The organism is Bartonella gabonensis, from assembly GCF_903679515.1.
In the GTDB taxonomy this organism is placed as follows: Bacteria; Pseudomonadota; Alphaproteobacteria; order Rhizobiales; family Rhizobiaceae; genus Bartonella; species Bartonella gabonensis.
Map to the genome: position 1 here is coordinate 1 of NZ_CAHOYM010000007.1, position 57,661 is coordinate 57,661.

46 protein-coding genes, 2 other RNA genes and 2 pseudogenes are annotated in these 57,661 nt (G+C 39.3%); 17 read left to right on the plus strand and 33 right to left on the minus strand.

Translation table 11 applies throughout. The annotated features are described in order from the left end of the window. Positions 1–320: 320 nt before the first annotated feature. Positions 321–1,781, plus strand: a pseudogene (locus HWX04_RS02595) (amino acid permease). A 35-nt stretch (positions 1,782–1,816) separates the two neighbouring features. On the opposite strand, the gene ilvC reads toward HWX04_RS02595, so the two are convergent. From ilvC to HWX04_RS02610, 3 genes are all read right to left on the minus strand, one after another. Further along, positions 1,817–2,836: a ketol-acid reductoisomerase gene (ilvC, locus tag HWX04_RS02600; RefSeq protein ID WP_175868675.1), complete on the minus strand. Its 1,020-nt coding sequence runs from the start codon at positions 2,834–2,836 to the stop codon at positions 1,817–1,819. A gap of 620 nt (positions 2,837–3,456) precedes the next feature. Further along, a complete protein-coding gene (locus HWX04_RS02605; protein WP_175868676.1) occupies positions 3,457–4,191 on the minus strand; it encodes a pyridoxine 5'-phosphate synthase in 735 nt (244 codons plus the stop codon). Between the two features lie 73 nt (positions 4,192–4,264). Then, positions 4,265–5,386: an ATP-dependent DNA helicase gene (locus HWX04_RS02610; RefSeq protein ID WP_175868677.1), complete on the minus strand. Its 1,122-nt coding sequence runs from the start codon at positions 5,384–5,386 to the stop codon at positions 4,265–4,267. A 648-nt stretch (positions 5,387–6,034) separates the two neighbouring features. Between HWX04_RS02610 and HWX04_RS08460 the strand changes: the two genes are divergently transcribed. From HWX04_RS08460 to HWX04_RS08475, 6 genes are all read left to right on the plus strand, one after another. After that, complete coding sequence (locus HWX04_RS08460; protein ID WP_246257352.1) at positions 6,035–6,190, plus strand: hypothetical protein; 156 nt, start codon at positions 6,035–6,037, stop codon at positions 6,188–6,190. A 42-nt stretch (positions 6,191–6,232) separates the two neighbouring features. Then, positions 6,233–6,817, plus strand: a complete 585-nt coding sequence (locus HWX04_RS08465; RefSeq protein ID WP_246257354.1) for an NAD(P)-dependent oxidoreductase — start codon at positions 6,233–6,235, stop codon at positions 6,815–6,817. A gap of 371 nt (positions 6,818–7,188) precedes the next feature. Further along, positions 7,189–8,397: an MFS transporter gene (locus HWX04_RS02620; protein ID WP_175868678.1), complete on the plus strand. Its 1,209-nt coding sequence runs from the start codon at positions 7,189–7,191 to the stop codon at positions 8,395–8,397. 27 nt (positions 8,398–8,424) lie between these two features. Next, on the plus strand, positions 8,425–8,568 hold the full coding sequence (locus HWX04_RS02625; RefSeq protein ID WP_175868679.1) for a hypothetical protein: 144 nt from the start codon (positions 8,425–8,427) through the stop codon (positions 8,566–8,568). 16 nt (positions 8,569–8,584) lie between these two features. Then, on the plus strand, positions 8,585–8,992 hold the full coding sequence (locus tag HWX04_RS08470) for a hypothetical protein (RefSeq protein ID WP_246257357.1): 408 nt from the start codon (positions 8,585–8,587) through the stop codon (positions 8,990–8,992). A 20-nt stretch (positions 8,993–9,012) separates the two neighbouring features. After that, the gene (locus HWX04_RS08475) at positions 9,013–9,309 is read left to right on the plus strand and encodes a TauD/TfdA family dioxygenase (protein ID WP_246257360.1); all 297 of its coding nucleotides are present in this window, start codon (positions 9,013–9,015) and stop codon (positions 9,307–9,309) included. A gap of 821 nt (positions 9,310–10,130) precedes the next feature. On the opposite strand, the gene HWX04_RS02635 is transcribed toward HWX04_RS08475, so the two are convergent. The 7 genes from HWX04_RS02635 to HWX04_RS02665 all read right to left on the minus strand — a co-directional run bounded on the left by HWX04_RS02635 (position 10,131) and on the right by HWX04_RS02665 (position 19,070). Further along, the gene (locus HWX04_RS02635; protein ID WP_175868680.1) at positions 10,131–11,933 is read right to left on the minus strand and encodes an acetolactate synthase 3 large subunit; all 1,803 of its coding nucleotides are present in this window, start codon (positions 11,931–11,933) and stop codon (positions 10,131–10,133) included. Positions 11,934–12,175: 242 nt separating this feature from the next. Beyond that, a complete protein-coding gene (miaA, locus tag HWX04_RS02640; RefSeq protein WP_175868681.1) occupies positions 12,176–13,048 on the minus strand; it encodes a tRNA (adenosine(37)-N6)-dimethylallyltransferase MiaA in 873 nt (290 codons plus the stop codon). A gap of 840 nt (positions 13,049–13,888) precedes the next feature. Beyond that, a complete protein-coding gene (locus HWX04_RS02645; RefSeq protein WP_175868682.1) occupies positions 13,889–15,415 on the minus strand; it encodes a Do family serine endopeptidase in 1,527 nt (508 codons plus the stop codon). 150 nt (positions 15,416–15,565) lie between these two features. Continuing rightward, positions 15,566–16,501: a protease modulator HflC gene (hflC, locus tag HWX04_RS02650; protein WP_175868683.1), complete on the minus strand. Its 936-nt coding sequence runs from the start codon at positions 16,499–16,501 to the stop codon at positions 15,566–15,568. A 2-nt stretch (positions 16,502–16,503) separates the two neighbouring features. Next, complete coding sequence (gene hflK, locus HWX04_RS02655) at positions 16,504–17,649, minus strand: FtsH protease activity modulator HflK (protein WP_175868684.1); 1,146 nt, start codon at positions 17,647–17,649, stop codon at positions 16,504–16,506. A 120-nt stretch (positions 17,650–17,769) separates the two neighbouring features. Beyond that, the gene (locus HWX04_RS02660; RefSeq protein ID WP_175868685.1) at positions 17,770–18,279 is read right to left on the minus strand and encodes a dihydrofolate reductase; all 510 of its coding nucleotides are present in this window, start codon (positions 18,277–18,279) and stop codon (positions 17,770–17,772) included. Then, positions 18,276–19,070, minus strand: coding sequence for a thymidylate synthase (locus HWX04_RS02665; protein WP_175868686.1), 795 nt, complete (start codon positions 19,068–19,070; stop codon positions 18,276–18,278). The genes HWX04_RS02660 and HWX04_RS02665 overlap by 4 nt, the downstream gene beginning before the upstream one ends. A 220-nt stretch (positions 19,071–19,290) precedes the next feature. Between HWX04_RS02665 and HWX04_RS02670 the strand changes: the two genes are divergently transcribed. After that, positions 19,291–20,598, plus strand: coding sequence for an MFS family transporter (locus HWX04_RS02670; protein ID WP_175868687.1), 1,308 nt, complete (start codon positions 19,291–19,293; stop codon positions 20,596–20,598). Positions 20,599–21,415: 817 nt separating this feature from the next. Further along, positions 21,416–22,717: pseudogene (locus HWX04_RS02675) on the plus strand (MFS transporter). 69 nt (positions 22,718–22,786) lie between these two features. Here the strand turns inward: HWX04_RS02675 and HWX04_RS02680 are convergent. Then, positions 22,787–23,092, minus strand: coding sequence for a DUF2853 family protein (locus tag HWX04_RS02680; RefSeq protein WP_175868688.1), 306 nt, complete (start codon positions 23,090–23,092; stop codon positions 22,787–22,789). A gap of 96 nt (positions 23,093–23,188) precedes the next feature. Here HWX04_RS02680 and ssrA point away from each other — a divergent pair. The 5 genes from ssrA (at position 23,189) to HWX04_RS02705 (ending at position 27,170) form a co-directional block, all read left to right on the plus strand. Beyond that, positions 23,189–23,545: a transfer-messenger RNA gene (gene ssrA / locus HWX04_RS02685) on the plus strand. 179 nt (positions 23,546–23,724) lie between these two features. Then, complete coding sequence (locus HWX04_RS02690) at positions 23,725–24,273, plus strand: SspB family protein (protein ID WP_175868689.1); 549 nt, start codon at positions 23,725–23,727, stop codon at positions 24,271–24,273. 8 nt (positions 24,274–24,281) lie between these two features. Next, the gene (locus HWX04_RS02695; protein ID WP_175868690.1) at positions 24,282–24,464 is read left to right on the plus strand and encodes a DUF4169 family protein; all 183 of its coding nucleotides are present in this window, start codon (positions 24,282–24,284) and stop codon (positions 24,462–24,464) included. A gap of 10 nt (positions 24,465–24,474) precedes the next feature. Further along, the gene (locus tag HWX04_RS02700) at positions 24,475–24,726 is read left to right on the plus strand and encodes a ribbon-helix-helix domain-containing protein (RefSeq protein ID WP_175868691.1); all 252 of its coding nucleotides are present in this window, start codon (positions 24,475–24,477) and stop codon (positions 24,724–24,726) included. 107 nt (positions 24,727–24,833) lie between these two features. Continuing rightward, on the plus strand, positions 24,834–27,170 hold the full coding sequence (locus tag HWX04_RS02705) for an ATP-dependent helicase (protein ID WP_175868692.1): 2,337 nt from the start codon (positions 24,834–24,836) through the stop codon (positions 27,168–27,170). 60 nt (positions 27,171–27,230) lie between these two features. On the opposite strand, the gene HWX04_RS02710 is transcribed toward HWX04_RS02705, so the two are convergent. Then, the gene (locus HWX04_RS02710) at positions 27,231–27,860 is read right to left on the minus strand and encodes an LbetaH domain-containing protein (RefSeq protein ID WP_175868693.1); all 630 of its coding nucleotides are present in this window, start codon (positions 27,858–27,860) and stop codon (positions 27,231–27,233) included. A gap of 137 nt (positions 27,861–27,997) precedes the next feature. Between HWX04_RS02710 and HWX04_RS02715 the strand changes: the two genes are divergently transcribed. From HWX04_RS02715 to HWX04_RS02725, 3 genes are read left to right on the plus strand one after another with little or no spacing between them, the layout of a single operon-like run. Further along, complete coding sequence (locus HWX04_RS02715) at positions 27,998–28,579, plus strand: SCO family protein (RefSeq protein ID WP_175868694.1); 582 nt, start codon at positions 27,998–28,000, stop codon at positions 28,577–28,579. Between the two features lie 30 nt (positions 28,580–28,609). After that, positions 28,610–29,479 carry a 50S ribosomal protein L11 methyltransferase gene (locus HWX04_RS02720; protein WP_175868695.1) on the plus strand — a complete coding sequence of 290 codons (870 nt, stop codon included), beginning with the start codon at positions 28,610–28,612 and terminating at the stop codon, positions 29,477–29,479. A 17-nt stretch (positions 29,480–29,496) separates the two neighbouring features. After that, the gene (locus HWX04_RS02725; protein ID WP_175868696.1) at positions 29,497–31,323 is read left to right on the plus strand and encodes an aminopeptidase P family protein; all 1,827 of its coding nucleotides are present in this window, start codon (positions 29,497–29,499) and stop codon (positions 31,321–31,323) included. 220 nt (positions 31,324–31,543) lie between these two features. Here HWX04_RS02725 and ligA read toward each other — a convergent pair whose 3' ends face one another. From ligA to HWX04_RS02830, 21 genes are all read right to left on the minus strand, one after another. After that, the gene (ligA, locus tag HWX04_RS02730) at positions 31,544–33,703 is read right to left on the minus strand and encodes an NAD-dependent DNA ligase LigA (protein WP_175868697.1); all 2,160 of its coding nucleotides are present in this window, start codon (positions 33,701–33,703) and stop codon (positions 31,544–31,546) included. Positions 33,704–33,836: 133 nt separating this feature from the next. After that, entirely contained in the window at positions 33,837–35,498 is a 1,662-nt protein-coding gene (gene recN / locus HWX04_RS02735) for a DNA repair protein RecN (protein ID WP_175868698.1), read from the minus strand. A gap of 6 nt (positions 35,499–35,504) precedes the next feature. Next, the gene (locus HWX04_RS02740; protein WP_175868699.1) at positions 35,505–36,398 is read right to left on the minus strand and encodes an outer membrane protein assembly factor BamD; all 894 of its coding nucleotides are present in this window, start codon (positions 36,396–36,398) and stop codon (positions 35,505–35,507) included. A gap of 159 nt (positions 36,399–36,557) precedes the next feature. Continuing rightward, a complete protein-coding gene (gene lpxC / locus HWX04_RS02745) occupies positions 36,558–37,442 on the minus strand; it encodes a UDP-3-O-acyl-N-acetylglucosamine deacetylase (protein WP_175868700.1) in 885 nt (294 codons plus the stop codon). Between the two features lie 215 nt (positions 37,443–37,657). Further along, entirely contained in the window at positions 37,658–39,430 is a 1,773-nt protein-coding gene (gene ftsZ, locus HWX04_RS02750) for a cell division protein FtsZ (RefSeq protein WP_175868701.1), read from the minus strand. A gap of 64 nt (positions 39,431–39,494) precedes the next feature. Further along, complete coding sequence (ftsA, locus tag HWX04_RS02755; RefSeq protein ID WP_175868702.1) at positions 39,495–40,796, minus strand: cell division protein FtsA; 1,302 nt, start codon at positions 40,794–40,796, stop codon at positions 39,495–39,497. Next, positions 40,793–41,701 carry a cell division protein FtsQ/DivIB gene (locus tag HWX04_RS02760; protein WP_175868703.1) on the minus strand — a complete coding sequence of 303 codons (909 nt, stop codon included), beginning with the start codon at positions 41,699–41,701 and terminating at the stop codon, positions 40,793–40,795. Before HWX04_RS02760 ends, ftsA begins: the two co-directional genes overlap by 4 nt. Next, complete coding sequence (locus HWX04_RS02765) at positions 41,689–42,609, minus strand: D-alanine--D-alanine ligase (protein WP_175868704.1); 921 nt, start codon at positions 42,607–42,609, stop codon at positions 41,689–41,691. Before HWX04_RS02765 ends, HWX04_RS02760 begins: the two co-directional genes overlap by 13 nt. Positions 42,610–42,846: 237 nt before the next feature. Further along, positions 42,847–43,824 (minus strand): UDP-N-acetylmuramate dehydrogenase, encoded by a 978-nt coding sequence (gene murB, locus HWX04_RS02770; RefSeq protein WP_175868705.1) that lies wholly within the window; start codon positions 43,822–43,824, stop codon positions 42,847–42,849. After that, the gene (gene murC, locus HWX04_RS02775) at positions 43,802–45,229 is read right to left on the minus strand and encodes a UDP-N-acetylmuramate--L-alanine ligase (protein ID WP_175868706.1); all 1,428 of its coding nucleotides are present in this window, start codon (positions 45,227–45,229) and stop codon (positions 43,802–43,804) included. Before murC ends, murB begins: the two co-directional genes overlap by 23 nt. Further along, on the minus strand, positions 45,213–46,349 hold the full coding sequence (gene murG / locus HWX04_RS02780) for an undecaprenyldiphospho-muramoylpentapeptide beta-N-acetylglucosaminyltransferase (RefSeq protein ID WP_175868707.1): 1,137 nt from the start codon (positions 46,347–46,349) through the stop codon (positions 45,213–45,215). Before murG ends, murC begins: the two co-directional genes overlap by 17 nt. Then, positions 46,346–47,494 carry an FtsW/RodA/SpoVE family cell cycle protein gene (locus HWX04_RS02785; RefSeq protein ID WP_175868708.1) on the minus strand — a complete coding sequence of 383 codons (1,149 nt, stop codon included), beginning with the start codon at positions 47,492–47,494 and terminating at the stop codon, positions 46,346–46,348. The genes murG and HWX04_RS02785 overlap by 4 nt, the downstream gene beginning before the upstream one ends. A 151-nt stretch (positions 47,495–47,645) precedes the next feature. After that, positions 47,646–49,040, minus strand: coding sequence for a UDP-N-acetylmuramoyl-L-alanine--D-glutamate ligase (gene murD / locus HWX04_RS02790; RefSeq protein WP_175868709.1), 1,395 nt, complete (start codon positions 49,038–49,040; stop codon positions 47,646–47,648). Between the two features lie 4 nt (positions 49,041–49,044). Further along, positions 49,045–50,115 (minus strand): phospho-N-acetylmuramoyl-pentapeptide-transferase, encoded by a 1,071-nt coding sequence (mraY, locus tag HWX04_RS02795; protein WP_175868710.1) that lies wholly within the window; start codon positions 50,113–50,115, stop codon positions 49,045–49,047. 22 nt (positions 50,116–50,137) lie between these two features. Beyond that, positions 50,138–51,559 (minus strand): UDP-N-acetylmuramoylalanyl-D-glutamyl-2,6-diaminopimelate--D-alanyl-D-alanine ligase, encoded by a 1,422-nt coding sequence (locus tag HWX04_RS02800; protein ID WP_175868711.1) that lies wholly within the window; start codon positions 51,557–51,559, stop codon positions 50,138–50,140. After that, positions 51,556–53,007, minus strand: coding sequence for a UDP-N-acetylmuramoyl-L-alanyl-D-glutamate--2,6-diaminopimelate ligase (locus HWX04_RS02805; RefSeq protein ID WP_175868712.1), 1,452 nt, complete (start codon positions 53,005–53,007; stop codon positions 51,556–51,558). Before HWX04_RS02805 ends, HWX04_RS02800 begins: the two co-directional genes overlap by 4 nt. 23 nt (positions 53,008–53,030) lie before the next feature. Beyond that, entirely contained in the window at positions 53,031–54,773 is a 1,743-nt protein-coding gene (locus tag HWX04_RS02810; protein WP_175868713.1) for a peptidoglycan D,D-transpeptidase FtsI family protein, read from the minus strand. Then, positions 54,770–55,177, minus strand: a complete 408-nt coding sequence (gene ftsL, locus HWX04_RS02815; protein ID WP_175868714.1) for a cell division protein FtsL — start codon at positions 55,175–55,177, stop codon at positions 54,770–54,772. Before ftsL ends, HWX04_RS02810 begins: the two co-directional genes overlap by 4 nt. Next, entirely contained in the window at positions 55,174–56,172 is a 999-nt protein-coding gene (gene rsmH, locus HWX04_RS02820) for a 16S rRNA (cytosine(1402)-N(4))-methyltransferase RsmH (RefSeq protein ID WP_175868715.1), read from the minus strand. Before rsmH ends, ftsL begins: the two co-directional genes overlap by 4 nt. Before the next feature lie 263 nt (positions 56,173–56,435). Further along, positions 56,436–56,826, minus strand: an RNA gene (gene rnpB / locus HWX04_RS02825) — RNase P RNA component class A. An 83-nt stretch (positions 56,827–56,909) separates the two neighbouring features. Next, on the minus strand, positions 56,910–57,419 hold the full coding sequence (locus HWX04_RS02830; protein ID WP_175868716.1) for a lytic transglycosylase domain-containing protein: 510 nt from the start codon (positions 57,417–57,419) through the stop codon (positions 56,910–56,912). Positions 57,420–57,661 lie beyond the last annotated feature (242 nt).

The window sequence follows — 57,661 nt, forward strand, 5'->3', positions numbered from 1 at the left end:
TTTTATATAAAATTATAATTATTACTAATAATAATTTTTAAATATAAAATATATTAGCAAAAAATACAATACAATTATATTAAAAAAATAATAATATATATTAAATATAATTATGTATAAATAACATAAAATAAAATTTTATAATGAAATTTATTTCATATAAAATAATTATAACATTAATTAATAAAATGTTTTCTTTATTTATATAAAATCATAGAAAAAAAATTCTTTACTCATGAGCCATATCATATTCCGATAGAAAGGATTACCTTTTTTAGGGTAATTTTTATCTTAAAATAACTAAAGGGAACGTCCTAAAAATGAACAAACAAAATTTAGAAAGAAAACCTAAGAAAAAATTACAACGTGGACTCCATAACCGCCACATACAACTTATAGCTCTTGGTGGAGCGATTGGTACAGGTCTCTTTATGGGAGCAGGAAAAACAATCAGTGTAGCAGATCCCTCAATCCTTCTCATTTATGCGATTATTGGTTGCGCTCTATACTTTGTCATGCGTGCTATGAGAGAATTATTGCTTTCTAATACACAATACCGATCTTTTATTGACTTCTCGATCGATCTTCTAGGGCCATGTGCAGGATTTTTTATCGGCTGGACATATTGGTTGTGTTGGATTGTCACAGGAACTGCTGAAATTATTGCTATTGTCAGTTATGCGCACTTTTGGTGCCCTGAACTTAATCCATGGATTCCTGTTATCATTGGTCTTATATCCTTTTTAATCCTTAACCTCGTCGCCGTAAAACCCCTTGGCGAACTTGAGTTTTGGTTTGGTTTTATCAAAATCATAGCAATTTTAGTCTTAATTGTTGTGGGATTTTATATGATCTTCACTGGTTTTATCTCTCCAAACGGTACAGTTGCTTCCCTTAGCAATATATGGAATGGAGGAAACCTTTTCCCACGCGGGATTACTGGCTTTTTTGCTGGATTTCAAATTGCTATTTTTGCTTTTGTTGTCATTGAGCTCGCAGGCACAGCGGCTGCTGAAGTAAAAGAGCCTCAAAAAGCCCTACCACAAGCAGTCAATTCAATACCAGTTCGCATTGTATTCTTTTATATTTTCTCTCTTCTTGTGATTATGTCTGTGACACCTTGGGATCAAATCAGTCCAGAGAAAAGCCCTTTTGTAACAATGTATGCACTCATTGGTATTCCAACTGCTGCTGGTTTGATGAACTTTGTTGTCCTCACAGCAGCCGCCTCTTCAGCAAATAGTGGAATTTTTTCTACCAGCCGTATGGTATTATGGGCTAGCAACACAAAAAGGAGCTCCTAAATTTTTAGGAAAACTTTCTCGTAATCACGTTCCAGCCAACGCATTATTCTTTTCATGTTTATGCATCTTATTAGGTTATGCGGTTGTAACGTTATCTCAAACCCTCATAGCTGCTTTTACAATTGTTACGACAATTGCCGCAACGTTGTTTATATTTGTATGGTCTATCATTTTGATCAGCTATATCGTCTATCGTCGCAATCGTCCCCTCCAGCATACGATCTCTCCTTATAAAATGCCAGGGGGGGCTGTTATGTATTGGGCGCTTCTTATGTTCTTTGCATTCATTATTTATTGTCATTAAAAGCAGATACCGCCATAGCTTTAAAATACACGCCAGCATGGTTTGTATTTCTAGGCATTGTATATTTTTTTTGGAAGAAAAGATTATGCAAAAACTTGAAAAAGAAAGTCTATATACAAAAAACATATAAAAAAGGGCAACTAAAGTTACCCTTTTTTGATAYCTGTCTATAAAATTATAAACGTGACAAAATATCTCTGTAGAGACTTCAATTACGTTCTTTATCAACCAAAGCATTGGATTTTATCCAAGGCATCATAGAACGAAGTTTTTTACCAACTTCTTCAATAGGATGATTATCATTTAAACACCGCATACTTTTAAAATGAGCAGCACCAGCCTTATATTCTTGAATCCAATTCGATGTAAATTTACCCGTTTGAATATCTTTTAATATACGTTTCATTTCTGCTCTGGTTTCATCGGTAATCACACGTGGACCAGACATATATTCACCCCATTCCGCTGTATTCGAAATCGAATAATTCATATTAGCAATGCCCCCTTCATACATGAGATCAACAATCAATTTAACCTCATGTAAACACTCAAAATAAGCCATTTCTGGTGCATAACCTGCTTGTGTTAGTGTTTCATAGCCTGCTCGAATAAGCTCAACAAGACCACCACACAGAACCGCTTGTTCACCAAAGAGATCAGTTTCACACTCTTCTTTAAATGTTGTTTCAATCACCCCAGCACGTCCACCACCAAGTCCACATGCATAAGATAATGCTACATTATGAGCATACCCTGAAGCATCTTGCGCCACCGCTATTAAACAAGGAACACCACAACCCCGTTGATATTCATGACGAACCGTATGCCCTGGACCTTTAGGAGCAATCATCACAATATCAACGGTTTTTTTAGGTTCAATGAGACCAAAATGAATACTCAAACCATGAGCAAAAGCAATCGCCGCCCCATCCCGTAAGTGGTCATGAATATGCTCTTTATAAATATCAGCTTGCAACTCATCTGGTGTTGCCATCATGATGAGATCTGCCCATTTTGCTGCTTCAGCAACACTCACCACTTCAAAACCATCGGCCATAGCCTTTTTAACTGTTTCCGACCCTGAACGCAAAGCTATTTGCACATTTTGAACACCGGAATCTTTCAAATTTAAAGCATGCGCACGCCCTTGAGAACCATAACCAACAATGGCCACTTTTTTTCCTTTAATGAGATTAACATCTGCATCACGATCATAATAAACACGCATAAAATACTTCCTTTTCTCTAGCTTTAAATTGAATTTCAGATTATTTTTATTGAATAAAAAGTTAAAAACGACCTTAAGTGTTTTACACACTATAAATAAAAAAAACACCGCTTATAATAACAAGGAAATTGGGCAATCTTTTAAAATTTATACATGGCATAAAAAAATTATGGCCCCTAAACCCCTCAAAAACATATCCGGCTCCCAAACAGACCTTAACTGCCGCTTTACAAAAACGACATATTATACAAAATAATACTTCTGCAAAAAATACATGTACTAAGATTCTATTCTTCTGCATAATGAAGTATTGTACCTTAAAATTAAAGACACAGCATACAATCTTTAACATGAACCAAATTAAAATAGATAGCAAGAAAAATTATAAATAAGAATTATCGTTTTTATATTTAAACCTTTGATAGTCACTCTCTTCCATAAACTTAATTATAATGGAAATCACCACCAATCGTTTCAATAAACTATAGCATCTCTGTTGTGATCACTATAAGAGCCGCAAATAGTTTTATTTATTGAAACAGATGCAAAATTATTTCTTCGCAACAAACTAACAGAGCTTTTTAGAAAAATCCATCTTACCTCTTTGTATAGAGAAAATATTATACCAATAACTGTATAAAACGCTGAACAGTGTTACGCATTCCATATTCTAACGCATCTGCAATGAGCCCATGACCAATAGAAACTTCCTCAAGCCAAGGAATATGATGAACAAGAGCGGGAAGATTTGTAATGGTCAGATCATGCCCTGCGTTAACACCTAATTGCAGCTCTTGAGCTCTTTTTGCTGCTAAAACAAGTTTATTGAGCTCCTTATCCTGTTTAGTCTTGTCGTTAAATGCTCCCCCATAAGGTCCTGTATAAAACTCCACATGATCAGCCCCTATCGCTTTAGCAATATCAAGCCCTTCAACAACAGGATCAGCAAATAACGACACGCGAATTTTTTTTGCTTTCAAGCGTTGCACAATAGGTGCCAAAAATTCTGCATGGCGAGAAAAATCCCAACCATGATCAGAAGTTGACTGAGCTGGATCATCAGGAACAAGAGTAATCTGATCAGCATATTTTTCTGCTATATCCAAAAAAACATTACTTGGATAACCTTCAATATTAAATTCAGCACTAGGAAATGTGCTGTTCATTAAATCATCGATATCTGGCAAATCCGTAAAACGAATATGTCTTTCATCAGGGCGCGGATGAACCGTCAAACCCGCTGCTCCAGCTGTAAGCGCTATATGCCCAATAGTTTTGACATTTGGCCAAGGTAGATTACGCCTATTGCGCAAAACAGCAATAGCATTAAGATTAACCGAAAGTTTTATCGCCACGCCTACTCCCATTTTCATATACAATTCAAAACCAGAAAAATATATCCACCAATACCCAGAGAATAAGTTTTCTCTATCGAACAATTGTCAAACGCTCTGCCGCACGTGTAATTCCCGTATAAAGCCAGCGCGTAGACATATCACGAAAGGCAAAACTTTCATCAAACAAAACGACATCATCCCATTGAGAACCTTGCGCTTTATGAACTGTTAATGCGTAACCATAATCAAAATCATCATATCGCTTTTTTAATGCCCAGGAAATCTCATTATCAGGGTTTTCAAACGCTGCTTTTAAAAGTTTAATTTTTGCTACCCCACGCTCACTTTCTTCTGGTTTCACAAGAAGATTAATACTTGGTTTAACTGTCTCCTTCTGTGAAGTCATCACCTTCCATAAAGAACCATTTAACAAACCTTTAGAAGGATCATTTCGCAAACACACAAGCTTATCTCCCGTTTGCGGATAATCTGCTGTAAATCCCTTCAAAGCACGCAAACGCTGATTATAAAGATGCCGTGTTCGATTGATTCCAACCAAGACCTGATCAGCATCTAAAACCAATTGCTGATCAACCTCTTTGCGTGTAATAACGCGCGCTGCACCATAATCGCCATAAGCAATATCGCGTCCTTCACGCACATCCATAGCAAGCCGTATAATCGGATTATCACGTGCTTGCCGATGAATTTCTGAAAGAAGAAAATCGGGTTCACCATTGGAAAAAAACCCTCCTCCTGATATGGGAGGCAATTGACCTGGATCACCAAGAACAAGAATAGGTGTTCGAAAACTCATTAAATCACGCGCCAATTGTTCATCGACCATAGAGCACTCATCAACAATAATGAGTTTAGCTTGTGCAGCAGCACTTCTTCGATTTAATCTAAATGTCGGTGTGATAGACTTTTTTCCCGTAATTTCATCGGAAACTTCCTCTTCCCCACGCGGACAATAAATCAGCGAATGAATCGTGCAAGCATTACTGGCACCTTTAGAGCGCAAAACCTGCGCAGCCTTTCCTGTAAAAGCAGCAAACTGGACAGAACCATCAACTGTTTCTGCAAAATAGCGCGCAAGCGTCGTCTTGCCCGTCCCCGCATAGCCAAAAAGGCGAAAAAGAGGAGAACGCCCTTCCCTCAACCACGCGGCAACAGCCTTTAATGCACTATCCTGTTCTGACGAAAACTGCATGGCCTACCAACATAAGATTTGCATAAAAAGAGCAGTATTTTGAACAAACCCGACGATCAAAAAAAACTTTTTTATGAAGAATTGCTGACACACGCCCATCTAACAACTTTCGTAGCACAATTATCAATTACTTACCCATTGCTTTTTCAAGATATTGTAACAATCTAAATTTTCTCTATACACCGATCCTCGATGTAACACCAACAATGGAATATGCATATCTTAAATTTAAAATAACACCTATATACACTTTTTCTAACCAAAATTTTAAAATGAGAAAAAGAGCATTGCAATTGCAAAACCCTCGCTAGAAAAAATGTCCTTAACAGGATAAGAATAATATAATTTTATGAATACTATTTTACACAATCAATCAGATTCCTTAAACATAAAAATAAAATACATCCACTATTACGAAATAATAATTTAAATATACAAAAACCTTTTGGCAGAAATAGAAACACTCTCAACAAAACAACTTAATTCTATAGTGGATACATCCATAAAGTTCCTATCTCCCTCTTATCATGATTTTAATAAATTGACTCTTCGGGCTAAAAATAAGTTATATCTTAGCAAATAAAAGAGAGACATCACGCTTATATGAAGCACACTTCACCTCGCACAAATATGTAGGGGAGGTTTAAATTGAAAATATTAATTCCAGATGACTATCAAAAAGCCACCCTAACATTACAGTCTATTACAAAATTAATGAAATCGCATGAAGTGCTGGTTATAAATAATTTAGCTAAAGAATGTGATTTAGAAGATAAGCTCAAAGAGATAGATATTCTTATCTGAATCAGAGAGCGGACTATAGTTGATAGAAATCTTCTCCTGAAATTGCCAAATTTAAAATTAATCTGCCAAACAGGCCCTATAGGTTCCCATATTGATATAGAAGCATGTAGAGACTTAGGAATTAAAATATTAGACGGTGGTGGAGATCCAACTTCTGCTGCTGAATTTGCATGGCTCTTAATGATGTCTGCGCGTAGAAAACTCTATAAATCTGTATCTGATATGCAAAAAGGACAATGGCAAACAACATTTGGCAACCAAATGAAAGGGGCTACTCTTGGAATATTTTGGTTTGGGTGTATTGGTAAAATGGTTGCTCAATATGCTCAAGCTTTTGGCATGTCAATTTTGGTTTATGGGAGCGAACGTTCAACGCAAGAAGCGAAAAATTTAGGTTATCATTTTACGCATTCAAAAGATGAATTTTTTACACGTCCTGACATTATATTCGTACATTTACGTTTAAGCGATAAAACCAGAGGAATCATTCAATTAGATGACCTATTAAGCATGAAATCTCATGCTATTTTTGTCAACACAGCGCGTTCAGCTTTGGTTGAAAAAGGGGCGATAGAAAAAAATACTAAGTTTGGAAAATTCAACTTATTTTGCACTGGATGTTTATAACAACGAGCCAGTATATGAGAGCAAATTATTGCAATCAGATAGAGTTCTTTGCACACCGCATTTGGGCTATGTAACTGAAGAAAGCTTTGAGAATTATATTGAAAAAGCTTGCCAAAATATAGCGTCTTTTATGAAGAGCGCTTAATGCCAATTAATCCAATGTTTGTAAAATTTATTCTTTATCGCTAACGTGTCAAATTTGCACGACACATAATAGCTTATTTCCTTAAATTAAGCATATTCCTTAGCTTTCATATTAATACCAATCCTATTGACAGATTTTTATGTCATCAGCATAAAATACCTAATTGTTACAATAATTATTAAAAAGGCTAACCTGCCAAATTACCCTTTGATTGGAGGTGGCATGGATGAGCAATAATAAACTTATAGAAAAAAATTATTATCGATGGATTGTATTGCTTGTTGCCACGATCGTTCAAGCATCAGCCTGCTTTTTTGTTCAAGGGTTTGGTCCTTCAGCTGAATTTTTCAAGAAGGACTTCTCGCTTAGTGACTCTCAGATAGGCTTGCTGTCTTCAGCAGCGCAGTTCCTCCCTATTATTTGGTTACTTGTAGCTGGCGAATTACTAGACAAGTTTAACGAGCGCTATATTGTTGGAGTTGGCGCACTCGGCGTTTCTGTCGCTCTTTTGTTGGGAGCAATTTCAGATAACTATATTTCCCTTTTGATTTGTTTGCTCATTGTAGGGGGATTTTATAGTTCTGCTCAACCCGGTGGTGCTAAATCTGTTTCTTCATGGTTTCCACAATCGCAGCGCGGATTTGCAATGGGAATAAGACAAGCGGGGCTACCATTAGGTGGGGCATTAGCTGGAATAGTTCTTCCTGCTAGTGCACTTGTCTATGGCATAAAAGGTGCATTTTTGGTTGGCGCCATCGTTTCTTTTTTAGGTGGATGTATATTTATTATTTTTTCTCACTCACCAGCAAAAGTGATAGCTATCGTTCCAGAAAGCAAGGCAAGAGTTTCGTTCTATGCCAATGTAAGATCTCATCTTGCAATGTTGGCTGCACCGCATATGAAGAATATTATTTTTTCAGGCGTTTCACTTGTGATCGTTCAATATGTTTTAACCATTTTTATAACGGTTTATTTTTATAGAATCTATCACCTATCTTTAGATAAAAGTGCTTATTTGTTTTTTGTTTCACAAGCTTCTGGTGCCTTAGGAAGAATTATTTTAGCAGCGTGGAATGATCATTGTAGAAAAGGACGATTTTTTTCTGTCTTGTTTTGCATGATTGCGGTAGTTTTTGGATTTTTAATATTAATTTTGGGCATTAGTGAATCCATAATTTATTTAACTATTTTATCTGCTTGGTTAGTTTTTTTTGGATTGGGATGGTATGGTTTTTGGGTTGCTTATATTGTAGACTCTTCACCAAAGGAAAGCGTTGGCTTTTCTCTGGGTTTAGCAATGTCTGTAAATCAAATCGCAATTATTACTGCTCCACCATTATTTGGATTAATCCAAGATTTTACCGACACTTATTTACTAACATGGCTGATTTTAATTTTAATGATTGTTTGTTCACTTTTCTTAATAAAAAAGTAAAGAAATATAGCTGGGGAGGAAATTATAATGATAAATGAAAATATTTTTGAATTGAGCAACATAGAAAGAGACAAACTTTGGGAAGCTCTAGAGCATGTTATTTATGATCCATACGGTGGTATTGAATATTCGGTTGAGCTAAAAAATAGCATTTTCGCTGCTACCACATAGAATATTGACAATTCTTATGAAGCAAAAGATATCTATTACCCCTAGACCATATTTAATCTTTGAAAACCTTCCAATTGAGAGACAAATTAACACATCACCTAATCCTTATAATTTAGATGCGTCTTGTAAAAGTAGCTCTATGAGTGAAAATTTAATTATGATGTTTTCTTTATTAATCGGAGAGCCTTATTCAAGTAAGTTTGAAGGCGAACATATAGTAAATAACCTAGTTCCTTTAGAGGATAATAAAAAAGATTATACAGGATTAGGACCTGAAGTTGAGTTAGATTTTCATATAGAAAATGCTGCACTAAAATTTATAAAAGGTTTAAATTTATCTCCTAAAGGGATACTTTTAACTGGTGTTTTCGCAATGATGTCGATGACCCGTCAACGAGAATATCTGATACTCGTCTCGCTTTAAAACTTTCAAGTGAGGAGGATTTGAGTAGCTTAAGGGATAATTTATATATAATGAATGTTCCCTATAGATGGAGAAAAAATGGGGTAACCTCTACAAGTAAAGTGCCCCTTATTCAAGGGGACAGTGAATTCCAAGATATTAGCGCTGTTTTTTATCCGAGCATGTTAGAACCACAGTCAAAAAAAGCCAAGGAGGCTTTAGATCATTTTTATGAAGCTATTAAGGCTGTATCTTTTGGAATTGCTGTACAACCAGGAAGATTATTATACATTGATAACAGAATGGCTCTACACTCTAGAGATAAATTTTGGGGATGATTTGATCGTTATGAAAATTCAATGCGGTGGATTCAAAGAGTGTTTGTGTCTGCAGATTTATGGAATCATAGATGCATAGAACAAATAAAAGAAAGAGTATTTGATTTTCAATGTTAATGTCCTGATAATGATATGATATTGAGTATTATTCTGGTTTATATATTGACTACACGTCGCATACGTATAGATTTCTCTCGCTTAAATTAGGTGAGGTTACGACCTGATTATAAGCTATGGTGGCTAATTGATTTTCTATGGCTGCATTTGATCTTTATTATTTTTGCCCTTCCTTTCAAGCCGCTAGGGGAATTCTCCTATCAAACCCTTGAAAGTTAGAGTAATTTCAGAATGCGAAACCAAAACATAGTGACAAACTTTTCTATTGTTTTCATAAGTATGCCAGTTTTCATGGTTGCACCCTTCAAGCACGCTGGCTTTTTTCTTGCACGATGGAATCCTTCATATATAAGAAAACATAATTAATTTAGAATAGATAATTCAATGTATTATCTAAAAAATGCAACAAAAAAGCTATTAATGTGAACATATGAATTAAAAACAAACATCGCATACAAATAAATTCAAGCATTATTGGACACACAACTTATAACATTGTTAAAATGAACAAATAATAATACACCCCATGTTTTTATGTTGATAAATCTTGCTTTGAGAGACTTTGTAGCTGGACATTTTGCTAAAATCTTCAGGAACCCTGCATGGCTTTCTCACTTGGACTCTCTACAAAGAAGAGACAGAAATGAAGGCTCCAAAAAGACTTCATCATCACCATCTTTCACTATTTGATTAATATATTCCTTTTATACAAGAATCTTTCCCTCAGAAGACACAGCATTTTCAACAGCTTCCTCGCTTGCCTCATCAGGTAATAACATCTCATTATGGGCACAGCCCGATGGGATCATGGGAAAACAATTTTCTAAATGATACACACGGCAATCAAAAAGAACAGGCTTATCACTGTCAATCATTTGCTGAATTTTATTATCAAGTTCATCGGGTTTTGAACAATGAATCCCTAGGGCTCCATAAGCTTGTGCCAATTTCACAAAGTCAGGCATCGATTTCATATAAGAATGAGAAAGACGATTACCATGCAACAATTGCTGCCACTGGCGAACCATCCCCATATATTGATTATTTAAAATAAAAATTTTCACAGGTGTGTCATGCTGAATAGCCGTTGCAAGCTCTTGAATATTCATCTGAATGGAGGCATCACCAGAAATACACACAACAAGTGCATCAGGATGAGCTATTTGAACACCAATCGCCGCAGGAAGACCATACCCCATTGTTCCAAGCCCACCAGAAGTCATCCAATGTTTTGGTTCATCAAAGTGATAATATTGCGCTGCCCACATCTGATGCTGCCCGACATCCGTTGTAATGTAAGCACGAACATCTTTGGTCAGTACATACAGCCGTTCAAGAGCATATTGAGGCATGATAACATCTTTTTTTTCCATATATGCCAATGAATTACGAGCTCTCCAGCGATTAATTTTCATCCACCATATTTTTCGACGTTCTTGATCAAACTTTAATTGATGTTCATGCAAATGTTGCATTATATCTGCCAAAACATGCGCCACATCGCCAATAAGTGGAACTTCTGCCTTGACAATTTTATTGATGGAAGAAGGATCAATATCAATATGAATAATACGAGCATGAGGTGCAAATGCATCAAGACGCCCCGTGATACGATCATCAAACCGTGCTCCAACAGCCAACATAACATCACAATCATGCATGGCCATATTAGCCTCATAGGTTCCGTGCATACCCAGCATTCCGAGCCAATTTTTACCAGAAGCAGGATAAGCGCCAAGTCCCATTAAGGTTGAAGTAATTGGAAAATCTCCCCATTGAACCAAATTACGCAAGAGCTGTACAGCTTGAGTCCCCGATGAAATAACACCACCCCCAGAATAAATAACAGGGCGCTTTGCCTCAACTAAAAGAGAAACAGCCGATTTGATAGCCTCATGATTATTCCCCTTAAACGATGGAGAAAAATGTAAAGATTCCTGAACTTTAGGCGCTCTATAAAATCCTGAAGCAAATTGAACATCCTTAGGAATATCAATCAAAACCGGTCCTGGACGCCCTGATTGAGCAAGAGAAAAAGCCTCATGAATAATGTCCGCAAGATCATTAACATTTTTAACCAGCCAATTACGCTTCGTACAAGGCTTTGTAATTCCAACTGTATCCGCTTCTTGAAAGCCATTTGTTCCAATTATCGTTGTCGCTACCTGACCAGAAAAACAAACAAGAGGTATAGAATCCATAAGAGCATCTTGCAAAGGTGTAACAGCATTCGTTGCCCCTGGACCAGAAGTCACAAGCATCACACCGACCTTCCCTGTGCTGCGTGCATAACCTTCAGCAGCATGCCCTGCTGCCTGTTCATGACGCACCAAAATATGCTGCAGTGAATTTTGTTGATAAAGTACATCAAAAATAGGAAGAACAGCCCCACCAGGATAACCAAAAATATGTTGAACCCCTTGATCTATAAGAGCCTGAACCACTATTTCAGCCCCAGACATTACTTTTCCATCTGCACTCTCTTGCTGTCTTGGATCATTTCTCATCTTTCCCACTCACCTACTTGTTAGGACAATAAAAAAGCCCCTGAAGGAGCCTATAAAAAAAGGCTCTGAGAGAGCCTACTACACACAAAAACATATATTGTATGATTACCCCCTTATTCCAACGCACAAAACCTACCAGGAAAAGCCCTCCTGTAAAGGGGTTTTTAATGATATTGATAGCATCCGTCAATAAAAAATTAATATTTTCTTAAAAATTTCTTCTTAAAGCTCCAGCTCTTTTATCAAGAGATAAGCATCCATTCTTCATCAAATTGATGACGAAACCATGTTATTTGCCTTTTTGCATATCTCCTCGTTTGTGTTTTCACAGCTTCCAGAGCATTTTCAAAGCTTCTATATCCATCCAAATAAGCCATAAATTCAGGTATACCAATCGCTTTCATCGCTGGTAACGAAGGGGAGAGCTTAAGTTTTTTCATGGCCATCACCTCTTCTAAAGCACCTCTTTCAATCATAGAATCCAAACGTTTATGAATGCGTTCATAAAGCAGAGGACGTGGTCGCATCAGAAGAATTTTTTCAGCACAATTAGGCGCAATAAAAGGCGTTGTTTTTTGCGTCTGCCACCAACTGAGCTTCTCACCGGTTGCATCATAAACTTCCAAAGCACGGACAATACGCTGTCCATCTTGCGACGAAATTTTTTCAGCGACAACCGCATCAATCTGCCACAATTGGCGATAAAGACTTGCAACGCCTTCTTTATCAAGCAGCAAACGCCATTTCTGCCGCACAACATCTGGAACATGAGGGATTTGCGAAATCCCCTCTAAAAGAGCACGAAAATAAAGTCCTGTTCCACCAACAAAAATAACTGACCTCGATGTAAAAGTAACCAACAGCTTCTCAACATCACATAACCATTGCCCTACTGAATAATTCAAAGTAGGACTCACATGACCATAAAGATAATGGGGAACAACCGCGGTATCAGCCTCCTTGGGTCGTGCTGTTAAAATATTTAAAACGTCATAAACCTGCATTGAATCAGTGTTAATAATGAGAGCATTTCTTTCTTGAGCCATTTGTAAAGCAAGTTCTGATTTTCCACTCGCCGTGGGCCCTGCTATCAATGTAATTGTTCTCTGTGTCATGAAGAGCAATCCTCCCAATCAGCAACTTATTACAACATGCATGGCTGTTCGCAAAGCCCCTGTATTTTTTCTCGATTATCATAAAGTAAAAACTTTAAACAAAAATACGAACAAGACTTCTCCTTAAGATAAAGAAACCCCTTATAAAAATAATACTAAGCTAAACCTATACAATCAAACAGATTTATTTTTTTCCTATAACAACAGCATATTGCTCTGACTTATAATAAGAGCCTCTGAAACTTTCTTCTTCACGCTTTCTTTTTTATCATTATTTTTTCATTCATCGAAAAGAAAGATATCAATATATCACTAATTGATTGAAACCAATACGATTTTCTACGGAATAACTTTTTCAAACTGAAGAGAAAAAACATCCTCTACAGCACAAAAAATACAATCACAAACCGCTGAAAATCTCCCTAGATAAAATATTATTTATAATAGTTGAGCGTTTTGCAATTTGCATGCAAGACTCCAATATCATAAGATTTACTTATTTTACCCACTCTCTCATAAGGCATGATATCAATACCATTCACCTGCACAATCCAAAGATATAAAAATCACCTTAAGAAAGATGGCAAATATCTCTCCTATACATTTCAAAGCAAAAGCTTTTGCAATATTGAAAACCAGCAAATACTATTCCAACTTACACTTTTATTCAGCGAAAAAATGGAAGAGTCCTATGGATTTTATGTTATACAATCCATACTCTCCATCGTGAAACGGTTTTTTTAAATACTAAAGGTTACACGAGTAAGTTACCTAAATACCCATATATTAAGGCTAATAAAAAACAAAAAACGAATTCTTTAAACATCAATTCATTAGGCATCAATCCATTGGGAACGTTACGAACCGTAACTCTCCATCTGGACGCGCTACAATAAATAGAGCATTTTTGCGTCCAGCTTCACGTAATTTATGAAGACGTTTTTTAGCCTCATCAATTGTTGTAATAGCACTTTGATTGATATCAACAATCACTTCACCAACGCGAATACGCTTTTTATCCGCGGCGCTATTTTGTGCAACAGATGTCACCACGAGTCCTTGAAGTTTATCTGAAATTGAATAACGATGACGCAAATCCTCTGTCAATTCAGCTAACGTCATTCCCATCAATTGTAATGTCACGCTTTTCGGCAGATCATTATTTTTTTTATCATCAACTTCTTCTTCTGTATCTTCATTATCATCGGTCTCAATCAAACGTCCAAGCTTAACCTTTACGGTTTTTTCTTGCCCATTCCGTAAAATAGTAACATCCACAACTCTTCCTGCTGAACTCTCCGCAACCAAACGCGGCAAATCACGTGCACGCTTAATTTTGGAATTCCCAAAGGAAAGAATAATATCTCCAGTTTGCAACTGGCTATTATCAATATTATTTTTTTCCGTCTGTTCTATTTTACCAGCCACCAATGCTCCTACAGCATTGTCTAGTTTTAAACTTTTTGCAATATCCTCTGTTACCGGCTGAATACGAACAGCCAACCAACCACGCCTTATCTCTCCAAAATTACGTAACTGATTAATAACAGCAAGAGCCATATCCGATGGAATAGCAAACCCTATACCAATCGATCCGCCAGAAGGAGAAACTATTGCTGTATTAATGCCAATGACTTCACCCTTTCTATCAAATAACGGACCACCAGAATTGCCTCGATTAATCGCTGCATCTGTTTGAATAAAATTATCATAGGGACCAGCATTAAGATCACGGTTACGGGCAGAAATAATACCAACCGTTACACTCCCACCAAAACCATAAGGATTACCAATAGCCATAACCCAGTCACCAATACGTGCTTTTTCTGAGTCACCAAAACGCACAGCTTTTAATTTTTTACTCCCCGCATCCACTTGAAGCAGCGCCAAATCCGTTTTGCTATCCTTGCCAAGGAGCTTTGCTTTGAGTTTTGTACCATCCGTAAAATTCACTTCAATATCATCAGAATCAACGATAACATGATAATTTGTAACAATAATCCCTTTTTGCGCATCAATTACAAAACCAGACCCCAAAGAACGCACCTTTTGAAATTGACTATTTTTTTGCCCCTCTTTGGGTGTAAAAAAATCATTAAAATATTCTTCCAGCAATGAATCTTTGGGAATAACGGGTACCGAAGTATTTTCATCCTGCTCTGTTCCTTCAACAGTCTGTGCCGTAGAAATATTCACAACAGTCTCTAAAAGCTCAGAAGCTAAATCAGGAACAGAAAGCAATGTCTTGTTTGTCTCTGCGCCCCAAGACAAACGCATGGATCCTGAGAAAAACAAAATCACACAAAAAACAACTCTTGTGATAAAAGACTTCAAAAACGTATTTCTACTCACGACACTTCTATCCATGACATGCCTTTAAACCAAAGCTGCAAAGAGCCTTACTCAATATTTATTATGCAAAATCAGTAAAGCTTAACATTCTCTGACATTCATCATAAAAACAAACAACTATAGAGCATACTTCTCATACGAGTATCCTCCCTACATTGTTACTTTCTATTCCCCACCGGACTTTGAATCAGTTTTACTCAAACTAGGACTCATTGTAGATGAAAGTTTTTTCTTTGCTTGCAAAGGATTGCGAAAATAAAAAAAGAAATCTTCATTTAGCGAAATGACCATCGGAACTCTCTCTAAATTCTTATACTGTTCCATCGCTAACCAAAAGTCGTAAAAAGATGGATTCGCTTCCCGCGCATTGAGTAAAATGCGAATATTTTCAGCCTGTCCTTCACCGCGCGTAATTTCAGCATCACGCTTTGCAGCCGCCACAATTTCCTCATATTCACGATTTGCCTCTGCGACAATACGATCTCGCTCTTGTTGACCGCGAGCTCGAATATTTTCCGCAACCGCTTCCCGCTCCGCAGCCATTTGCCGATAAACATCTTCTGAAACAGCATCGGTTAAGTCGGTTTTTCGAATACGCACATCAACAATCCGAATACCCAGCGAACCTGCATCTATAGAAAATTGCCTTTGAACCTCCGCCATCATCGCACCGCGTTCATCCGATAAAGCTGCTTTAAATTCTCGCTTACCATAAACAGCCCGCAAAGCGTCAATAAAGCGTGGTGCAAGATTCTCACGTGCTGCAATTTGCGGACGCCCTGAAGCAATACGCTGTAAAAACAATTTAGGATCCGTGATACGATAAATAAAGAACGCATCCACTTCATAATAAGCCCCTCCACGAACTTGCACAGATTGCGTAGGAACATCGTAACGCAACAACCGATTATCCACCACAATCATCTTATCCACAAAAGGCATTTTCACATAAATTCCAGGATTAGATTCTACCTTAACGATTTGTCCAAAACGCTTAATAGCGACTTGTTGACGAGGATAGACAACAAAAAATGACATCCATAAAACCATCAAAAAGAATGCTATAGCACTGCATATAAACAAGAAACGGGACTGCTGCATAATTAGCGACCTCCAGAAATACGAGCATCCAAAAGCGACGTAGAACGCGCCGATGTTTTCTTCGCGTTTTCCGATGAATTGCTCCGCAGCAATTCATTCAAAGGAAGATAAGGCACCGCAGAAGAATTAATTTGATCGAGAATTAGTTTATTTGGTGAAGAAAAAATATGCCCCATCGTCTCCATATAAAGACGATAACGCGCAACCTCTGGTGAAATTGCAGCCTCACGAGCTATAGCCTGAAAACGTTCAGCACGCCCTGTTGCCTCTTCAACCATCTGTGCTTTTTCACCTTTTGCGATCTCCCGTGTCCGTGAAGCTTCACCATTTGCCAAACCAATCTTCGTAAAACGCACACGATTTCCTTCTTCAATCATTCTTCCACGTTCTTGCTCAGCCTGCTGAACAGAATTAAACGCTGCAGCAACTTTGGTAGGAGGAGCAGCTTCACTGATCGATACACGACTTATTTCGACCCCGAGTTGATACTTATCTACAGTCAACTGGGTAATCTTTCTCACATCGTTAGCAACGTCTTCTTTTTTATCGCGTAAAACATCATCAACAGGTCTTGAGCCAATAACCTCTCGCATTGCACTTTCAGCAACTTGGCGAACAGTTCCTTCTTGATCATTCACATTGAATAAAAATTGTCCTGGATGTGAAATGCGATAGTAAACAGAAAAATTGACATTCACAATATTTTGATCACTCGACAGCATCAAACCTTCACTTTGTTGTCCCTGTCCAGGCTTTCCACCAATTGCAATTGTTTTTTCCGTTAAAGGAACTTTCATATAAGTCTCAATTGGCCAAAAATGAAAATGCAAACCATCACCGATAATTTCTTCTTTAGGCACACCAAAACGCAATTCCACAGCTTGCTCATTTTGTTGAACAATATAAAGTGACTGATAGAGCAAAAAACACACAGCAAGCAGAAGGAATAAAACAAAAACTCCCCCTCGACTAAATTGTTTAAACTGATCCTGTCCTTTACGCAAAATATCATCAAGATTGGGGCCATTTCCGCCACCATGATTGCCACCAGAACCAAAAATATTCTTAGCTGATGTCTTTTTTTCACCACTATTCTTATTTTTATCGCCACTCCACGGGCCACCACCATTTTGATTTGTCCAGGGCATTATAACCTCTTTCACTGACTACCATTCATTCAAATACCAACCCTTCACTTAAAGCTTATAGGATTCTTCTTATCTCAATTACGCAACTGATAAACCTTTTCCACTTCATATTACAAAAAATTATTTCCGCTCATAAACAACAAAACGTGTTGGATGGCTATCTTTATCCCCTTTTGGAATATCTTGTGTTTGCACAATAGTCCACTTTTCTTTATCAAAAATAGGAAAAAAACTATCACCTTCTATAGAAGCCAAAACTTCTGTAAGGAATATTTTATCAGCAAAACTAAACCCTTGTTGAAAAATTTCACCCCCACCAATAATAAAAATCTCCTCGACATCATTTTGAGAAGCAACACGTATTGCAAGAGAACAAGCCTGCGATAAAGAGTGCGCAACAACACCCCCTTCAGCGCTGAAAGTACAATCGCGCGTAATAACGATATTTGTACGCCCTGGTAAAGGCTTTTTAAGAGAATCCCAAGTCTTTCTTCCCATAATAACAGGCTTACCGAAAGTCAAAGCTTTAAAACGTTGCAAATCTGTCGATAAATGCCAAGGCATTGCACCTTTACAACCGATAACGCTATTTTCTGCAACAGCAGCAATTAAACAAATAGAAATCGTCATATTGCTACCGGCGCTTTAATATGGGGGTGTGCTTCATAATTGAGCAATTCAAAATCCTCAAATTTAAAAGAAAAAAGATCTGTTACCGCTGGATTTATACGCATATATGGCAAAGCATTTGGAATACGAGACAATTGATATTTTGTCTGTTCAAAATGATTAGAATAAAGATGAGCATCCCCCAGCGTATGAATAAAATCACCCACCTTAAGCCCACTCACCTGCGCGATCATCATCGTTAACAATGCATAGGATGCAATATTAAATGGAACACCTAAGAAAATATCTGCTGAACGTTGATAAAGTTGGCAAGATAACTTACCATCAGCAACGTAAAACTGAAAAAAACAATGACAAGGTGGGAGAGCCATCTCTTCTATCAATGCGGGGTTCCATGCTGAGACAATGAGACGACGAGAATGAGGTGTCTCCTTAATCATAGTCAACAGATTACTGATTTGATCAATATGCCGCCCATCAGGCGCTGGCCAAGAACGCCACTGATAACCATAGATAGGACCAAGGTCCCCATTTTTATCAGCCCATTCATCCCAAATTGATACACCACGTTCTTTTAACCATGCGATATTCGTACCGCCTTTAAGAAACCACAAAAGCTCATAGATAATCGAACGTAAGTGCAATTTTTTCGTTGTCAACAACGGGAATCCAGCCTGTAAATCAAACCGCATTTGATAACCAAAAACCGACCGCGTGCCAACACCGGTTCGGTCAGCGCGATCAACGCCATGTTCTAAAACATGAGATAAAAGATCAAGATAGGTTTTCATATGGATATTATGACCGATTCTATTAATTATAGAAAATAGAAACTGTAAATATTGATAAAAATATAATTTAAATTTCTCTCCTCCAACGATCTTGCACAGGAAATAACCATGATTTGATTAAGTTTTTGACGCAAAAGATAAAATACTGTAGACAGGTTTTAGGGAAATAAATACAGGGGTAATAAATCAACAAACGCGAACAATTAAAGGGATAGACTTCATGGAGAATGAAACAACTCTAGCACCGCATGATACAAGAAAACGTATCCTTGCTATAGTATCCAGTGCATCAGGTAATCTAGTGGAATGGTACGACTTTTATGTTTATTCTTTTACATCGATTTACTTTGCATCACAATTTTTTCCTTCAGATGGTAATGTCGTCGCGCAACTTTTAAAAGCCGCAGGTGTCTTTGCTATTGGTTTTCTTATGCGCCCAATTGGTGGATGGCTCTTTGGATACATTGCCGACCGTTATGGACGCAAACGCTCCATGCTTATTTCTGTTTTTATGATGTGTGGTGGTTCATTCTTTATTGCTCTACTTCCTACCTATGAAACGATTGGAATGACTGCAGCAGTTCTTCTACTTTTACTTCGAATGCTCCAAGGACTTTCTGTTGGTGGTGAATATGGCACTACAGCAACTTATATGAGTGAAGTTGCTCTCAAAAATCGCCGTGGATTCTTTAGCTCTTTCCAATACGCAACACTCATTGGAGGGCAACTTTTAGCCAGCCTTGTTATATTCATTCTAGCGCTTTATCTTAATGAAGATCAGTTAAAAGCATGGGGATGGCGTATTCCTTTTGCGATTGGTGGATTTGGAGCAATTGTTGCAATTTATTTGCGTCGTTCGCTTCATGAGACAACCACAAAAGAAAGTCGCTCTCAAAAACAGGCTGGTAGCCTTAAGGAACTTTTCTGTACTCACAGGAAGGCTTTCTTTCTCGTTATAGGCTTTACAGCAGGAGGATCGCTCACATTTTATACATACACCACTTATATGCAAAAATATCTGATCACAACCACCGGATTTGATAAACACACAGCCACAACTATAATGACGGCTGCACTCTTTGTTTTCATGTTACTTCAACCTGCGTTTGGCTTTCTAGCTGATAAAATTGGCACAAAAGCTTCACTCCTTATTTGGAGCGCTTTATCTATTATCTTTACGATTCCTGGACTTAGAATGATTGCTAATACGAATGATGTGTGGACTGCACTATGCATCATTATCGGAATGCTATGCATTATGAGCTTTTATACGTCCATTTCTGGTATTGTAAAAGCGGAAATGTTTCCTGCTTCCGTGCGCGCAATGGGCGTGGGGCTCTCTTATGCTATTGCTAATGCGATTTTTGGAGGATCAGCCGAAGCTGTTGCACTTGGATTAAAAGATTATGGATATGAATCACTCTTCTATTTTTATATAACCGGCATGATGATCATTGCATTTATCGCAGCTATCTTGCTGCCAGATGCTCGGAAAAAGGGATATCTTCAAGGTGATGGTATCCATTAAAAACTTTTCTATACGAAATCAAAAGCCCTTAAAGGGCTTTTGATTGTGGAAATCATATAAATTCAATATTTCTAATTTTTATATAGATCCATCTCTCTTACTATAATTGGTATAATATACTTTCTTGAATATAAACTGTGGGAGCTGAACTTTTTCACCATATTATTATGTTCTTTTTCTTCTACTCAATTCAGTTTATTTAAGATCAAATTCTATTGAAAATAACTTCTTTTCATAACAAGATTTACATTTACCCCATTTTGAAAAAATCTTTTTTGCAACAGTATAAGCATCAAAAATAAACAACGACAACACTCTCAGCTATCAATGCGTGGATTTCAAATGATGACAACATTGAAGCGCATAGCAAACAGCCCCCAAAAAAACAAAAAAATTGTTTCATCTAATAAAAGCATTACAAATCAATGTGTTTAAATATTGCAAATTTGTATATGAGAACAAGCAACAATATACTCAACAATGACCATTTTATATAAAAACAGCAATTATATAAGCTTAGAAGTAATCTACTCTATAGACCTTGATATTGAGTACTTCATAATGAAAAAAAGATTATTTATTGCATCATATAAAATTTGTTACCTCTAAATAAATTACAAAATCAAAAGACATACCAATATTATAGGATTATAGTTTTCTGCCTTACGACATACATAAAGGCTTTTTAAAAACAGGAAAATATAATTTCAGTAAACCTTCTCTAATAGTTTCCATAAAAAATAACGATTAGAGAATTGAATTTTGATAATAAAAACCGTAATCAACTCTAAATAATAAATCTAAAAGGGGAAAATTCATGAAAAGTGCAACCACTTTAGAACCACACGATACAAGAAAACGTATCTTTGCCATCATATCTAGTGCATCAGGGAATCTCGTAGAATGGTATGATTTTTACGCCTACTCATTTACGTCAATTTATTTTGCTTCGCAATTTTTTCCCTCAGATGATGATACGGTTACACAACTATTAAAAACCGCTGGGATTTTTTTATTGGCTTTCTTAGCGCCCAATTAGTGCATGGCTATGGATACATTGTCGACCGTTATGGACGCAAACGCTCCATGCTTATTTCTGTTTTTATGATGTGTGGTGGCTCATTCCTCATCGCCATACTTCCCACCTACGAAACTTTGGGAATAACAGCAGCATTCCTTCTCCTATTAGTCCGTATGTTTCAAGGACTTTCGATTGACGGTGAATATGGTACAGCAGCCACTGATATGAGTGAAGTAACGCCTAAAAATCATCGTGGCTCTTTGCTTCTTTTCAATATGCAACAACGATCTCAGGTCAACTTCTCGCCAGTTTTACTATATTTATTTTAGCAATTTATCTCACTGAAGATCAGTTAAAAGCATGAGGCTGGCGTATTCCTTTTGTGATTGGTGGTTTTGGAGCAATAATTGCAATTTACCTGCGAAGCTTACTTCATGAAACAACAACCCTCAAAGGCCGCTCTGAACAACACGCCGGTAGTCTTAAAGAACTTTTTCGCAAACATAAAAAGCATTCTTTTTGGTTGTTGGCTTCACAGCTGGCGGATCACTCACATTTTATACCTATACCACTTATATACAAAAATATCTGATCACAACCACTGGCTTTGATAAGCAAACAGCAACAACGATCATGACTGCCGCCCTCTTTATTTTTGTGTTATTCTAGCCCCTTTTAGGGGCCCTAGCCGATAAAATTGGTGCAAGAGCTTCACTCATTATTTGGAGTGTCTTATCTATTATCTGCACCATTCCTGTTCTTAAAATGATTGGGAATGCCCATAATGCATGGAGTACACTCTTCATCATTATTGGAATGCTCTGTATTATGAGTTTTTATACATCCATCGCGGATATCATAAAAGCAGAATTGTTCCCTGCTTCAATCCGAGCAATTTGTGTTGGATTTTCCCTTGCCATTGGCAATGCACTGTTTGGTGGTTCTGCTGAATATGTAGCGCTTGGATTTAAAAATATGGGATACGAATCTGTTTTCTTCTTTTACATCATTGGGATGATGATCATTGCCCTCATCTCTATTCTCCTGATGCCAGACATCAATAAAGGCGGATATCTCGATAAAGACGAACTTCATTAAACTTATTTACCAGATAAAAAAGCCCAATTTCTTGGGCTTTTCTTATCATTATCACAAATTTAATATTGTTTAAATTTTATGAAGTGCATCGAGTTGCTTAGCAACTAAATAATAAAAAGTCATACGACTTTTTCTACGCTCTCCAGCCATCATCTGAGCAACTTTTGAAACAGCCATTTTAGCACTTTTCTCATCAGCCCCTAAAACATCCTGCACCCATTTTTCAACACGTTCTAACTCTTTTGGATCTGATGTCGCAACAAGCGACGCATCTTGCTTTTTCATCACCAAAGCCAAACGATGCTCAAGCCGCTCGACTGCTGCTTTATCGGGGTTTGAATCATATACTTTAATATCTGCTAGATCATTTGTCATTCTGCATCATCTCCTCTCCAAAAATGAGCGGCTGTATTTTACAACCACTTCACAATAGCTGCATAAATAATTAGAGGATTAAAAATATTAACAACCCCCCTTTTCTTAAGACTGTTCTTCATCTATATTTAAAGGGCTGGCTTTCCAGCTATGGTAATAAATGGACGGTGAAATAAACCTATTGGACCCGGGGGCGGTACCCGGCGCCTCCACCAAAATATAAACAACAAAAATTATATTTTGGTGGGGGCGAAATAGGATCGACAAGGGTGTAAAGATCGCTCTTTTACTCGGCATTGTACCACCGTTATCGGGCTAAATGAGTAGTTGCAAATGACAACTATGCGGAAGCACGTCTCGCTGCGTGAAGCAGTGTGAATGTTTCAAACTGACTCTTAAACCGTCGCAGGTTTAAGCGGGGTTGGAAGGCACCTGGCAACAGAAGCCTTCACTTTTTAAAATGTTATTGATTGATCTTTCAGACATTATCAAACATTGTTTTTCGTATTTTTTTGATTCAATGAGGTACTTCGCAGACAAAATACCGCTGGTTTTTTAATACATTCTATTACACAATATCAATACATCAATACGATCCATTCTGCTACGTGAAATAAAAGGAATAAACTTCGATGGTTAAAGATCAAATCCGTTACGATATTCTCGTTCAGGATGCGCTTCGTGGAGTTATCCGTAAAGTTTTATCGGAAGTTGCTAAAGCGGGACTTCCGGGAAATCATCATTTTTTTATAACTTTTTTTACAAATGCCCCAGGCGTTAAAATTTCTCCTCGGCTAAAAAATCGCTATCCTGAGCAAATGACGATTGTCTTGCAACATCAATTTAGAGATCTCAGTGTTTCAGAAACAGCCTTCGAAGTAACCCTCTCTTTCAGGGAAATTACCGAAAAACTTGTGATTCCTTTTACTTCCATTCAAGTTTTTTACGATCCTATAGCCACATTTGAAGCAGCATTTGATCTGCCCTCAAAATTCCCCTCTGTAGAAAATGAAGATTCAGAAAATACTCCATCTACAACACCCATCACTCTATCAAACAAACAAAAAAAGGAAAATACGCCCACAAACGAACAAAATATCAGTACCAATAAAGAATCTTCAAATAACGATACAAAACAAAGTGCTGATGTTGTCTCTTTAGATTCTTTTCGGAAAAAATGAATTTTCCCATGACTGAACCGTTAAATCTTCGTCAATTTCGAAAACAAAAAAAGCGTGCAGAAAAGGCTCTTCATGCTGAGGAAAATCGTTATCGTTTTGGACGAACAAAAACTGAAAAACTTTTTGAGCAACAAAAATCTTTCAAAACACAAAAATTCCTTGATCAAAATCGTTTACGAAACGACGAATAAAGGGGGAAAAATGAACAAAAATAATTTTATTGATTGGTCAAAAGTCATTCCACAAAAGATATCTGTTCGTGTTGATGGACACGCAACCAGCATCTCTTTAGAAAAACCCTTTCTCGATATTCTCAAAGATATAGCCCGCAAAAAAGGACAATCTTTAGCCTTTATTATTACTGATATTGATAGCCAAAGACCACAACAAATCAATCTTTCGGCCTCTTTACGTGTTTACGCTCTTCAAAGTGTTCTTGCTCAACGTCTTTAAATACTTGCTTTTAACATTTCTCGTTCAATTAAAACTGTTATAGCTTTTAGAAGAAAAGTTTTTTAAACCTAGCACTTTAATGAAAAAAAGATTACAAAAAAGGTATAATGAGTAATTTTTCCGATGACATACCTTTCTTTGAAGAAGATGCCCCCCCAGCCCATAGTGAGAAAAACTCAGGGATTTCTTCCTGTGTTCTAAAAGAAAAAAAATCATATAACACAGACTATTTGGAACAGCTCAATCCAGAACAGCAACAAGCTGTTATAAATACTGAAGGTCCTCTTTTAGTTCTTGCAGGTGCTGGTACTGGAAAAACACGCGTTTTAACAACGCGTATTTCTCACATTCTGCGCTCTGGACTTGCCTCTCCTCAACAAATACTTGCTGTCACTTTCACCAACAAAGCGGCTCGTGAAATGAAAATACGTATTGGTGAACTTATTGGTGAAGTTGTTGAAGGAATGCCTTGGCTTGGAACGTTTCATTCTACTGGTGCTAAAATTTTACGCCGCCACGCAGAGCTTGTTGATTTAAAAAGAAACTTTACAATTCTCGATAGCGATGATGTTCTCCGGCTTTTAAAACAGCTTATTCAAGCCGAAGGCTTAGACGACAAGCGTTGGCCCGCACGAAACCTTGCCATGATGATTGATTCTTGGAAAAATCAAGGACTTTCACCAGAACATATCTCAAAGAGTGAAGCGCACTCCTTTGGCAACGGCATGGGACGCGAACTTTATCACAGTTATCAAAGTCGATTAAAAGATCTTAATGCTTGTGATTTTGGCGATCTTCTGCTTCATTCTATCTCTATCTTCCAACACAATCCAGATATTCTTCGCGAATATCATTCTCAATTTCGCTATATTCTTGTCGATGAATATCAAGATACAAATACAGCACAATATCTTTGGCTTCGCCTTTTGGCACAACATCCTCAAGGTCAAAATGTTAATCTTTGTTGTGTTGGTGATGATGACCAATCCATTTATGGATGGCGTGGTGCAAAAGTTGAAAACATATTACGATTTGAAAAAGACTTTCCTTCTGCCAAAATTATTCGTCTAGAACGCAATTATCGCTCAACATCCCATATTCTTAAAGCCGCTTCCCATCTGATTGCTCACAATGAAGAAAGACTAGGCAAAATCCTTTTTTCTGCTCAAATAAAAAGTGAGGAAGAAAAAGTAAAAATTCATTCAGCATGGGATTCAGCAGAAGAAGCGCGAGCCATCGGAGAAGAAATTGAACGCGCAAAGCAAGCGGGGCATGCATTAAATCATATGGCTATCTTGGTACGCGCATCATTTCAAATGCGTGAATTTGAAGATCGCTTTGTAACGCTTGGCCTTAACTATCGCGTCATTGGTGGTCCGCGTTTTTATGAACGAATGGAAATACGTGATGCCATGGCTTATTTACGCGTTGTTGTCCATCCCGCTGATGATTTAGCTTTTGAGCGTATTATCAATACACCTAAACGCGGCGTAGGCGACGCAAGCTTACGCATTCTTTATGAGAGTGCGCGAGCACGTGCTGTTTCTCTCTTTTCTGCAGCCGCTGACATCATTGAAACAGATGAACTAAAACCTAAGGTACGCAGTGCTTTACGAAGCCTTATTGAAAACTTCCGTCGCTGGCAAAATATGCTGCAATGCACCCCCCACAGAGAGCTTGCCGAGATCATTCTTGACGATTCCGGTTATACCACCATGTGGTTAGAAGATCGCTCACCAGAAGCTCCCACACGACTAGAGAACCTTAAAGAAATGATCCGTTCCATGGAACAATTTGAAAATCTTCAAAGCTTTTTAGAACATGTTGCACTGGTGATGGAAACGGAAAATGATGAAAACATGGATGCCGTCAACATCATGACACTTCATTCCGCTAAAGGGCTTGAATTTGAAACAGTTTTTCTTCCAGGATGGGAAGAAGGGCTCTTTCCTCATCAACGCTCATTAGATGAAGGTGGACGTTCAGGATTAGAAGAAGAACGGCGTCTTGCTTATGTGGGGCTTACAAGAGCAAAAAAACATTTACATATATGGTTTGTATCCAACCGTAGAGTTCACGGTCTTTGGCAATCTGCTCTTCCCTCCCGTTTTCTAAATGAATTACCAGAAGAACATATAGAAGCCATAGCCATAGAAACATCTTATGGTGGTTATGGAAAATCCTCCTTTCAACATCATGATTCCTTTTATAATGACTATGCAATACCAAGGCAAAAGCGTGCACAAAAAAACAAGAACATTGAAGGAAAAGTTATCGCTCAATCAGTCTCTGAGGCACCATCAAATTTTGCAATCAATGATCGAATTTTTCATATAAAATTTGGTTATGGTCATATTACCGCGATAGACGATCATAAATTGACAATAATATTTGAAAAAGCTGGAGAAAAGCGTGTTCTGGATAATTTTGTAAGCAAAGCTTAGCGTAAAGATAACAACATAACCTTTCCAAACAAAAAGCCATTTTTCATTTTATTTTGCATATTATCTCCATTTTTGAATAAAAGCCTCGATGGGAAGATTTTGCATATCAGGCAATGCGTTATAAATTTTATCAAGTGGCCAATCCCACCAAGTCATCCCCAAAAGCGTCTGAATCACCCCTTCTGAAAACCGCATCCGCAATGGCTTTGCAGGAACACCAGTGACAATCGTATAAGGGAGAACATCTTTTGTTACAACAGCGTTAGCACCAATGATAGCACCATGCCCAATTTTCACCCTAGGCATAATAACCGCACCATGTCCAATCCATACATCATGCCCAATGATAACACGTTTTGCACAACGCCTTTCACGAAAAGAATAATCTAACGGTACATAGCGGAAATATTCATTAGGACGATAGGTTATTTTATGCGTAGAAACGCGCTCCATGGGATGCTCCAACGCATTCATCCTTACATGAGATGCAATAGAACAAAAGCGCCCAATATCACTATAAATAGCCTCACTGTTACGTTCTAAATAAGAAAAATCCCCAATGGTTACATCCCGCAAAATCACCCGTTCATTAATTTCCACATAACGCCCCAATTTACAACCATGCAATCGTGCCGTTGTATGAATACGCGGTTTGTTTTCATGGAATCGAAGATCATTCTCAATATTCATATTACCTTCCATCAATTGTTTCATCAAGAAATATGGAAAGACATATCAACCAAACCCATAAAATCAACCTGAAACAAACATTGCAAAACAAACCAACCAATGCTAGACTTTTTTGACTCGTTTAAGAGAAACAAGCTATGAAAAATGTAATCCGCATCTTAGGACTAACAATTATATTTCTTGCTGGCATTGCCATTTATGATACATTGATAAATAAACCTTTAGGTGATAGCTTTACTCTCACCGATTCAAATGGACAAACTGTTACGCAAGTTGATGTTCGCAGTAAACCTTCAATTATTTTCTTCGGTTTTACGATGTGCCCTGAAATCTGCCCTACGACATTACTAAATCTTGATCGATGGCTTACAGCTCTTGGGCCTGAGAGTGATAAATTAGGAAAATGGTTTGTGACTGTTGATCCTGAACGTGACACCCCTGAAGTCCTTCATGAATATCTCAGTAATTTTTCCAATAAAATTATTGGCATTAGCGGGGATCCTGAAAGAGTTCATAAAATAGTCAATTCTTTCAATATCGTTGCTGAAAAAGTACCAGGGCAAGATGGAAACTATACTTACGATCATACCGCAGCAATTTTTTTACTCAAAAAAGGCGGGAAGTTAGCAGGCGTTATCCGTTATGAACCCAATGAAGACGATAATGAATTAAAAGACCAAATCGCCATTGAGCGACTCAAAAAACTTGTCTCAAACTAAATAAAAAGCCGATTATAAAGAAAGAACAGGATGTCACAGCAAATTCGTTTGTATTATACTGCTTCTAAAAGTGAAGCAGAGCAATTTTATATGCTTATGGAAACAGCTTTTGATGAAGAAGGATATCCTCTTGCTCTTACCGAGATAGATGAAAAAAATGCCATCTATGAACTTTCGCTCTATGTAGACGACGATAATCAAGAGCATGTTTCGAAACGTTTTGCACAGGTCCTTTCTATAGATCCTCATAAAATCAACCATGAAATTTTACCCAATATTGATTGGATACAACAAAGCCTAGAAGGACTAAAACCTGTACATGCTGGTCCTTTTTTCCTTCATGGAAGCCACAACAGAGACACCATTCCAGAAAATGTTCTCCCCATTGAAATTGATGCAAATCAAGCTTTTGGCACTGGACATCATGGAACAACGGCCGGTTGTTTAGAAATGATTGCCAAAATAATGCAACACGAAAATCCACAAAATGCCCTTGATCTTGGTACTGGCAGTGGAATCTTAGCCATTGGCATGGCAAAGCTCAAACCCATTACTATTCTCGCATCCGATATTGATCCCATTGCTATCAAAGTTGCACAACACAATATCGCACTCAATGGCGTAGAAAAATATATTACAGCAATTACAGCAATAGGTTTTGCCCATGATGAAATTGCATCACGGGCACCCTTTGATCTCATCATTGCCAATATCCTTGCCAATCCGCTTATTGAACTTGCACCAGAAATGATTCAAGTTCTTCAAAAAGGTGGTTCACTTATACTCTCCGGAATTCTTGAAGAACAACATGATCTTGTATTGAAAGCTTATGTAAAACAGGGGCTCAAACTTATCGAAACATACCACCGTCAAGAATGGGTTACGATACATCTGAAATAAATGAAAAGGACGCTGTTATGTATCAATCTTTTGAAGCAACAACAGATCCCAGCCAAGCCATCGAGCGTATTTCCTCTCTTCGTAAAGAACTCAATCGTCTTGGGCTCGATGGCTTTCTTGTTCCACGGAGCGATGAACATCAAGGAGAATATGTTCCCCCACATGCTCAACGCTTAAGCTGGCTCACTGGCTTTACTGGCTCAGCGGGGATCGCTCTCATTTTAAAAAATAAAGCCGTTATATTTACAGATGGCCGCTATAAACTCCAAGTTCGTCAACAAACTGATCCTCATATTTTTGAATATGAAGATCTCATAACTTGCCCCCCCTCACAATGGCTTGAAAGAAATGGAGAACAACTTTCTATTGGTTTTGATCCATGGCTCCACACCATTGCCGCTATCGATACATTAAAAAAAACATTTGAAATAAAAACAGGCGGAAAGCTTATAGCAGTTCAACAAAATCCTATTGATATTATTTGGCATGATCAACCACCGCCACCGCAATCCGCCTTATCGATTCATCCTCTTAAATATGCAGGATCGGATAGCGAGGAAAAGCTCTCTTTAATTCGCAACAGTATAAAACAAGCCAGTGCAGATGCTTTTATTTTTACAGATCCCTCCTCTATTGCATGGATATTCAATATACGAGGCCATGATGTTTCCAACACACCGTTTTCTCTTTGTTTTGCCCTAATACCCATAAAAGAAACACCAATCTTATTCATTGACAGCAAAAAAGTTGGTGAAGAACAAAAACAATATTTGGAACGTTATGCAAAATTATATGAACCAGAACAGCTTATCTCAAAGATTAAAGATTATAATCAAAAAGGAATGGTTTTTGCCTTAGATCCCCAGTTAACATGTGAAAAGTTGCACACTGTACTTGAAGAAGATGACAAATCTTTCATAACACTTACTGACCCTGCCGCTCTACCTCGTGCCATTAAAAATAACACAGAACTAGAAGGTGCGCGAGAAGCACATCTGTGCGATGGTATCGCTCTTACCCGTTTTTTTGCTTGGTTAGACAAACAAACACCAAGCACAATAAGCGAAATTTCTGCTGCTCAGAAATTAGAAGAATTTCGCATCAATACAGCCAAAAACATGGGGACAAAACTTGAAGATCTCTCTTTTGATACAATCTCAGCAGCAGGTGCAAATGGAGCTATTATCCATTACCGTGTAACGACAAAAACCAATAAACAACTCAAGGCTGGTGAACTTTATCTTGTAGATTCAGGTGGACAATACCGTAATGGCACCACAGATGTCACACGCACGGTCGCAATCGGGGATATTGGAGGAGAAGAAAAACGCTGTTTTACTCTTGTTCTTAAAGGCATGATTGCCCTTTCAACCGCCTGTTTTCCAAAAGGAACACGCGGACAAGATATTGATGTTCTAGCACGCATTGCCTTATGGAAAGTTGGTTTCAATTACGCCCATGGGACGGGTCATGGCGTTGGTTCTTATCTCTCTGTTCATGAAGGACCACAAAATATTTCAAGCAGAGGATGTCAAGAATTGATTCCTGGAATGATTGTTTCTAATGAACCTGGGTACTATCGGGAAGGTGCTTTTGGTATTCGTATTGAAAATTTACTCATTGTAAAACCAGCCCAAGAAATTGAAGGTAGAGAGAAAGAAATGCTCTCATTCGAAACACTCACAAATTGCCCCATTGATCGAAGACTCATTCTCCCAGAGCTTTTAACACAAGAAGAACGACAATGGCTCAATAATTACCATGCCTGTGTTTATCAGATGAATGCACCTTATTTAAATGAAGAAGAGAAAGAATGGGCAAAAAAAGCAACTATGCCTCTTTAAAGCAGCGCAAACATCTTCTAGCAAAAATACTTACACTTTTTTCTAAGCAAAAATCTGCCTTTACTATGAGGAAATATATAAAATCTTTGCATCATCTTATCATCGTGAAAGACGATATTTTACAGCATTAAACAATAATTATAAATTGCCTTTCAAGATCAATAAATTGCATCTGATGAGGAAAAAGCGAGCATATCCATCATGCTTAAGAGTCATTCCCCTAAATATAATGTCCCTCAATGAGCTGCAACCAAGCCTCTTCATCGATAACCTCAACACCTAATTCCCCAGCTTTAGTCAATTTTGATCCAGCGCCAGCGCCAGCAACAAGAAGATCTGTTTTTTTAGAAAGTGAACCAGACGTTTTGGCCCCTAATCGCTCTGCCAATGCTTTTGCTTCATCGCGAGACATGCGCGCCAAAGTTCCTGTAAAAACAATAATCTTATCCGCTACTGGCGAAGAAGCTGTCATGATAGGCTCCTCATCGAGAGGGGTTACTTCTTCAAGCAAAACAGCCAAAACCTCACGGTTATGGGCTTCTTGATAAAAATCAACAATTGCTCCCCCTACCTGTGGTCCAATTCCTTCAATATTAGTAAGCTCCAGCCAAGCTTCATTACCTTCTTTCTTTTCTCTCTCACATGGCATAAGTGCTTCCATCGCTGCAGTTTCAAAAGCTGTATAAGTTTGATAAGCCCGTGCAAGGCGGCGTGCATTAACCTCACCAACATGGCGAATCCCCAATGCAAACAAAAAACGACTGAGAGGAACTTCTCGACGTGCATTAATGGCATCATAAAGTTTGCGTACGGAAACAACGCCAAAACCGTCCATGTTTTCCAACCGAATTAAAGACTTTTCTTGGCGTCGTTCCAAAGTAAAAATATCAGCTGGTGTATGAATCCGAAGCGTCTCTTCTTGAATATGAAAGAAAAACTCTACCTGTTTTTTTCCAAGCCCTTCAATATCAAAGGCATTGCGTGCAACAAAATGACGAATACGCTCAATCGCTTGTGCAGGACAAATAAGCCCACCCGTACATCGACGGACAGCTTCTCCATCTTCACGAACAGCATGACTGCCACAAGCAGGGCAGAAATGAGGAAAAACAAAAGCAGAAGAATCTTTTGAGCGTTTTTCCGAAACAATATCAACAACTTGAGGAATTACATCACCAGCACGTTGTATAATCACCGTATCGCCTATACGAATATCACGCCCCTCACGAATAAGCTCCCCTTTATAGCCAATGCCCTTAATATAATCCTCATTATGCAAACTGGCATTGGTAACCACCACACCACCAACAGTAATAGGGGTAAGACGCGCAACAGGGGTTAATGCTCCAGTGCGCCCCACTTGAATATCAATAGCTTCCAAAAATGCCATAGCCTTTTCTGCTGGAAATTTATGCGCAATAGCCCAACGTGGCGAACGAGAAACAAACCCCAAACGCTTTTGCAGCATCAAATCGTTAATTTTATAAACAGTGCCATCGATATCATAGCTTAAGGTATGACGGCGTTCCTCAATATCGCGATAATAGGAAATGATCTCCTCTACTGTCTGAAAAACTTTTGTCAATGGATTGATAACAAAACCACATTCTTTGAGTTTTTTCATCATCTCCATTTGACTTTCTGCAAAGAGTTCACTCACTTCACCACAAGCATAAGCAAAAAATTGTAGCTTTCTATGAGCAGTTATGCGTGAATCTAGTTGACGCAGTGAACCAGCCGCCGCATTTCGAGGATTGGCAAAGGTTAACTTCCCCTTCTCTTGTTGGCTGATATTAAGTGCTTGAAAATCGTCCCGCCCCATATAAACTTCACCACGAACTTCAAGAATATCAGGAAATTTGCCTTGTAAAACTTTTGGAATATCAGAAATCGTTTGTGCATTTACCGTCACATTTTCACCAACAGTTCCATCACCCCGCGTTACTGCACGCACAAGCCGCCCTTTTTCGTAGCGCAAAGACAACGACAAACCATCAATTTTTGGCTCCGCTGTTATTTCTAACATTTGTGTTTCTGGAAGCCGTAAAAAGCGAAGAACACGCTCAACAAATTCAATGACATCTTCAATGCTAAAGGCATTATCAAGTGAAAGCATGGGCTGTGCATGAACAGATTTTTCAAATTTTTCTGAAACCGGTGCTCCAATTTTATATGAAGGAGAATCAGCACGAATGAGTTCAGGAAAAAAAGCTTCAATTTCTGCGTTACGACGGCGAAGAGCATCATATTCTGCATCAGAAATTTCAGGTTGATCGTCCCGATTATAAAGCACATCATGACGTGCAATTTCTTTTGCCAACCACTCTAATTCACTTTCTGCTTCAAGAGCAGTGAGGTTTTTAATTTCGTCCTTGTTCATAAAGTCTATTCCAAATGATGGGCTATAGCCATAAAAATCTCAACTCTTTAATTATGAAGTAAATTCAAATGAACATACACTCGTCAGTAAAATAATTGATAAGCGATATTTTTATTGTTGAATCACTTAACCTTTATGCAAGAAGCTTTTGAGCAGCAGCTCGCGCCTCATCAGTAATCTGCTCTCCTGCCAACATACGAGCAATTTCTTCTGCACGCTCCTGCTCTTCCATTTTATGAATAGCCGTAACAAAGCGTCCTTTATCATCACTTTCACTCTTTGAAATAAGAAAATGACTATGCGCTTTCGACGCGACTTGGGGCGCATGCGTAATAGCAAAAACCTGAATCTTTTCCGACAAACGCTGCAACCGCTGCCCAATAGCCGCCGCAACAGCTCCGCCAACACCTGTATCAATTTCATCAAAAATCAATGTAGGAGTTGATCCGCGATCAGATAACACCACCTTTAATGCCAATAAAAAACGAGATAATTCACCACCAGAAGCAACACCCAGCATAGGCCCAGCCCGAGTTCCAGGGTTGGTCCGCACCCAATATTCGATACGATCACACCCCTCTGCACTTCGTCTTTCAACATCAGTCTGCATTTCAACAATAAATTCTGCCTTTTCCAATTTCAATGCCGGCAATTCAGCCATAACAGATTCCGATAAATGTTTTGCTATCTCTCGACGTTTTATTGTTAAAGCTTTCGCCAATGTATCATAATTTTTCTTTGCCTGCCCTGCTTCATCTTCAAAACGCGTTAATGTGTTCTGAGCCTCTTCAAAATCAGTAAGTTCAACATCCATTTTATCGCGCAACGGAATCAATTCATCCGCAGAAACTTGATATTTACGAGCAAAACCGCGAAGAGCAAAAAGGCGTTCTTCTATCTGTTCCAATTCATCAGGTTCAAAATCCAATGCACGTATTGCTGTCTCAATGCCTTCTTGTGCTGTTGCAAGTGCATGCAACGCCTCATCAAGTGATTTCACCACTGGTGCAATGAGCTCTTCTGCTTCAGGGATTTTTCGCTCCAAACGCCTCACCAAATTAGAAAGCACCGGAACTGGCGATTTTTGACCACTCAAAAGATCATCAGCTTCCTTAATATCTGTCGCTATTTTTTCTAATTTAAGCATATCCGCACGACGAAGAGAAAGAGCCTCCTCTTCTCCAATTTGAAAATCAAGCTTTTCAAGTTCTTCCACACACGCCCGAAGATAATCCATCTCGCGCATTGCATTCTCTACTTTAAGACGCTGTCGTTGCAAACGCTCTTCACATTCATGCCATACCCGATAACATTGACGTAAATTTTCCACGTCACCTTCAAGCCCCCCAAAAGCATCTAATAACTGGCGATGTGTCGCAACATCAACAAGTGCACGATCATCATGCTGTCCATGAATTTCAACCAACTGACGGCCAACATGACGCATTAAGGAAACACTAGCCACCTGATCATTAATAAAAACACGACTCCGCCCATCGCTCGATTGCACACGCCGTAAAATGATATCGCCTTCATCATCAAAACCATTCTCACGAATAATCAGACGCGCAGGATGTGAAATAGGAACATCAAAAACAGCTGTCACCTGCCCACGATCAGCACCATGACGCACAAGCGAAGTATCACCACGCCCACCAAGAGCCAGCGATAAAGCATCAAGTAAAATAGATTTCCCGGCCCCCGTTTCACCAGTTAAAACCGTCAACCCCGCCGTAAAATGAATATCGAGCGTTTCGATCAAAACAATATTATGAATCGAAAGCTGTACCAACATAAAGAATCAACGTGCCCTCTTCTTATCAGAAGCTAAAGCATTTGAGATCAAAGAAGATTTATGCTCCTGTGGCGATATTTTATTCTTTTGCAAGAGATTATAAGAAAATTTATACCACTCACTTGTGGGATAATTTCGTCCTAAAATAGCTGCTGCCGTCTGTGCTTCCCCTGTTAAACCAAGAGCAAGATTAACTTCCGTTAAGCGGAAAAGCGCTTCTTCAATTTGATTTGTATCGGAATACTCTTCAACAACGGTACGAAACCGTCTACTTGCAGCAAGATAACGCCGCCCTTCTTCATAATAACGGCCAATCTGCATTTCTTTACCAGCCAGCTGTTCACGCCCGAAACGTATTTTATCCTTAGCATCCTTGACATATTCAGAATTCGGATAACGCTCTATAAGGAGCTGCATCGCGGCAATAGCACGTTTTGTATCACGTTGATCACGCGTAACATCAGGAATTCGACGGAAAGAAGAAAGACCAATAATATAGTACGCATAAGCCGAGTCACTAGACCCTGGATAAAGAGTAATATAGCGTTGAGCCATACTAATTGAATCATCATATTTACCCAGTCGGTAGTTTGTAAAAGCCCCCATGACTAAAGATTTACGGCCCCAATCTGTATAAGCGTATTGTTTTTCAATTTTCAAAAACTTTTTCGCAGCATCCCCAAGACGCCCACTCTCAAGGCTAGCAAGCCCCTGATTATAGAGAACATCTGGTGGATCCATTTTCAAAACATAAGCAGATGAATCAAGGGTATTTTTCTCTTTAAAGAGACATCCCGCTAACATACAGGTGCTTCCCAAAAGCACTACCACCAATATCTTGCGTACAATGTTAGATTTTCTATATGCCATATTTCTAATGTACTTATGAGATTTTTTCATAGTTTTTCCGGCCTCCAGAGAATATCACCTTGTAGCAAAAATAATTTGTTAAAAGTTTTTATACCATATCACTTTAAAATGCACATAACCAATTTAGTAGTTTAGGTCAATCATCCCCTTAAAAATCAAATAAACAATAAAAAACTTATTAATTTTCTTTTACTCTTTCTCTAAAAAGCTTTTTTCGTAATATGATTCGTCTGCCAAAATAGCTTTCACCAATTGTGCATTCATTCTATGTCCACTACAATAAGAATGAAATAACCCAATAAAAGGGCTCCCGAGCAGAGCAGTATCACCAACCGCATCAAGCATCTTGTGCCGAACAAATTCATTTTCCCAATAAGGACCATCGGAATTTAAAATTTTGTCATTAAAACCGATAACAAGAGAATTTTCTAAAGAAGCACCTCTCGCCTTTCCAGAAAGCCGTAATTTTTCCACATCTTTGATAAAACCAAAAGTGCGTGCACGTGACAAATCATCTCGAAACCCTCGTGTGGTAAGATCAAAACTGAAATGTTGCTTACCAATGGCAGAAGAAGAAAAAGAGATTGTTATATCAAAACGACGCCCATCAAATGGCAAAAACTCTGCAAAACCATGAGTTCCTTCAACTCGCAACGGCTTTTTTATAATGAAATAAGAACGGTATGCATCTTGCTGGACAATGCCAGAACCTTCAAAAGCTTGACAATATTGCCATGCAGAACCATCTAAAATAGGGATCTCATCATGCGACACTTCAATAACAAGATTATCCAAATTATAAGCAGCAATGGCCGCCATCAAATGTTCAATTGTTTCAACCCTTACCTCTCCATCTCCAAGCACCGTTGATAACTCAGTTTCTCCCATTTGTGATGCATGGGCTTGAAATATTTTCTCTGTTCCGTCTAATCCATAACGCTTAAAAAGAATACCACATCCAACATCAGCCGGATAAACCTTGACCTCTGACAAACAGCCACTGTGAACGCCAATCCCCTTAAATGTTACAGCTTTTTTAAGAGTAGATTGATATTTTGGCATTAAATTCATCATATTATTTTATTGCATTGCTTTTACATCTTTTAACAAAATTTATAAAACCATAAAAAATATTCATAGTAAATAATAATAAAACCGCTTGTTATAAGCTGTTTTTTTAAAAACAAAGTATTTTATCTAAAATAACAGTATATTTTACTTTATAATTTCTGACTCATCGTTAAAGAAAGCATAAAATTTCTTACTTTCTTTGCCTCATTTTTTATCAATTAATTTGCCTGACGACGTAAAAACGCTGGTATTTCTAACTGATCTTCTTCACTTATAAACGTACGCTGATCCTGTGGAACCTGAGGGTGCAACTCACCAGAACGACGTGGAACATAAACAGAAGCATCTTGAGAAAGCACCTGAGAATTTTTATTGTAAACATGAGACTCTTGCTGCTGTGACGATCTCACAGCAGGTTCCAGCCTTGCTTCTAGCTCTTCCTCCTCACGATGTGACAAGCTCTGTTTCAAACGCTGCCAAAGATTACGAGGACCTTGATCAGTCACAGAGGTTCTTTGGCTTTGTCCATGAGCAACAGGAGGGAAATCCTTTAACTCAGGCATACGCATTGGAGCGCGCGCTTGCATCTGTTGCATTTGTCTTGGTTGCACTGGCTTTTCTTTTTGCTTCACAACCCCTGTCATCTCATCAAGAACATGCGCTGTTGCCTCCATGCTCACGGGAGCCGTCATAGCTTGTTGAGAACCTCGGCTTACTTGCATACGTGGACCATTTGATATCTGATCCTGCACAGTATTTGCACCATAAGCAACAGCTTTTGCCGCACTTCGTGTCGTCATTGCTTCTGCAGGCTGTGCAAAAATTTGACTTTTGGGACGAAACTGTTCTCCTTTTGGCTTCCCTTTTTCTATTTCAAGTGATTCGATGACTTCAACCATTGATTCAGAACGTAAAGGCGATGACTGAACATGAAAAGAACTGTGTGGCGTTCCAGGATCATTCTTGCGTGTTGAAGAAGTTGGCCTTTGGAGCTGAGGCTGAGAAGGCTGAACCACATCATTAACCTCACGATCAATACCCGTGGCCACCACAGAAACACGAATAACACCTTCCAACGACTCATCATCAATGGCCCCAAAGATCACATTCGCATCAGCATCCACTTCTTCACGAATACGATTAGCAGCTTCATCAACCTCAAAGAGAGTCATATCACGTCCCCCTGTAATAGAAATCAATAAACCACGTGCTCCACGCATAGAGGTATCATCCAACAATGGATTTGCAATAGCAGCTTCAGCAGCAGCCAAAGCTCGGCCCTCACCAGATGCCTCACCCGTTCCCATCATGGCGCGACCCATCTCGTGCATAACAGAACGAACATCAGCAAAATCGAGGTTAATCAAGCCCTCTTTAATCATCAAATCCGTAATGGAAGCAACTCCAGAATAAAGCACTTGGTCAGCCATAGCAAAAGCATCAGCAAATGTTGTTTTATCATTTGCAATACGGAAAAGATTTTGATTGGGAATAACAATCAATGTATCGACAGACTTTTGTAATTCTTCAATACCAGCCTCTGCCGTTTTCATACGACGTGCCCCTTCAAACTGAAATGGCTTTGTCACAACACCAACGGTCAAAATACCTTTTTCCCGCGCTGCGCGAGCAACAACGGGAGCAGCCCCTGTTCCAGTACCTCCTCCCATACCAGCAGTAATAAAAACCATATGAGAGTCTGCAAGATGATCGATAATTTCATCAATACATTCCTCCGCCGCCGCTTGTCCAACTTCTGGTAAAGCCCCAGCACCCAAACCTTCTGTCACAGCTGCACCAAGCTGGATAACACGTTCAGCTTTTGACATAGCCAAAGCTTGTGCATCCGTATTTGCAACAACAAAGTCAACTCCCTGAAGACCAGCATTTATCATATTATTCACGGCATTCCCGCCACCACCTCCAACACCAAAAACGGTAATGCGTGGCTTCAATTCCGCGATATCTGGCCGATGCAGATTAATCGTCATTTTCTTTTCCTTCTCATAAGACACCGCAAGCCAAAAGCGATGAAATTTATCCAACTAGACTTAACTAAAAACTCTCACGCAACCACTGACCCACACGCTGAAAACACCCAAGCGTGCCTGTCGATAAATGATTTCTTGCCGACTGCATTGTTTTTTCTTCAAAACCCACCAATTGCGGATAAATTAACAACCCAACAGCAGATGTAAACGCCGCCCCTTTTGCAAGAGAAGGAAGCCTCGAAATCCCTAAAGGCCGCCCGATACGAACATTTCTTCCTAATATAGTACGTGCCATTTCTGGCAATCCTGTTAACTGGCTTGCTCCCCCAGTTAAAATAACACGCTTACCAATGATGTGACCAAAACCAGAACGATTTAAACAATCACGAACCATTTCTAAAATTTCTTCAACACGCGCACGAATGATGCGCCCAAGAACGGCGCGAGGATATTGAATTTCATGCTGTTCACTGCCAATTTCCGCTACATTAATCATTTGTCGCTCATCAGCACTTGTTAAAAGTGCTGAACCATAAACAACTTTTAAACGTTCTGCCTCTATTAAAGACATAGAAAATCCGCGCGCAACATCAAGAGTGACATGATGCCCCCCAACAGCAAGAGCGTCCGCATGAACAAATTTCCCCTCAAAAAACACTGAAAACGTTGTTGTTCCACCACCAAAATCAATACATGCAGCCCCTAAATGCGCCTCATCATTCATCAAGACAGCAAGACTACTTGCAAAGGGGGTCGCAACCATTGCTTCAACACTCAAATGTGCACGATTAATACAAGTTTCTAAATTACGCAAAGCGGCTGTTTCTGCTGTTACCACATGCACGTCGACACCAAATGTTTCCCCTGCCATACCGACGGGATCAGAAATTCCTTTATCGCCATCCAAGATATAAGAAACTGGAACTGAGTGCATAACATGACGTTCAGCATCAAAAGCTTTACGCGAAACATCTGAAAAGGCCATACGCATATCACGCTTAGTGACTTCACGACCATTCAAATGGACCTTTCCATGAATCAAAGCACTTTGTAATCGACTTGAGGAAAAATTCACAATCACTGAATCCACCAGCAAACCAGCCATTTTTTCTGCTGCATCAACAGCCAAGCGTATTGATTGTTCTGCTGCAAACATATCCATGACAACACCAGATTTAATACCGCGTGAACGCTGTACTCCAAACCCTAGAATTTCCATAGAATGTGTACGACCATGTAAATAGTGCGCATCCTTCAAAGGACGCAAACAGGCGATCAGACAAACAATCTTACTTGAGCCAACATCAAGAACCGTTAAAAAACGTGTCTTACGCCCCCCCCGATGATGTGATCTGAGCAACATCATGGGTTTCCTACCTTTCGCGCCTTTAAAATACCTTCTTCTGCAACACGAGCATAATAACGCTCCAACGTTTCATCTGATAAAGAAACAGTCATTCGATCAGCAAGACGTAAATCAACACTGAGAATATCGCGCGATAAAAGATCTTGCATTGCACCGGATGAAATAAGAGAGGAAAGCCTTTCAAGGGCACCATTTTCAGGCAACATAATGCGCATTCCATTATCCAAAACAAGATCCCAACGCCGATCACCTACCCGTACAAAAGCACGAACACGATCATACACTTGCCGATAGACTGACAGCGCTTGAATAAATCCTTTAGCGGCATTTTGCGCACCCCGCCCAACCACAAGAGGCAAATCCCGAACAATTTCTCCTTTAAAAGGCACAATGACACGCCCTGTATGATCAACAATATCCATTATGCTATCATGTTGCCAAACAGCATAAGGTTCACGCTCCACGATGGAAATACGCATTCTATTGGGATAAATTTTCTGAACATTCGCCGATTGAACCCAAGCCTGTTTTTCCAAAAGAGAACATGCTCTTTCAACATCAAAAGTGAATATAGAAGGCGCAACATCCAGTTCTAAAATTTTCAAAATATCTTGCTTTGCCAAGCGCTTATTACCACTTATATCGACTTGCGTGACCACAAACCCACTATCCGATATGATCGTGTTTACGATCACAGCCATCTGACCACTTGATAAAAGTCCATAAAAAGCCGTAACAAAGAAAAACCATACAACAGCAAAAGAGCCGAAATGACGTGGAATATGAATATTGACAAAAACAAACTCAAACATAAACCGAAAAAAACGACGATAAAGACGTGGCAAAGCCGGCACTGAAAGCACCTCCATCGGAACATTTGTTTTATTAACATTCAACGCATACATGATGCGTCCTCCACCATCCATTGAACAATATCGCCGTAAGTACGGCCACTCACTTTTGCAATATCAGGAAGAAGAGACGTCGATGTCATACCGGGTTGCGTATTAATTTCAAGCCAAACCAATTCTCCTGTTTTCTCATTAAAACGAAAATCAGAGCGGCTAACACCTCGACACCCTATCGCCTGATGGGCTGCTAAAGACATTCTTTGCACACTTTGGTAAATATTTAGTGAAAGTTGCGCAGGACAAATATGAAGAGACCCACCTGTTTTATATTTTGAGTCATAATTGTAGAATGGAAAATGTTGGCTGGGGAGGATTTCACACACATCCAGCACTTCATTCCCTAAAACAGCACACGTTAATTCACGACCAGGAATATATTTTTCAACCATCACCTCATCGGCATATCCCCACTCAGCTCCTCCAATATTATGCGGCAGCACAGCTTCATTTTCCTGGACAATGACAACACCAAAGCTTGAACCTTCACACACAGGTTTAATAACATAAGGAGGTTCCATAGGATGCGTTGGCCCAACAGCAAAGCGGTTCATAATACGAGAAGTAGCAACACAAACGCCAACACTTGCAACAATAATTTTCGCACGCCCCTTATCCATGGCCAAAGCGGATGCCATCACACCAGAATGAGTATAAGGAATTTTTAAATATTCAAGAATCCCCTGAATCCGACCATCTTCACCAAATGGACCATGCAATGCATTAAAAGCAATATCGGGCTGCAACTGTTCAAGAACAGAAGCAATATGAGCATCAACATCCACGCGGCTCACGCGATACCCCTGCGATTCAAGAGCATCAGCACAAGCCGCCCCTGAAGATAAACTTACAGACCGTTCAGAAGAAAAACCTCCCATTAACACAGCTATATGTTTATCTTTCATAATAAATCACCCTCTTTCGTATACTATATGTAGTCTATATAAAATACATCAGTACTACATACAGGAAAAACACAGTTTATCCTTGCGAATCAATAATCTAGCATTTTGCATAATGAATCAGACTCAAAAGCCTGATGCAAGAGATTCTTTGTTAATTTATTGATTCTTAATAGAATTTTTTATTATCTCTTTGAAATGACTCAATTTTTTATTGACACTTTTTTAATGAATAATAAATCAATGAAATGGATCAAAAGGAGGAACACTTCGACCACGCTCAAATTGACCGATACGCTCTATTTCCCATTGTAAAAGGTGCGCTGAATGTGCAAAAACACGTGCACGCACTGTTTCTCCTAATGCTTCAAGATCATAACCTGTTGCTTGCCCTGTATTAATCATAAAATTACAGTGCATCTCACTCATTTGAGCGCCACCAATCCGTAAACCACGACACCCTGCTTCATCAATCACGCGCCACGCGGATGTATGCTCAGGATTTTTGAAAGTTGATCCCCCTGTCTTTTCGCGAATAGGTTGCACTGTTTCTCTGTGGAGAGCAACTTCATCCATAGCAGCCCGAATAGTATCTTTATTACTGGGTTCCCCTTCCAATAAAGCAGCCGTAAAAATAAAATCTTTAGGAATATCACAATGACGATAGGAGTAATGCATATCTTTCAAACTCAAGATATGACGTTGTCCTTTACGATCCAGCGCATAGACCTCAACAACACGCGCTGCAGTTTCAACACCATTTGCACCCGCATTCATTTTGAGAGCCCCTCCAAGACCACCAGGAATACCATGATAAAAATGAAAACCTGCAATTTCTGCCTTTAAAGCGGCAGCCGCTAAATGTTTATCCGCCGCACCAGCACCAACTAAAAAGCCTTTTTGAGAAACTTGCTGTATTTGCCCAAAATTTTTTGGCGAAAGACGAATCACAGCCCCAGGAACACCCCCATCACGCACCAGAAGATTAGAGCCGATACCTACAATTGTCACAGGAACAGTTTTAGGCAAATTTTGTAGAAAGAGAGCCAAATCTTCTTCATCAACCGGCTGATAAAAAAGCTCTGCCAATCCGCCCGTGCGAAACCATGTCACCTTACGCATCTCAACATTAGGGGTAAGCTTGCCCCTTACTCCACCCAACAGTGGTTGCAACCGTGCCAATAGCGCCTCACCATCAATGTGCTGAAAATTTATCATGATCATCAAGTCCCGACAACTGATGAGGCAACGCACAAGCCCATTGTGTGATATTGCCAGCACCAAGAAAAACAACATAATCCTCTGCCTGAGCAAATTTTGAGACAAGAGACACAACATCTTCCAGACCGTGTATCAAGCGCACATCACGGTGACCCGCCATTTTAATACGCTCTACCAATTCTTGCGAACCAAACCCTACAATAGGCTCTTCACCAGCCGCATAAACGGGGGTAATCAACACTGTATCGGCATCATTAAAACAAGCAGCAAAATCATCAAATAAATGATATAAACGCGAATAACGATGGGGTTGTGCAATTGCAATGACACGCCCTTTTGCACTCTCACGTGCTGCGCGCAAAACAGCCTTTATTTCAACAGGATGATGTCCATAATCATCAAATATTTCAATACCACGCCAACTTCCTGTTCGGGTAAAACGCCGTTTTACACCACCAAATTCCGCTAACCCCTTCTTTATCAATTCATTTGAAATGCCAAGTTCATGCGCAATAGCTATCGCTGCTGTTGCATTCGCAACATTATGCTTTCCTGCCATAGGCAAAAGCAAATTTTTCAACTCAACCTTTCTTCCTGTCTTTCGTGAACGAATAAGAACATCAAAATGCGTTTTTTGACCATCCATTGAAAGATTAAGAAAACGAACATCCGCTTGTGGATTTGCACCATAAGTGATCACCCAACGATCATCAATACGGCCCGCCAGAGACTGAACTTCTGGATGATCAAGGCACAAAACAGCAAAACCATAAAAAGGAACATTTTCTACGAATTGACGAAAAGCCTCACGCACAGCTTCAAAACTTCCATAATGATCCAAATGCTCAGCATCAATATTAGTAATAACAGCAATATCAGCGGGCAACTTTAAAAATGTACCATCACTTTCATCAGCTTCAGCAATCATCCAATCGCCCTCTCCCGTACGAGAATTTGTACCATAAGCATTAATAATACCACCATTAATCACCACTGGATCAAAACGACCAGCATCAAGAAGTGCTGCGACCATTGATGTCGTTGTTGTTTTACCATGTGTACCACCCACCGCAATTGCACGTCGAAATCGCATCAGCTCCGCAAGCATTTCTGCACGTCTGACAAGCGGCAAATGTCTTTCTTTTGCAGCAATATATTCAGGATTTGTTTTTTTAACGGCAGTAGAAAAAACAACGACCTCTGCATTTCCTAAATTTTCAGCACAATGACCGATATAAACGTTAATTCCTTTTCTCCGCAAACGTTCAACATTGGCACTCTCAACTTGATCGGACCCCTGAACTTTATAGCCAAGATTATAAAAAACCTCGGCAATTCCACTCATACCGATTCCCCCAATTCCAATAAAATGGATAACGCCTATATCAAGTGGCATTTTCATCAAAAAGCTCCTCTTTTATATCTGACAACAATCGCCCTGCAATTAAGGCTTCAGCCATATCAGCAAGGCAACGGGTTGCATGAGGTTGCCCAACTTTTTTTGCAGCAACCGCTTGTTTTTCCAATAAATGGGGTGCACAACAAGCTTGCGTTAGAAGAGTAGAAAGCTTTTGTGCATTTAAATCTTTTTCCAATATAATTTGTGCCCCCCCTACACGTGCAAGAAGAGCAGCATTGGCAGACTGGTCATAATCCAAAGCATGAGGATAAGGAATAAGCAAAGCAGGTCTACCAATCACCGCTATCTCACAGACCGATGAGGCCCCAGCACGCGACAAAATAAAATGGGCATGTGCCATACGTTCAGCCATATCATCAAAGAAAGGGGCAACCTCAGCTTGTACACCCATATCATGATAAGTTTTAATCAACTCAGTAGTTTCACCACGAACTTGTTGTACAATTCGTAAGCGTTTACGGTTCTGATCATCGAGCAAAGCAATCGCTTCTGGAACAACATGTGAAAAAAAAGACGCTCCTTGGCTACCCCCAAAAATCAAAAAATAAAATGGCTCATCACCTGTAGAAGGCTGATAGGAAATTTCAGCCGCCTTCAACACCGGCTCACGCACAGGATTCCCCGTCAAAAGCGTTTTATGAGCATAAGCGCCATGTGGCGACAACAAACCACCAGCGATTGCACGCACAAAAATTGCCAACACCCGATTAGCACGTCCCATAACAGCATTTTGCTCATGAATAAATGTTACACGCCGCATGAGGGCCGCAATAAAAAGAGGAGGAAAACTCGGATATCCCCCAAAACCACCAACAAGAACAGGACGTAATTTATAAAATAACACCAACGATTGCCCCATGCCCCTGAGCAAAGACCAAAACGTTTTTATCAAAGCAAAAGGATGGCGTCGTGTAAATGTTGCCGATGAAACGATATGTGTATGCTTTTTATCAAAGCTCCGTACAAAAGCTCGCGCTCTTTCATCTGTTATTAAATGCACATCATATCCACGCCGCCTTAATGCAACAGCAAGTGCTTCAGCAGGAAAAAGATGTCCACCTGTACCACCCGCCGCCAAAACAATAACTTTTTTATTATTCATGAAGAGCTATCCAAGACAGAAGAAGAAAAAGCTGAAAGACGCGCTTCTGGCCAACGACGTGTTAAACTGAGTAAAATTCCCATTGAAAAAGCAATTGCCACCATCGATGAACCACCATAAGAAATAAACGGCAATGTCATGCCTTTGGGAGGGATTAAGTGAAGATTAACGGCCATATTAATGGCTGATTGAAAGCCTATCATCATAGCTATGCCCGTAATACCAAGACGTATAAAGAAATCACGTGTATTCATAGCTATATATAATGAACGCATAACGATAAAGCCAAAAAGCATCATAATTAACAAACAAAGAATAATACCATATTCTTCAGCAGCAACAGAAAATACAAAATCTGTATGGCTATCAGGAATGATACGTTTTACTGTTCCCTCTCCCGGACCTTGCCCAAACCAACCACCATTTAAAATAGCCTCACGTCCTACATCCACTTGAAAGGTATCTCCTTCGCCTGTCAAAAAACCATTGATACGATCGCGCACATGTGGCAAAAAAAGATAAGCAAAAATAATTCCTACAACGCCGAAAATGAGAAAGAGAAAAATAATCGTAAGAGGCACACCAGCAACAAAAAACAGCCCCCCCCATGTTGCACTTATTAAAAGTGTTTGTCCAATATCAGGCTGTAAAACCAGAAGTACACAACAAATGGCATAAAGTGCGGTTGCTAACATGTAATCTAGAATTCCCCTCCTGCGTATCTGTTCTGAAAACAGCCAAGCGGACATCACCACAAAAGCTGGCTTCATAAACTCTGAAGCTTGTATAGAAAAACCAAAGAGCAAAATCCACCGCCGTGCTCCCTTTAATTCAGAACCCCAAAATAAAGTTGCCACCATAAGAGCAAGCGTTACAATGAGCAAAAGGGCACATAAACGACGAATATTAGGAAGCGAAAAAAAAGAAATGGTAACCATCGTAAAAAATGCTGAAATGCTAAAAATAATATGCCAGCGAACAAAATAAAAACTATCAGCAATTCCGATTTTTTTTGCAATAGTGGGGCTAGCAGCAAAAGACAGCATAATGCCAATCCCCATTAAAATTAAACAAGCAGCAAAGATAGAGCGATCAATTGTCCACCACCAATTCGCAATTGGGTCCCTATCCGCACGCGTAATCATTTATATCCACCTTATCCGTTTCATAAATTGTCTCAAAGTGATAAGGTTCCCCAACCTGTTTAACAAACACTTTAAAACTAAATTACACAAAAAAAGATTCTGGAGTCTTAACGCAAAAATATTTTTTTATAATTGATGCTTCTTTTTACTGTTATTGTAACTGCATCACCAAAGAGACAAATGCTTCACCCCGCACCTCATAATTTTTAAATTGGTCATAACTTGCACAAGCAGGTGACAAAAGAACCACGACCTCCTTTGCCTTACAATGCATTGCATCAATGGTAGCTTCACGCACCGCATTTTCTAAAGTCAAGCTCATAGAAAAAGGAAGATCAGAACCAATAATGCGAGAAAATTCTTCCGCTGCACTTCCAATCAAATAGGCTTTACGAATTTTAGGAAAAAATTCTCTAAGAGACTCAATTCCTCCTTTTTTTGCCTGTCCCCCAACAATCCAAAAAATATCATTAAAAGCGCAAAGTGCAGGCGCTGTTGCATCTGCATTCGTCGCCTTGCTATCATTGATAAACAAAACCGCCCCCATTTTACGCACCTGCTGCATACGGTGGGGCAATCCTTTATAACTTGCTAAATGCTCATTTATAGAAGGACCGGTTATTTTTAAAGCCTGCAACGCTGCCAAGGCCATAAGAGCATTTTGCGCATTATGACCTCCGCGCAAAGCAGCCATAGACGCAAGATCTGCAAGCATATATCGCTGTCCTTGACGAACAGAAAAGAGCTTGGTCCCCTCTGCATAAAAACCATTTTCAACAAAATGATCCTTAGAAATTGCTTCAATTTTATGCCCCTCGTGAAGCAATTGTTGATACAACATCTCACAAGCTGCATCATCAACTGAAATAAAAGCCTGAGAAGCCTGAGCAATTAGATGCCTTTTGGTTTGCACATAATGCGCAAAACTCCCATGGCGATCAATATGATCAGGTGCCAAATTCAATAAAAGCCCAATGGTTGGCTGAAGAGAGGGAGTAAGATCAATTTGAAACGATGAACATTCAATCACATAGATACGTTGTTTAACAAAGGGCTTAAGCGTCAATATCGGCTCGCCAATATTTCCCCCCATTTGCACATCATAACCCATTTTTTCCAACAAGTGTGCAAGCAAAGCCGTTGTTGTCGACTTTCCATTCGTCCCCGTAATCGCAAAGAAAGGAACATCCGCATCACAAAAACCATAATGCTGTAAAAAATGACGGCGTGCACGAACAAATAATTCAATATCACCGATAATTTCTATATTTTTTTTTCGCGCTTTTTCAACAACCCAATGGGGTTGAGGATGATTTAAAGGAACTCCCGGTGCGAGAATCAATGCCACAAATTCTGACCAATCTTCATCATGAAGATCTTTTATTGGAATATTTTGCTGAAAAGCTGCTTGCACACTCACAGGATTATCATCCCATGCCACCACTTCTGCACCGCCACTCATCAATGCTTGTGCCGTTGCTAATCCAGACTTCCCTAATCCAAAGAGAGCAACTTTTTTACCCTTATAACACGTAACAGAAATCAAAATCTCACCGCAATTTAAGTGTTGAAAGACCAATGAGAGCAAGAACAATTGAAATAATCCAGAAGCGTATCACCACTTGGCTTTCAGTCCAGCCTTTTTTCTCAAAATGATGATGGATCGGCGCCATAAGAAACACGCGCTTTCTTGTCAATTTGAAATAACCAACCTGAATAACGACCGAAAAAGCTTCCACAACAAACAGCCCACCAATAAGAGCCAAAACAATTTCGTGCTTCGTAGCAACCGCAACAGTCCCTAATAATCCTCCAAGAGCCAACGAACCAGTATCCCCCATAAAAATAGCAGCAGGCGGTGCATTAAACCATAAAAAGCCAAGCCCTGCCCCAACAACAGCTCCCAATAAAACAGCCAATTCACCTGTTCCAGATACATAGTGTATTTGGAGATAATCAGCAAAATTCATATTACCACAAAGATAAGCAATCAGAGCAAAAGATAAGGCTGCCACCATCACAGGAACAATAGCAAGCCCATCAAGGCCATCCGTCAAATTAACCGCATTCCCCGTCGCAACGATGACAAAAGCAGAAAAAGGAATAAAAAACCAGCCCAAATTGATAAGATAATCTTTCAAAAAAGGCAAAGCAAATCCAGATGAGCCACTTTTCAGGATAACAAAAGCAGCAATTGCTGCCACAACAAATTCCAAGCTTAACCGTGCTTTCCCAGAAAATCCTTTGTCTGTTTGTTTTGTGACTTTAAGATAATCGTCATAAAATCCAATTGCCCCAAAAGAAAGCATAACCAAAAGCGATACCCAAAAATAAATATTCGATAAATTACACCACAAAAATGCCGATACAACAATGCCGGTTAAAATCATCAATCCACCCATTGTAGGTGTTCCGGCCTTTTTAAAATGTGTTTGAGGACCATCGGCACGAATTGGTTGCCCCTTGCCCTGCCGCAATTTAAGAGAAGCAATGATGCTAGGTCCAAACAAAAAAACAATGAGCCCCGAAGTCAGCATCGCCGCTACCGTACGAAAAGTAATATAGCGGAAAACATTGACACCTGGAAGCCAATCACTAAACGAAGAAAAAAACAGCATCATGGAACAAAAAAACTCTTAAAAACTACGAAGAAACCACTTTATAGCGATCAAGCAATACAGTCACAATATTTGATGAACAAAGGCTATTGGATGATTTAACCATCAGTAGATCCCCAGGAGAAATTTCTGCTAAAAGAAGCGGTAAAATTTCCTCAATATTTTCAGCATAAAAAACCTTCTCATAAGCAGATAAATCACTGGCTAAAGATTGCATCGCCTCACCAAATAAAAAAACGGGATTAGCCCCAGAAAGACGTATTGGCTCCCTTAAATCACGATGAAGCTTTTCACTATACTTCCCTAACTCTAACATATCTCCTAAAACAGCAATTCGCCGCCCCTCTTCCCCGACTGGTCCTGTAGCAAGAAGCTCAAGAGCAGCACGCATAGATGCGGGATTAGCATTATAGCTTTCATCAATGAGATAAAATTCATCCCCATTCGATAAAGACAACCGATAACGAACACCCCGCCCTTTTGGAGAAGAAAAACGGCTCAAAGAAAGCACAATAGGATCCAAATCAACCCCAATGGCATCACAAGCCGCAAGAACAGCTAAACTATTTTGCATAATATGGCGTCCAGGAGCACCAATTTTGACCTCCCTACCCTGTCCTCCAATACGCACCATCATAGAAGAATGATCGGTTAAAAGACATATATCCCGCGCCTGATAATCAGCATTTTCAGTCTCACCAAAGCTTAAGATCTTCTTCACACCGCATTGCTTTGCTTTTTGAACAAGATAAGAAAAAAAAGCACTATCCGCATTTAAAATGGCAATGCCTTCCTCATCCAATCCTTCAAAAATTTCAGCTTTTGCCTCTGCTATTTCTTCAAGATCTTTGAAAAAACCCATATGTCCTGCACAAATATGCGTAATGAGAGCAACATGCGGACAAACCAATTTGACCAGAGGGCGAATTTCATCTTTATGATTCATGCCAATTTCAAAGATACCATAATCACTCTCCATCGGCATCCGCGCTAAAGTAAGTGGAACCCCCCAGCAATTGTTTAAAGAAGCGAGATTAGCATGAACATTCCCAGCCGTTGCAAGTACTTGTTTCAAAGCTTCTTTTGTTGTTGTTTTTCCTACCGATCCTGTTATCACGATAATTTTAGCTCTTGAACGTTTGCGTGCGGCTTTCCCAAGTTTTTCGAGGGCTTGCAAAACATCAGGAACAACAATCAATGGAGCCGATATCTTTTCCATATCCTTCAAACGGTGTTCCGCAACAATAAGAACGCCTGCACCGCGTGCATAAGCTTGCGCAGCAAAATCATGACCATCAAGATGATGTCCCTTAATGCAGAAAAAAATATCGCCTTCTGCAAGAGTACGGCTATCAATGGAAACCCCAGAAAAAGTTTCTGGCACGCTTCCTATTACAATACCATCAATGGCCGCAACAAGTGCTTGTTTATCCCATAAAGCTGTCATCTCCTCCGGTCCTCTAAAGCTTCTATCGCTTTCAAACGATCTGAAAAAGGATAAATTGTCTGCCCTATAATTTGGCCATCTTCATGACCTTTTCCAGCAATAATGAGTGTATCACCCGCTTTCAAAAATCCCACCGCATAAGAAATAGCTTCACCACGATCTGCTATCTCTATTGCTGTTGGTACCCCCTGTAAAATATCCTTGCGTATTTTTTCTGGTATTTCTGTGCGAGGATTATCGTCCGTTACAATAACAATATCCGCTTTATCTGCGGCAATTTTTCCCATCATAGCTCTTTTTCCTTGATCTCGATCCCCTCCACAACCAAAAACAACAACCAAACGCCCTTGCGTAAAAGGACGAACAGAAAGCAAAACCTGCTCCAAAGCTTCTGGTTTATGCGCATAATCAATATAAACAGGCGCATTATTTTCTGTCTTTCCAACAAGCTCTAACCGACCAGGTGCCCCCTGCAAAGTTTCAAGTGCAGAAAAAACCTTATCAGGAGAAAGTCCTGTTGCAATGGCTAGTCCTGCCGCTACAAGTGCATTAATCATCTGAAAATCTCCAGCTAAAGGCAAAACAAATGTATAAATCTTGTTTTCCACACGACACTCAATACACTGTTTTGAGCGTTGATGTTCAACACGATTAATCGTGATAAATTGCCCCTTACGTCCAATTGTCAAGACACGGCGGCGTGCTTGTGTAACAGCATCAATAACCTTTTGTGAATAAACATCATCAGCAAAAATCACAGCAGGAGCAGATACAGGCAAAAGTGTATCAAACAACCTCATTTTAGCCCGCAAATAATCCTCTACACCCCTGTGATAATCCATGTGATCTCGCCCTAAATTGGTAAAGGCCCCAGCCGTTAAACGGACTCCATCAAGCCGTCCTTGATCAAGCCCATGCGAAGAAGCTTCAAGAGCTGCATGGGTCACACCTTCATGAGAAATTTCACAAAGAAGACGGTGCAAGACAACCGGATCAGGTGTTGTAAGAGAACCATAGTCATTTCGGTGAGGCGAAACAACACCAACCGTTCCTATACTCGCAGCACACAATCCAACATGAGTCCAAATTTGCCGAATAAAAGAGACAACTGATGTTTTACCACTTGTACCTGTCACAGCAACAACCGTTTCCGGCTGAGAACCATAAAAACGGGCGGCTGCCAACGCGAGACTATGACGAACATTAGAAACACGTAAAATTGGAACAGATAAATCCTCAAGAACAGCCTGACAATCAATAACGATTGCGTGTGCTCCACGCTTTATCGCATCATTGATATAGTGTCTTCCATCCCCTTGTTTTCCTTGAACAGCAACAAAAACATAGCCCGGCAAAACTTGTCGAGAATCTGCACTGATCCCTGTTATTTCCATTGAAGAAAGCTTCTGATCTTCAAGACATTCTGTAAAAACTGTTCCAAACAACATAACGACGCACCTTTATATTTATTTTACCGTTGTTTAACGAAACTTGAATGGCTCTTTTTATCTAAAAGAGGCTCATATTCTTTTTTAAAATTGGGTTTTATACCAAGAAAACTGGCTGAACGACGAACAATATTAGCAAGCATTGGTCCAGCATTCATCCCTGCTGTCGCCGAAATTTTCCCCTCCTCTGGCTTAGGTTCATCAATAATTGTTAAAACAACATAAGCAGGATCATCAATCGGAAAAGCAGCCAGAAAACTATTGAAATTTTTTGTTTTAGAATATTTTCCATTTTCGACTTTCTCAGCTGTTCCTGTTTTTCCGCCCACCCGATAGCCTTCTACTTTTGCATTACGTCCAGATCCCATATCACTATTTAATTTATAAAGGTAACGCATATTTTGACTTGTTTTGGCCTTCAAAACCTGTTTCGCATAGTGCAAGGTTTGTTCTTTTGTCCGTTTTAAAAATGTTGGCGCAATCAACCAACCACCATTCATTAAAGCAGCAGCCCCAACCGCCGTTTGCAAGGGTGTTGTTGCCATACCATGCCCAAAAGAAATTGTCATAGAATGGATATCCTTCCAATGATGGGGCACTATAGGATGGGCAACCTCAGGCAACTCTGTTGTAAGACGATCCAAGAGCCCAAGTTTTTGCAAAAAATCACGATGTTTATCAATCCCTATCGCTAATGCCTCTTTAGCAGAACCAATGTTGGAAGAATAAATAAAAACCTCCCATAACGTTAAGGGCCGATTTTTTCCGTGAAAGTCACGAATCATATAGCCACTACTTGTTTTTATGGGCTTTGAGGCATCAATAACACTGTTTAAGTGAAAAATATCAGAATCAAGGGCCATGGCGGTCGTAAAACTTTTAATGATCGATCCCATTTCAAAGGTTCCAGCCGTCATCCGATTAAGACGATCACTTTTTAAAGCTTCAATAGGATTTCCAGGATCAAAATCTGGTAGGGATGCCAAAGCCAAAATTTCCCCCGTATGTATATTTAAAATAACAGCGCCTGCAGCAATTGCCTGATAACGCTTCATAGCCTGAATAAGTTCATCATGAACAATTGCTTGAAGTCGCACATCAATCGAAAGCTGAACTTGTTTTAATGATTCTTCCATCGCAAGACCAACGGCACGCAGAGCACTCAACCCCGTATCATCAATATATTTTTCCATACCTGCAATGCCCTGATTATCCACATTGACCATACCGAGAATATGGGAAGTTATAGGTCCATCGGGATAAAAACGACGAATTTCAGTCCGAAAACCAATTCCTGGAATACCAAGAGCCATAATTTGCGTCTTCTGCATAGGTGTTAACCCACGCTGTATCCAAGAAAAACCAGTTTTTCTTTTTAAACGCTTATAAGTTTCCTGCCAATTCAAATCCGGCAAAACTGTTGAGAGCAATTCAATTGTCTCATCCACATCAATAATACGTCGTGGCTCAGCAAAAAGTGAATAGGTTTTAATATCTGTTGCTAATAAACGACCATTACGATCAACAATATCAGGACGTGCCATCAATTGAAGAACGCTTGGCCCCTTTGCTTCTTCAATCTGTCCACCTTCCAACCCGTAAGAAATCAGGCAAGCCCCCATGATGCCATATAAAATTAAAAAGCAGAACAACGAAAAAAGCAAACGTGGACGATTAGAATATGAACGACGCACAGAAACATTATGATTATTCAACGAATTCCTTAAGCGCTTTTTTTTCTGTGAGAATAAAAAGGCCAATTTCATTGCTGTACGCCTTTTTGAACAATGCGATTGACTTGAGAAGCGCGATTATTCGCCAAAATATCCTGATTATCTTCCAAGATATTTTGTTTAATTATTTCTTCAATTGGATCGTGTTCCCGTACCGGAATGTCTTTAAACTCCACGATTTGATGCGGCTGTATAACCTCTAACCCCAGTTCTTTTTGATAACGTTTCGCAAGTTTTTGCATGCGAGAAGGCTTTATCATGACAGCCCACTCAGCATGAAGCAAACTCACCGTATTTTTTGCTGCAGCAATTTCATGCTCAAGATGACGAACCTCGCTCATTCGTTTTTGAACATCATATTTTACTTTATAAGTAAGACCTGCCATACAAATCATAATCATCACCAAAATCATATCAAATGTACGGAAAACTGTCATTTCTTGCTGCCTTCAAAACTGACAATTTCTGCTAAACCAAATAATTTCATATCTTCCCCAAGAGCCTCTGCTTCAGTCCGCACCCCCATACGCAATCTCGCAGAACGTGAACGAGGATTTTGCTGCAATTCCTCTTTATTTGCCATTATTCCTCCTTTAAACAAAGGAAAAAATGTTGCTGGAGAATGTTTTAATTCAGGCAAATAGCGTGATCTCATACATTCTCCAGAACGAGCCGAAAAAAACCTTTTGACCATACGATCTTCAAGAGAATGAAAACTGACAACACCCAAACGGCCTCCAGCTTTTAAAACGCGTTCAGCAGCAAATAAACCACGCGCTAATTCACCAATTTCATCATTAACATAAATACGAAGAGCCTGAAATACACGTGTTGCAGGATGAATGCGATCTCCTGGCTTACGCCCTATCAACGCTTCGATAGCATAGGCCAAATCACCTGTACGCAAAAAAGGCTGAACAACACGACGCTTTTCAATCATTCGTGCAATTCGCCCTGCATAACGCTCTTCTCCTAATATCTTAAAAATACGCGCTAAATCCCTTGCTTTTAAATGATTTACAACATCGCTAGCTGTAAAACCCGTCTGAGCCATTCGCATATCCAATGGTCCATCTTTTTTAAAAGAAAAGCCTCTTTCTGCTTCATCAAGCTGCATTGAAGAGATACCAATATCCAAAATAACCGCATCCACCTTCTCTTCAACAACACGATCGAGCTGTGAAAATTCCATATGGGCCAAACGAAGCCGTGGAAAAAATTCATCAACAAGGGATTGGCCCGCACCAATAGCATGAGGATCACGATCAAGAGCAATTACCTCTGCCCCTGCCTTTAATAAAGCGCGCGTATAACCACCAGCACCAAAGGTGCCATCAATCACTTTTGCTCCAACCAATGGCATAAGCCCAGCCAAAACTGGCTGCAACAACACTGGAATATGGCGTTCAGCTCTTTGATCCTGTTTTGTCAAAATAATCCGTCTTGAAGTTACGCTGTTTCAAATCAACAGCTCTCTCATGGCAATCAATATTAGAATAACCCAATCCTCAACATTCATATTAATCACTATGAACGAAAAAAGCTAAAGTTATCCCAAGACACATCCTAACGTATTATACTTAAAGAAATGTTATAACTTTTTAAAACGCTCTCTATTCAAATGTTCATTTCAAACACAGACCCCATAAAAGCCCATATGACATTGAACTTATAAAATATCGCGTATCATCATGAAATATCAGTCGGCCTATAAGCCGGGTTCTGTATAGTAAAGCTTATACTTTACATGGCAACCATTCATCTGGGACGGATGTTACCATCCGCCTCGTGCAACCTACCCGAATGACTCGCCCGGAAATCGGCTGCAAATTAAATCTTGCACGTCATTTCTATTTGGTCTTGCTCCCGGTGGGGTTTACCTTGCCACATTCATTACTGAATGCGCGGTGGGCTCTTACTCCACCCTTTCACCCTTACCTATAAAAATAGGCGGTTTACTTTCTGTGGCACTTTCCCTAGGGTCACCCCCGCCGGGTGTTACCCGGCACCGTCTTTCCATGGAGCCCGGACTTTCCTCACTTGCCGCTTTTCAGCATTAGACAAGCGCGGCTGCCCAGCCGACTGACGCACTAACTTATAAAACATTTTCTGCTCCGTGAAAATAGTATCTTAAAATATTTTATAACCAATCTCTTTCAAAAGACGTTGTTATTTTAATGAAGCCAAATACATTTTCACCTTTGCGCAATATTTTGCTGAAATGGAATTCATTTTTTTTGCAGCATGACCTGCATTATATTTAAGAATTGTACCACACGTACTTCCACCACTGAGTTTATAAGCCCGTGCCAAATAACGCATACCATATTCGAGATTAGTCGCAGGATCGTATAAATCTTTTACAGAACCACTAAAGCCCAACCCTCGTGCCGTAGAAGGTTTTATTTGCATCAAACCTATTTCACCCGCTGCTCCTTTTATGCTTGCCTTATAATTACTTTCAACTTTTACAACAGCATGTGCTAAATTAACGGGAACATTATGCTTAGTTGCAAGTTTCTCAATAAGAAATTCATAAGGACGAGCAGGTGTTTTAGAAGCAACAATCACTGAGCCTTCTTTTGTTTCTGAAATATTTAAAGCACTATGAGATCTGCTTATATCAAATACAAAAAATACAGCGCACGCTGTATTTAACAAGATTTTCCAAAATTGCATTTTCTTTCTCTTCACAACATTCTCAAATTCTATCCACCAATAATTTGCAAACGTATTGTACAAAAAAAGAAAGCAAAAGAACGGCTTGAAAAAGGTAATACTAAGACTATTTAAAGATAAGTTTCTATAGCAAAAGAAAATCTCTTTATGCACAAATTATAGATTGCTCTATATCATAAAAATATCATAAAATAAAAAAATAAATAGACTATAGTTAAACTTATAGCATATTCAATAAAATG

What these genes read in the sequence shown, in the direction of transcription:
- HWX04_RS02765 (WP_175868704.1), bottom strand. Translation starts at nt 42,609, where the DNA reads ATGAAAGATAAACATATAGCTGTGTTAATGGGAGGTTTTTCTTCTGAA.
- ftsL (WP_175868714.1), bottom strand. Translation starts at nt 55,177, where the DNA reads ATGACAGTTTTCCGTACATTTGATATGATTTTGGTGATGATTATGATT.
- HWX04_RS02610 (WP_175868677.1), bottom strand. Translation starts at nt 5,386, where the DNA reads ATGCAGTTTTCGTCAGAACAGGATAGTGCATTAAAGGCTGTTGCCGCG.
- murB (WP_175868705.1), bottom strand. Translation starts at nt 43,824, where the DNA reads ATGATAAATTTTCAGCACATTGATGGTGAGGCGCTATTGGCACGGTTG.
- mraY (WP_175868710.1), bottom strand. Translation starts at nt 50,115, where the DNA reads ATGATGCTGTTTTTTTCTTCGTTTAGTGATTGGCTTCCAGGTGTCAAT.
- HWX04_RS02800 (WP_175868711.1), bottom strand. Translation starts at nt 51,559, where the DNA reads ATGACAGCTTTATGGGATAAACAAGCACTTGTTGCGGCCATTGATGGT.
- murC (WP_175868706.1), bottom strand. Translation starts at nt 45,229, where the DNA reads ATGAAAATGCCACTTGATATAGGCGTTATCCATTTTATTGGAATTGGG.
- lpxC (WP_175868700.1), bottom strand. Translation starts at nt 37,442, where the DNA reads ATGATGAATTTAATGCCAAAATATCAATCTACTCTTAAAAAAGCTGTA.
- HWX04_RS02670 (WP_175868687.1), top strand. Translation starts at nt 19,291, where the DNA reads ATGGAGAATGAAACAACTCTAGCACCGCATGATACAAGAAAACGTATC.
- HWX04_RS02680 (WP_175868688.1), bottom strand. Translation starts at nt 23,092, where the DNA reads ATGACAAATGATCTAGCAGATATTAAAGTATATGATTCAAACCCCGAT.
- HWX04_RS02700 (WP_175868691.1), top strand. Translation starts at nt 24,475, where the DNA reads ATGAACAAAAATAATTTTATTGATTGGTCAAAAGTCATTCCACAAAAG.
- HWX04_RS02715 (WP_175868694.1), top strand. Translation starts at nt 27,998, where the DNA reads ATGAAAAATGTAATCCGCATCTTAGGACTAACAATTATATTTCTTGCT.
- HWX04_RS02710 (WP_175868693.1), bottom strand. Translation starts at nt 27,860, where the DNA reads ATGAATATTGAGAATGATCTTCGATTCCATGAAAACAAACCGCGTATT.
- HWX04_RS02695 (WP_175868690.1), top strand. Translation starts at nt 24,282, where the DNA reads ATGACTGAACCGTTAAATCTTCGTCAATTTCGAAAACAAAAAAAGCGT.
- HWX04_RS02805 (WP_175868712.1), bottom strand. Translation starts at nt 53,007, where the DNA reads ATGTTGTTTGGAACAGTTTTTACAGAATGTCTTGAAGATCAGAAGCTT.
- HWX04_RS02785 (WP_175868708.1), bottom strand. Translation starts at nt 47,494, where the DNA reads ATGATTACGCGTGCGGATAGGGACCCAATTGCGAATTGGTGGTGGACA.
- HWX04_RS02690 (WP_175868689.1), top strand. Translation starts at nt 23,725, where the DNA reads ATGGTTAAAGATCAAATCCGTTACGATATTCTCGTTCAGGATGCGCTT.
- HWX04_RS08470 (WP_246257357.1), top strand. Translation starts at nt 8,585, where the DNA reads ATGAAGCAAAAGATATCTATTACCCCTAGACCATATTTAATCTTTGAA.
- HWX04_RS02645 (WP_175868682.1), bottom strand. Translation starts at nt 15,415, where the DNA reads ATGGATAGAAGTGTCGTGAGTAGAAATACGTTTTTGAAGTCTTTTATC.
- hflC (WP_175868683.1), bottom strand. Translation starts at nt 16,501, where the DNA reads ATGCAGCAGTCCCGTTTCTTGTTTATATGCAGTGCTATAGCATTCTTT.
- HWX04_RS02635 (WP_175868680.1), bottom strand. Translation starts at nt 11,933, where the DNA reads ATGAGAAATGATCCAAGACAGCAAGAGAGTGCAGATGGAAAAGTAATG.
- ftsZ (WP_175868701.1), bottom strand. Translation starts at nt 39,430, where the DNA reads ATGACGATTAATCTGCATCGGCCAGATATCGCGGAATTGAAGCCACGC.
- HWX04_RS02625 (WP_175868679.1), top strand. Translation starts at nt 8,425, where the DNA reads ATGATAAATGAAAATATTTTTGAATTGAGCAACATAGAAAGAGACAAA.
- HWX04_RS02705 (WP_175868692.1), top strand. Translation starts at nt 24,834, where the DNA reads ATGAGTAATTTTTCCGATGACATACCTTTCTTTGAAGAAGATGCCCCC.
- HWX04_RS02660 (WP_175868685.1), bottom strand. Translation starts at nt 18,279, where the DNA reads ATGACGATTTCTATTTGTTTAATTGCTGCTGTTGCAGAAAATAGCGTT.
- HWX04_RS02620 (WP_175868678.1), top strand. Translation starts at nt 7,189, where the DNA reads ATGAGCAATAATAAACTTATAGAAAAAAATTATTATCGATGGATTGTA.
- HWX04_RS02725 (WP_175868696.1), top strand. Translation starts at nt 29,497, where the DNA reads ATGTATCAATCTTTTGAAGCAACAACAGATCCCAGCCAAGCCATCGAG.
- HWX04_RS02740 (WP_175868699.1), bottom strand. Translation starts at nt 36,398, where the DNA reads ATGAAAAAATCTCATAAGTACATTAGAAATATGGCATATAGAAAATCT.
- murG (WP_175868707.1), bottom strand. Translation starts at nt 46,349, where the DNA reads ATGAATAATAAAAAAGTTATTGTTTTGGCGGCGGGTGGTACAGGTGGA.
- ilvC (WP_175868675.1), bottom strand. Translation starts at nt 2,836, where the DNA reads ATGCGTGTTTATTATGATCGTGATGCAGATGTTAATCTCATTAAAGGA.
- ftsA (WP_175868702.1), bottom strand. Translation starts at nt 40,796, where the DNA reads ATGATGTTGCTCAGATCACATCATCGGGGGGGGCGTAAGACACGTTTT.
- hflK (WP_175868684.1), bottom strand. Translation starts at nt 17,649, where the DNA reads ATGCCCTGGACAAATCAAAATGGTGGTGGCCCGTGGAGTGGCGATAAA.
- HWX04_RS02665 (WP_175868686.1), bottom strand. Translation starts at nt 19,070, where the DNA reads ATGAAAACCTATCTTGATCTTTTATCTCATGTTTTAGAACATGGCGTT.
- HWX04_RS02720 (WP_175868695.1), top strand. Translation starts at nt 28,610, where the DNA reads ATGTCACAGCAAATTCGTTTGTATTATACTGCTTCTAAAAGTGAAGCA.
- HWX04_RS02760 (WP_175868703.1), bottom strand. Translation starts at nt 41,701, where the DNA reads ATGTATGCGTTGAATGTTAATAAAACAAATGTTCCGATGGAGGTGCTT.
- ligA (WP_175868697.1), bottom strand. Translation starts at nt 33,703, where the DNA reads ATGAACAAGGACGAAATTAAAAACCTCACTGCTCTTGAAGCAGAAAGT.
- HWX04_RS02810 (WP_175868713.1), bottom strand. Translation starts at nt 54,773, where the DNA reads ATGAAATTGGCCTTTTTATTCTCACAGAAAAAAAAGCGCTTAAGGAAT.
- recN (WP_175868698.1), bottom strand. Translation starts at nt 35,498, where the DNA reads ATGTTGGTACAGCTTTCGATTCATAATATTGTTTTGATCGAAACGCTC.
- HWX04_RS02830 (WP_175868716.1), bottom strand. Translation starts at nt 57,419, where the DNA reads ATGCAATTTTGGAAAATCTTGTTAAATACAGCGTGCGCTGTATTTTTT.
- miaA (WP_175868681.1), bottom strand. Translation starts at nt 13,048, where the DNA reads ATGACACAGAGAACAATTACATTGATAGCAGGGCCCACGGCGAGTGGA.